The sequence below is a fragment of the Mycolicibacterium brisbanense genome (genome assembly GCF_001570425.1).
Classification (GTDB): Bacteria; Actinomycetota; Actinomycetes; order Mycobacteriales; family Mycobacteriaceae; genus Mycobacterium; species Mycobacterium brisbanense.
This window is the reverse complement of the sequence record NZ_BCSX01000004.1, coordinates 1-57671: the sequence shown is the minus strand read 5'-3', so window position 1 is coordinate 57671 and position 57671 is coordinate 1. Positions and strand designations below refer to the sequence as shown.

Here is a 57671-nt window from a genome sequence, read left to right as displayed (position 1 = left end):
CGGGAGCCGTCACCGTAGAGATCCGCGGCCAGCTCCTGCGCTGACCGGCCCTGCGGACAGGTGGCCAGCACCAGAAGGATCTCGGCGTGCCTGCTGGAGATGCCGCGGCGCCAGCTGCCGAACTGCCCCACCATTTCCAGCGAGGGTTCGCTGTCACTCAGATCGAGGGTGACCCGTGCCGGCGCCGGGGCGGGTTCGGCGTCGTCGGCGACCCGCAGCAGCCAGCCTCCCGGCAGCGACTCCACGTCGCACATACCGAGAGGGGGTATCCACAGGCGTCCGGGCAGGCCGTCCTCGGGCAACAGCACCCGATTGTGCAGGGGCAGGGAATCCACCGCGGCGACCCACCCGTCGGTGTCGACCGCGAGCGCCGGGCTGCGCATCCGGGCCAGGATCGGCGCCGACACCGTGCGCAGCCGGTTGAGCGTGCGCTCGTGCACCTCACGCAGCCGGGACTCGGCCAGCCGGGCGACCAGATCGACCAGCGCCACCGTGGTCGGATGCACGGTGGGAGCCGGCCCGGACACGTCGACGATTCCGATCACCTGACCGGTACGCGGATCGCGGATCGGCGCTCCGGCGCACGTCCACGGGTGGTGGCTGCGCAAGAAGTGCTCGGCCGAGAAGATCTGCACCGCCGAATGCGAGACGAGCGCCGTGCCAATTCCGTTGGTGCCCACGGCATTTTCACTCCAACACGCCCCCTCGATGAAGCCGAGGCGGTCGGCGAGCGCGAGTACCCGGGGTGAGCCCGACCGCCACAGCACGCGGCCGCGGGCGTCGGCGATGACCAGGATGTTGTCGCCCTCCTGGATCACCGATTCGAGACCACGCGTGACATCGTCGAGCACCCCGACCAGCCCCGACGACTGACGCAGCAGCTCCAGCCCGGTCTCGATGCGCGGCGGACTGTGCTCCTCAGGGTTGATTCCCTTGGCCCGCAATCGGTTCCAGGAATCCTCGATGATCGAGCGGGGCCGGGCCGGCGCCCGGTCCCCCGACATCGTCGCGTCGTAGACCGCTGTCAGCAACCGCGCATAGCGACGCGGGTCCTCACCGGGAGCGACCGCGGGCTCGGGTATCGACGATCCGGACATCGCCTGCAATTGTGCTCCCCGTCACATCGAGATGCTACGACCGGCCTACCGATAGACCAGTCCGCCGTCGATGAGGCCCGCCTGTCCGGTCATGTAATCAGCGTCGGGCCCGGCCAGATACGCCACGAAACCGGCCACGTCCTCGGGAGTTTCCGGCCGTCCCAGAGCGATGCCGCCCGCGTACTTCTGGAACGTCTCCCCTTCCGCCGCACCCGTCAGCTCGGCGAATCTCTTGTCGATCTCCACCCACATGTCCGTGCCCACGATGCCCGGGCAGTACGCGTTCACCGTGATCCCCGCCGACGCGTACTCCTTGGCGGCCGCCTGGGTGAGCCCCCGCACCGCGAACTTGGAGGCGCTGTACACGCCGAGCATCGCGAAACCGTCGTGTCCGGCGATGGACGAGGCATTGATGATCTTCCCCGGCCGGCCCAACTCGATGAACTTGGCCGCGGCGGCCTGGATACCCCACAGCACACCGTCGACGTTGATGGACCACACCCGTGCCACATCGGCGGGAGTCACGTCGGCGATCGGGCCCACCAGCGCGATGCCTGCGTTGTTGACCATCACATCGAATCCACCGAGCGCCGTGGCGGCGTGTTCGACAGCCGCGTACACGGCGTCGCGATCACTCACGTCGGCGACGAACGTCGTTGCCTTGCTGCCGATTTCGGTCACCTCGTCGGCCACCGTGGCGATGGCATCCGGTGCCACGTCGACCAACGCGATGTCGGCGCCTTCGCGCGCGAGCCGCAGCGCGATGCCCCGGCCGATGCCGCGTCCGGCTCCGGTGACCAGTGCCACCTTGCCCTGCAATGTCATGCTGATTCTCCACTCGGGTCGACGAGCACCTTCATCTTCTTACCGGCGTGCAAGGCTTCGAACCCCTCATCGATGACGTCGTCGATGGCGATGGGCGTGACCCAGCCCTTGGTGTCGTACACGCCCTGCGCCATGAGATCGATGACCGCCTCGAAGTCGGCCGACGTGTAGCACAGCGAACCCTGGATGCGCGATTCGTTCATCACGAGGTTGAGCAGTGGCGTGGTCAGCGGCTTCTCGTAGATGGCGACGCTGATCGTCGGCTTGCGCGCGCCCACACACGCGGAGGCTGCCGCGATCGCCGGCGCCACACCCGCGGCGTCGAAGGCCGCGTCGGCGCCCCGACCGTCGGTGACCTCTGCGATGAAGGCCGGCACGTCGGTTTCGGTCGGGTCAAGGGTCTTGGCGCCCAGCGCCTCGATGGCGGCCCGCCGGGTCGGCGACGGTTCGGCGACGAACACCGATTCCAGGCCCTTGCCGCGCAGCGCGAACCACAGGCCGATGCCGATCGGACCGGCGCCGAACACCACCGCGGTGTGCAGCGGACCGACCGCTCCGAGGGTGGCCGCGTGATAGGCCACCGACATCGGCTCCACGAGCGCCCCCAGCTCAAGCGACACGTTGTCGGGCAGGCGGTGCAGCATGTTGACGGGGACCACGGTGTACTCGGCCATGCCGCCGTCGGACATCAGGCCGTGGAAGCCGATCTGCTGACAAATGTTGTAGTTCCCCGCCCGGCATGGGCTGCAGTGTCCGCACCGGTAGATGGGCTCGATCGCCACCCGGTCGCCCGGCGCGTAGTCCGTGACACCCGGGCCGATCTCGGTGATGGTCCCGGAGAACTCGTGCCCCATGGTCAGGGGCAGCTGCTGCCCGGTCAGCGGATGCGGCTCGGTCGGCACGAAGATCGGCCCCGCATAGTATTCATGCAGGTCAGTGCCGCAAATGCCGTTGAAGCCGACCTTGATCTTGACGGTCCCTTCGGTCGGTCGGGGCTCTGGCACATCGGCGATCTCGACCTTGTTCGGTCCGTAATACACGGCTGCTTTCATGGTGGACGTTTCTAGGCCAGCAGCCGGGTGCACCGTAAGGGTTGCAAGAGGTTGCGTCCGCTCTGGTGTTCTCTTGCACCCGCAACCGTCGGGCAGGCTGCAACCCCGTGCAACCCTTGTCGCGTTCGTTGACACCGTGTGGGCTGACTCACATGACACAGACCACCGCAGCACCGCTGGCCACACTGTCACCGCAGGAACGGGTTGACGCCTGGCTGGCCGACTTCGAGTCCGCACTGGCCGAGCGAGACATCAACCGCGTCGTCGGGAAGTTCGCCACCGACAGCTTCTGGCGCGACCTGGTCGCGTTCACCTGGAACCTCAAGACAGTCGAGGGTCACGACGGCATCTCCGACATGCTGACCGAGCGCCTGGCAGACACCGATCCCTCCGGGTTCCGAACTGCGGAGCCACCGACCGAGGACCTCGACGGCGAGCACGTCATCACATCGGCGTTCATCGAGTTCGAGACCGCCGTCGGCCGCGGTAAGGGTCATCTGCGACTGCGCGACGACCAAGGCTGGACTCTGCTGACCACCCTGCAGGAGCTCAAGGGCCACGAGGAGCGCAAGGGCGCGACCCGGGTGCTCGGCGCCGTGCACGGGTCGGACCCGGACCGGCGTTCGTGGGCCGAGAAACGCCTCGACGAGGAACTGACTCTGGGCTACAGCGAGCAGCCGTACATCGTGGTGATCGGTGGCGGGCAGGGCGGCATCGCGCTGGGCGCCCGGCTCCGCCAGCTCGGCGTGCCCGCCATTGTCGTCGATCAGCACGAACGCCCCGGCGACCAGTGGCGCAAGCGCTACAAGTCCCTGTGCCTGCACGATCCGGTGTGGTACGACCATCTGCCGTACCTGCCGTTCCCTGCCAACTGGCCGGTGTTCGCGCCGAAGGACAAGATCGGCGACTGGCTCGAGTTCTACACGCGGGTCATGGAGGTGCCGTACTGGAGTTCGACGACGTGCCTCTCGGCCTCCTACGACGACGCCGAGCAGCGCTGGACGGTCGAGGTGAACCGCAACGGCGAACCCGTGACCCTGCGCCCGGTGCACCTGGTGCTGGCGACGGGCATGTCGGGCAAGCCCAGCATCCCGACCCTGCCCGGTCAGGAAATCTTCCGGGGCGACCAGCACCACTCCAGCCACCACCCGGGCCCCGACCAGTACGTCGGCAAGCGCGCCGTGGTGATCGGGTCCAACAATTCCGCGCACGACATCTGCAAGGCGCTCTACGAGAACGACGTGGACGTCACCATGGTGCAACGCAGCTCGACGCACATCGTCAAGTCCGAGTCGCTGATGGATCTGGGTCTCGGCGACCTCTACTCGGAGCGTGCCGTCGCCGCGGGCATGACCACCGAGAAGGCCGACCTGACCTTCGCGTCCCTGCCCTACCGCATCATGGCCGACTTCCAGCGACCGATCTACGACGCAATCCGGCGGCGCGACAAGGACTTCTACGAACGCCTCGAAGCCGCCGGTTTCGAGCTGGACTTCGGTGACGACGACTCGGGGCTCTTCATGAAGTACCTGCGCCGCGGCTCGGGCTACTACATCGACGTGGGCGCGTCGGACCTGATCGCCGACGGCAGCGTCAAGCTGGCCCACGGCCAGGTCGACCGTCTGACCGAGGACTCGGTGATCCTGGCCGACGGCACCGAACTGCCCGCCGACGTCGTCGTCTACGCCACCGGCTTCGGCTCGATGAACGGCTGGGCCGCCGACCTCATCGGCCAGGACGTGGCCGACAAGGTCGGCAAGGTCTGGGGCCTCGGTTCGGACACGACCAAGGATCCCGGGCCGTGGGAGGGCGAACAGCGCAACATGTGGAAGCCCACCCAGCAGGAGAACCTCTGGTTCCACGGCGGCAACCTGCACCAGTCGCGGCACTACTCGCTGTATCTGGCGTTGCAGCTCAAGGCCCGTTACGAAGGGCTGCCGACACCGGTGTACGGACTGCAGGAGGTCCATCACCTCAGCTGAGACCACACGACATGGCGCCCCGAACGTGAATTCCCCACTCCGTTCGGGGCGCCCGCGTGTGGTTGAGTGCCTGGGGTGAGTGAGCTTCTGCACGGGCTGGCGCCCATCGTCGGAAAACGGCCACGCACGCTCATCCTCGGAAACATGCCGAGTGTCATGTCCCTTTCGGCCGGCCAGTACTACGGCAATCCACGCAACGCGTTCTGGCGGATCACCGCCGAGGTGTTCGGATTCGACGCGGCCGCGCCGTATGACGAGCGGGTGCGCGCGCTGGTGCAGCACAGGATCGCGGTGTGGGATGTCCTGCGATCCTGCCGCCGGGTGGGCAGCCTCGATTCCGCCGTGGAACCAGACAGTATGGTGCCCAACGACTTCGGACAGTTCTTCGAAGAGCACCACGAGATCGGGCTGGTGGTGTTCAACGGCGCGGCCGCCGAGGCGAACTACCGCCGCCTGGTCGGCGTGGACACTTCGCCGCCCAGCGTGCGACTGCCGTCCACCAGCCCCGCGCACACCATGGCCTATGCCGACAAGCTGGCCGCATGGCGGGCTGCCCTGAAGTGACGGATTGCCGTCAGTCATCCGCAGGGTGACCGATTACGCTTCAGCTACCGGGGGGCGATAAGGCGCGTTGTCCGCCGCCACCAGCTCCCCCAGGCCTTTCCGAAGGAACCACGATGACGTTTCCGCCCGCAGACCCCTGGCCGTCCGCCCAGAACTGGGGTTCACCGCAGCCGACGCCCGGCCAGCCCTGGGCACCCGGCGGCGGTTACGCGGCTCCGCCACCTCCGCCGGCGCCGCCGCGCCGCAGCCGCTCGCGCCTGATCATCACGGTTCTCGCAGTGGTGTTCGTGGTCGTGATGCTGGTCGTCGCGTTGGTGTTGTGGTTGCTCGGCGGCTCCGACGAGGAGCGGATCGTCAAAGAGTCCGCGCTGGCCGGCGTCCTGCTGACAAAGGACGAGGCGGGAACCGTTCTGGGGACCGGCCCGCTGGAACCCGACGCCGATTACGGCGGAACCGTCGAAAGCACGTGGGACACCAGCGAGCCAGACCCGTGCAACTTTGTTCTTGCCGCCGAGCGCGAGCATGCGGGCAGCGGATCGACAGCAGTGCGCAGGCAGAACCTCAGGACGACAGATGCCGACGCTGACAAGGGTCAGGATTTCAGTCTCACGCAGGCGGTCGTCGCGTTTCCCGATGCCGATGCCGCGAAGCAGTTCGTCGACACCACCAAGGGCAAGTGGCAGCAGTGCGTCGGCAAGACGTTCCAGGTGACCATGACGTCCGACAACCCGCCGACCACCGACAACTGGCGCAACGGCGACGTCTCGGAGAGCGACGGCGTCCTAATGTGGTCGATCACCAAGCTCGGTTCCGACGCAGGCGGCTGGACGTGCCATGACGGACTCTCCGCGCGGGACAATGTCGTGGTCGAGATCGGCCTCTGCGACGACAAATCAGATCCGCAATTCATCGGGCAACTCGTCTCGAAGATCGGCCAGAAGATCGACAAGGTCGCGCAGACCCAGCGGTCATCACACCGTCACTTCCACTGGTTCCACCACACCAGGCGGCACTGAGCCTCGGCCCGGTCAGGCCAATCGGTCGACGATGTCCTTGGCTTCCTTGAGGCCAAGGCCCGTCTCGTCCCGCAGCAGCTTGATGGCTGCGATCTTCTTGCCCTGCAAGGCCAATTGGCGCACCATCGGGCTCGCCATCAGCTCACCGGGCTGACCGGGAGTCGGCATGGGTCGGCCCGCGGCCGCAGCCGCCCGCTCCAGGTACGCGACCCGCCGTTCCAGGTCCTCGATGCGGCGCCGCAGATCGTCGTCGGAGCTTCCGAACAATGCCATCGGGCAAGTGTGGCATGGGATATGGGTGCCGCGAGTTGTCGGTCGCCGGTGGCATAATAGAACATGTGTTCGATTCCCTCGCTGACGCGGACCTGATCGACGGGTTGAGCGATGCGGGGCGCGCGGAGGCCGCGGCCATCGCCCGACGCCTGGCCCTGATCGGGGAATTGGATGCCCGCCGGGAACGCGAACTGGCCGAAACCATCTTCTGGCGCACCGATCCGTTCGAAGAGGTCGCCGCCGAGGTGTCGGCGGCCTTGGCGATCAGCCGGGCTCGCGCCGGCGGGCAGATCCGCGATGCCCGGGTGTTGCGCGACAAACTGCCCCTGGTGGCGGCTGTGTTCGCCGCCGGGGCCATCGATTACCGGGTGGTGCGCACCATCATTACCCGCACCGCCACCGTCGACGCGGGCGTGTTCGCCGAGTTGGATGCCGCGCTGGCCCGCCACGCCCCCAAGTGGATGCGCCTGTCGGACCAGAAACTGCAGGACCGCGTCGATCTGTGGGTGGCCAAATACGACCCCGACGGCGTGCGGGTACCGCCCAGCGTCGAGGAATCCCGCCAGATCACCGTGGAGCCGACCACCCCCGGCGAAGCCGTGGTGTGGGGCACGGTCAGCGCCGCCGACGGCGCCTCCTTCGATCAACGCCTCGACGCGTTGGCGGCCACGGTGTGCGCCAACGACCCCCGCACCCACCAACAACGCCGCTCCGACGCCCTGGGGCCGTTGTCGCGGCTGGAATCACAGTTGCCGTGCCGCTGCGGCACCCCGGACTGCCCCGCCGCGGCCACCCGCGCTGCCGCCGACGCCGCCGTCGTACATGTCCTGGCGGACCAAGCCACCGTCGACGGCACCTCCGACACCCCGGGATACCTGCCCGGCTTCGGGATCCAACCCGCCCAAACCGTACGAGAATTGGCCGCCGCCGGGCGCACCACACCGGTGACGGTGCCCACCGAAACACCCGGGTACCGCCCGTCGGCGGCGTTGCGCGACTTCATCCGGTGGCGTGATCTGACCTGCCGCTGGCCCGGCTGCGAGGCCCCCGCGCTGGCCACCGACATCGATCACACCGTGCCCTACCCGTACGGGGCGACCCACCCGTCGAACCTGAAGCTGTACTGCCGCCACCATCACTTGGTCAAAACGTTCTGCCCCGGCTGGTCTGATCGTCAATTGCCCGATGGCACCGTGCTACTCACCGCCCCCACCGGGCACATCTACCGCACCGAACCCCACGGCGCGGCCCTGTTCCCCGCCCTGGCCCACCCCACCGGGGACATCACCACGGCCACCCCGGCCGAGCCCAGCGCCTATCGGGCATTGATGATGCCCAAACGCACCCACACCCGCGACCACGACCGCCGCGACCGCATCACCGCCGAACGCCGCCACCGCGCCGCCCTCAACACCGAACAACAACGCCAACACCAAGCCTGGCTCGCCACCAACTACCAACCGCCACCCTTCTAAAAGCGCAGGACCCACAGCACGTCAGCCGCCGAACCGGCCGGCGTACTCCCCGGGCGTCCAGCCCAGCATGGCGCGGAAATCGTTGCTGAAATGCGCCTGGTCATACCAGCCGAGCCGGACCGCGAGATCGGCGAAGTCGATTCCGGGCGTGCTCTCGATCTCCAGCGCCGCCTGCTGCAGGCGATAGCGGCACAGCACCCACTTGGCGGGCACGCCGACGTACCGCCGGAACACTCGCTGCGTCGTGCGGGTGCTCCACGGGGCGTGGGCCATCACCTGTTCCACGCGGTGCAGCGTCGTATCTTCGCGCATCCGTGCCAGTAGCGGCGTCAGCGCTCGGTAGGCCGCGTCGGGCTCGCCGGCAAAGGCTCCGACAGCGGCATCCAGCGCAGCGCCCGCGGAGGCCACATCGTCGTCGAGAACTATTGGCGCCCCGAACAATTCGTCGTCCACCGGAACTACTCTGCCCGTCAAGTCAGCGGCGTCCCTGCCGAACCGCGCGGTGAACCCGCCAGGGTGGAATCGGGCGCCCACCACGCCGCCGCGCCCACTGATCGTGGTGCGGAAGACCTGCGGCACCACGCCGTGCACCAGGGTATTGGGCAACGAAACCCCATGGCGGGCATCGTCGTCGCCCCATTCTCGGGTGATATGCATGGCCGGAAATGTGATCACGGTGCTCTCGAACGGTCCCTCGGCACGGCGGTCCCAGCTCACCGACCAGAAATGTTCGACGAACCGCGCGGCATCCGGCGACGGCGCCCAGCGGTGCAGATCGAACACCGAGCCGGTGCCCGCCCGGCCGACAACGCCGCGCACCGGCGCGTTCGGTTCTGGCGCGTTTCTCCAAGCACCCATCGAACCCAGGCTACGAAACTGGACGACATGACTGTGAAACCGATTCCCGACGGGTATACGAGCCTTACCCCGTTCCTGTGCCTGGACGGCGCCGCGGACGCCATCGATTTCTACGTATCGGTGTTCGGCGCCACGCTGGTGAGCAGGATGGACGGACCCGACGGCACCGTCGCGCATGCCGAACTGGACTTCGGCAACGGGCGGCTGCAACTGGGAGACCCGCAGGACGCGTATCAACTCGCCGCGCCCGACAAGAACGGGTACGCCACCGGTTCGATCGCGTTCTACTGCCCCGACGCCGACGCGGTGACCGAACGCGCCGTGGCGGCCGGGGCCATCGTCCGCGAGCCCATCCAGACGTTCGTCACCGGCGACCGATTCGCGTCGATCATCGACCCGTTCGGTCAACGCTGGAGCGTGATGACCCGCGTCGAGGACATCTCACCGGAGGAACAGGAACGCCGTCTCAATGATTGGGCGGCCGCCAACAGCTGAGGCCTGCTACACCCAGTCGGCCACCAGCGTCCGTTTGACCTCGAAGCGCCGCAGCTTGCCTGACGACGTGCGGGGCAGCGCACCGGGTTTGACGAACACGACATCGGCAGGCACCACGCCGCAACCGGAGGCCACCTGCTGGATCACCCGAGTGCGCGCACCCGCCTCGTCGGGGCCGCGGAACTCCGCCGCGATCACCAGGCTGGGACGGATCGAGCCTTCCCCGACCCCGACGGCGACCACGGCTCCCTCCCGCACACCGGGCACCTGGGCCGCGACCTGCTCGACCTCGGCGGGGAACACGTTGCGGCCGGCCACGGTGATGATCTCCTTGGCCCGGCCGCACACCACCAGGCCACCGTCGACGAAGTATCCCAGATCGCCTGTGCGGAACCATTCCTCGGCACCGAGCGGTTCGCCGCCGAGATAACCCGACATCATCGACGTGCCCCGGATGACGACCTCCCCGACCTCGCGATCGGTCACTTCCACCGCGGCGGCTTCGTGGGGCTCGATGCGTACTTCCATGCCGGCGATGGGCCCGCCCAGCACCACGTGCCGACGCGGCGAGGTCCCGGCGTCGGTGCGAAACACGGTCTCGTCCACCAGCATTCCAACTCCTGGGGCGGGAACGGTTACCGCACAGGTGGATTCAGCCAGGCCATACGACGGCGCCAACGCATCGGCAGAGAATCCGAACCGGGCCATCTCGACCGCGAACCGCTCGGTCAGCTCACAGTCGACGGGTTCGCCGCCGTTGAGGGCGAAGCGAAGTGCGGAAAGGTGGATGCCGGTGACCCGGCGGGCGAACTTGCCGATCATGCCGTAGGCCATGTTCGGCGCAGCAGTACAGGTGGCCCGGCTCTCGGTCAGCCAATTCAGCCAGCGGAACGGCGACGACTGGAACGCCGAGGTCGGCGCCTGCCACACCTCGACGCCGGCGACCGCGCCCGACATCAGAAAACTCAGACCCATGTCGTGATAGAGCGGCAGCCACGAGCATCCCACGGTATCCGCGGTGACACCGGTCCGCTCGTTGATGCCGGTCAGGTTGGCCAGCATGGCCGCGGGCGAAATCTGCACGGTACGTGGCAAACCGGTCGAGCCCGCGGTGCCCTGCAGGACAGCGACCGGTGCGAGTGCCTCCGGCGCGACGAAGGATGTGGACCGCCGGGCATGTGACACACCGGCGAGATCGACGAGCTGCGGGGTGTCGGCGACGCCGGTCAAGCGGTCCAGATAGCTGCCCTGGCTCAGGACGCGTTGCACGCCGATGCCGCGGAACCGAGTCAACGTGTTGTGCGCCCACTGGGCGGCTTCGGCGCCGCGAACCGGTCCCGGCAAGATCGACACCGCCGTCCCGGCCAGGATCGAGCCGATGATCGCTGACACCAGCTCCGCGGTGGGTTCACCGACCAACCCGACGCGGGTGACACCGTCGTCGAGCAGCCGCTCGGCCGTGTTCTCGGCGCGAGCGAGAATCTCGGGCCACGGGTAACGCGTCCACTCGCCATCCTCGAGCAGCACCAGATTCGCGGCGCTAGTTCCGAGTCGGACCGTCAAAGTCGCAGCCAAAGGATTCATCGGGCAACCTCCACGCGAGCCACACAGTCATTGCTGAGCCTCCGATGCCGTGCATATTTGACGTCGCCGCAGGCCATATGGTGAAGGTACTCGCTCTTTGCCGAAAAGTGGCCTGCCCGATGGACGGTGAACCAGACGCTTTCGGCTGCCCTTTCGGTCGCGGATAACGTGGCGGTATGTCATGCGTGTTCTGTGCCATCGTCGCCGGTGAGGCCCCGGCCATCCGGATCTACGAAGACGACGACTACCTCGGCATCCTCGACATCCGGCCGTTCACGCGCGGCCACACCCTGGTGATCCCGAAAAAGCACACCGTCGACCTGACCGACACGCCACCGGAGACCCTCGCGGGAATGGCCGTCGTCGGGCAGCGCATCGCCCGGGCTGCGCGTGAATCCGGGCTCCACGCCGACGGCACCAACATCGCCATCAACGACGGCAAAGCGGCCTTCCAGAGCGTGTTCCACATCCACCTGCACGTGGTGCCGCGGCACGACGGCGACAAATTGTCGTTCGCCAAGGGCATGCTGCTGCGCCGGGACCCCGATCGCCAGGGGTCGGCCCGGCTGCTGCGTGCGGCGTTGGCGCAACTCGACGAATCTGCGCAGGATTGAGCCCATGAGCATGCCATGGTGGGAGCGCTACATCGGTCTGCCGATGCTGACGCTGCACGACAAGGTCTACAAGGCCACCGACGGCCGGATCGGGCACCAGATCCCGGGCGGTCCGAAAGCGCTGATCATCCACACCGTCGGCGCCAAAACCGGGCTACCGCGCGCGAATTCGCTGACCTACGCCAAAGACGGCGCCGACTACCTCGTGGTGGCGTCCAAGGGCGGCGACCCGACGGCACCCGGTTGGTACCACAACCTCAAGGCCAACCCGCAGGTCGAGATCAACGTCGGCCCCAAGCGGTTCGGCGTGACGGCCAAGCCGGTGCTGCCCGGTGACCCCGACTACCCGCGGTTGTGGGAGATCGTCAACAACATGCCGGGCAACAAGGACCGCTACAAGGCGTATCAGAAGCGCACGACGCGGCCCATACCCGTCGTCGTGCTGTCGCCTTAGAACAACTCCTTGGCGAGCAGTTCCAGGGTGGTGTCGCGGGCCGTCGCCGTGGCCGGATCGGCGCCCCGACGCGCCGAGGCAACCGGGTTGATCATGACCTCGTCGACGCCGAACTCCTCGGCCAGCGCCCGTACCTGATCGGCTGCCTCGGTCGGCGACCCCACGATCGCGCGGCGCAGGCCCGAGGCCACCACGGCCTGGGCCTGCGGCGTCATCGTCGTCGCCTCGGCATCCTCGACCAGATCCAGCGGGCCCAGCGGCTGTCCCGTGCGCAGCCGCCCCATCATCTGCAACTGGGGCAGCAGCAAAGCCTTTGCCTCATCGGTGGTTTCGGCAACCACTGCATTGACGGTCAAGAACGTCAGCGGTTCGGCCACGAGTTCGCTGGGCTGGAATTCCTCGCGGTAGATCTCGAGAGCCTCCGCGGTGCCCTGACCGGAGAAGTGATGGGCGAACACATACGGCAGCCCCTTGGCAGCAGCCAGGTGCGCGGAGTACATCGAGGACCCCAGCAGCCACATCCGCGGTTGGCTGGCCGCGGCAGGCGTCGCCTTCAGGACGTAGTTCTCGCGCAGCAGGTCCCGCGGCAACGGCACCCGCACCCCTCGGGTCCCCATGAGCGCCATCACGTCGTCGAGGTACTGCGGGAATGCCTCGATGTCGCGATCATCGCGGCCGGCGGCTCCGCGCAGGGCCAGCGACGTCACGGGATCGGAGCCGGGCGCGCGGCCGATGCCGAGGTCGATGCGACCGGGATGCGCGGCCTCAAGGAGCGCGAACTGTTCGGCCACGGCCAGCGGCGCGTGGTTGGGCAGCATCACGCCGCCCGAGCCCACGCGCAGCTGAGACGTGTGGGCCGCCAGATGCGCGATCAGCACCGGCGGGCTGGTGGCCGCCACCGCGGCCATGTTGTGGTGTTCGGCGACCCAGTAGCGCGTGTATCCGAGCCGGTCGGCGGTCTGCGCGAGGTGCGTCGTGGCGGTCAGGGCATCGGCAGTGGTCTGATCGGTGCGCACCGGGACGAGGTCGAGGACAGAAAGCCGCATGACAGCGTCAACGTCACAGCCGGCCGGGTTCGTTCCCGCCAGCAGCCCCGGACGCCATGCGGCGCGCAGTGACGAAGATGTCGTCGAGCATCGCCGCGGTGAGCCTGCCGGTGAAGGTGTTCTGCTGGCTCGGGTGGAAGCAGCCCAGCAGCGTCACCTCGCCGAAGGCGCCGGTCAGCGTGGCGGTGACGCCGTGGCCGAACTTGGGCGCCGGGCGCTGTGACGACCCGATCATGTCCAGCGCCGAACGCCAGGCGAAGCCGCCGAGCGCGACGATCACTCGCACACTGTTCCCGACCAGTCGCCATTCGGCGTCCAGCCAGGGCGCACAGGTGGCGCGCTCGGCCGGGGTCGGGGCGTTGCCGGGTGGGGCGCACCGGACTGCGGCAGCCATCCGGGTGTCGATCAACCGCAGGCCGTCGGCGGCGTCGACGCTGTGCTCCTGGTTGGCCAGCCCCACCCGGTGCAGTGCGGCGAACAGGAAGTCCCCGGACCGGTCGCCGGTGAAGACGCGGCCCGTCCGGTTGGCGCCGTGCGCGGCTGGCGCCAGCCCGACGATCAGGATGCGCGGATGCTCTGCCCCCAGCCCGGTCGCGGGCCGGCCCCAGTACGGCTGATCGGCGAAGGACTTTCGTTTGACCACGGCGACCTCTTCGCGCCAGACCACCAGGCGTGGACAGGCTCGGCACACCGAAACGCGTGCGTCGAGTTCGGCGACGGTGTCGGCGCCGGCGGCCAGTCGCCGCACCCGCGGTGCGGTCTTGGCCACCGGCGTGTCAGGGCCGGCGGGATCGCCGGGCCAGCCCGCGCCGGGCGGCACCGGGGAGTCGAACAGGTCGCCGGTCCGGGGATGAGGCAGTTGAGCCCGCTGCACCCGTCCACTGTGCCCCACGATGTTAGATTCGCCGCGATAGCCATGACCGAGACCAAGCGCGGCCCACTGCTGTTGATCCTGTTCGCCGCCTTGATGGCGGGCGCAGGCAACGGCATCTCGATGGTGGCGTTTCCCTGGCTGGTGTTGCAGCGCAACGGATCTGCGCTGGACGCCGCGATCGTCGCGATGGCCGCGACACTGCCCCTGCTGGCCGCGACGCTGATCGCGGGGGCAGCCGTGGACTACCTCGGCCGCCGCCGCGTGTCGATGCTCTCCGATGTGCTCTCGGGGCTCTCGGTCGCGACGGTGCCGGTGCTGGCGTTGGTGTTCGGCGTGCAGGCGATCAACGTCGTGGTGCTGGCCGTGCTGGCGGCGTTCGGGGCGTTTTTCGACCCGGCCGGCATGACCGCGCGCCAGACCATGCTGCCCGAGGCCGCCGAACAGGCCGGCTGGAGCCTGGACCACGCCAACAGTGTCTACGAGGCCGCGTTCAACCTGGCCTACATCGTCGGCCCCGGCATCGGCGGCCTGCTCATCGCCGCGATCGGCGGCATCAACACCATGTGGGTGACCGCCGCGACATTCGCCTGCTCGCTGGCAGCCATCGCGGTACTGCGGCTGGAGGGCGCGGGCGCACCCGATCGGGAGGCGCTGCCGGACGGAGTGTGGTCCGGCATCGTCGAAGGCCTGCGATTCGTCTGGCACACACCGGTGCTGCGCACCCTGGCGATCATCGACCTGGTCGCCACCGGGTTGTACATGCCGATGGAGAGCGTGCTGTTCCCCAAGTACTTCACCGACCGCAATGAGCCCGCCGAGCTGGGCTGGGTGTTGATGGCCATGAGCATCGGCGGGTTGGTGGGCGCCCTCGGGTACGCCGTGGTGTCGAAATACCTGAGTCGACGCGCCACCATGCTCACCGCCGTGATCACCCTCGGCGTGGCGATGACGGTGGTCGCATTCCTGCCGCCCCTGCCGCTGATCCTGACGATGTGCGCGATCGTGGGCCTGGTCTACGGGCCGATCGCGCCGATCGCCAACTACGTCATGCAGACGCGCGCGCCGGCGCAGCTGCGCGGCCGCGTGGTCGGCGTGATGGGTTCACTGGCCTACGCCGCGGGTCCGTTGGGCCTGGTGGTCGCCGGTCCGATGGCCGATAGAGCGGGACTGCACGCCACGTTCCTGGCGCTGGCTCTGCCGATGCTGCTGCTCGGCGTGGTCGCGATCTTCCTGCCTGCCCTGCGGCAGTTGGATCGCTCGTAGGATCGCCATGTGCTGCCCGAACTGATCTCCGCCCTTCCCGCAGGAGTCGTCGTCACCGACCCGGACATCCTGGCTTCCTACCGGCAGGATCGCGCCGCCGATCCAGAGGCGGGCACTCCCCTGGCCGTGGTGCGACCGACCCGCACCGAGGAGGTCCAGCAGGTGCTGCGGTGGGCCAGCGAGCACAAGGTGGCGGTGGTACCCCGCGGGGCGGGCACCGGCCTGTCGGGCGGGGCGACCGCTCTGGACGGCGGCATCGTCCTGTCGACCGAGAAAATGCGCGAGATCACCGTCGACACGGTCACCCGCACCGCGGTCGTGCAACCGGGCCTGCTCAACGCCGAGGTGAAGAAAGCCGTTGCCGCGCATGGGCTCTGGTATCCGCCTGACCCGTCGTCGTTCGAGATCTGCAGCATCGGCGGCAATGTCGCCACCAACGCGGGCGGGTTGTGCTGCGTCAAGTACGGCGTCACCACCGATTACGTGCTGGGCCTGCAGGTCGTCCTGGCCGACGGCACCGCGGTGCGCCTCGGTGGCCCGCGCTTGAAAGACGTTGCGGGCCTGAGCCTGACGAAGTTGTTCGTCGGCAGCGAGGGCACGCTCGGGGTGGTCACCGAAGTGACGCTGCGCCTGCTGCCGCCGCAGCACTCGCCGTGCACCGTGGTGGCCACATTCGACTCGGTCGAGGCCGCGGCGGCCTCGGTCGTGAAGATCACCGGCAAGATCCGGCCGTCCATGCTGGAGTTCATGGATTCCGCGGCCATCAACGCCGTCGAGGACAAACTGAAGATGGGCCTGGACCGCACCGCGGCGGCCATGATGGTGGCCGCCTCCGACGACCGGGGCGCCGCGGGCGCCGACGACGTCGCGTTCATGGCCGAGGTGTTCACCGAATGCGGTGCCACCGAGGTGTTTTCGACGTCCGATCCCGACGAGGGCGAGGCGTTCGTGGCGGCCCGACGCTTCGCGATCCCGGCCGTGGAAGCCAAGGGCTCACTGCTGTTGGAGGACGTCGGGGTGCCGCTGCCCGCGCTGGCCGAACTGGTCGGCGGCGTCGCGAAGATCGCCGAGCAGCGCGATCTGCTGATCTCGGTGATCGCGCACGCCGGTGACGGCAATACCCATCCGCTGATCGTGTTCGACCCGGCCGACCCTGACATGACGCGGCGCGCCGAGCTGGCGTTCGGCGAGATCATGGACCTGGCAGTCGGTTTGGGTGGCACCATCACCGGCGAACACGGTGTGGGCCGGCTCAAGCGGCCGTGGCTGGCGGGTCAGATCGGCCCCGACGCGATGGCCCTCAACCACCGCATCAAGCAGGCTCTGGACCCGGACAACATCCTCAATCCGGGTGCCGCCATCTAGATCTCAGGCCATCCCGAACGACGTCAGCAGCTGGTTGGTGCGGAATGCGATCAGCGCGGCGAAGATCAGCAACGCACCGATCGAGACTCCGGCCTGGATCGCATTGCGGTGCGCACGCGGGGCGTAGACGAATGCCGCGGCCACCGCGGCGCCGGTGACCAGACCACCGACGTGACCCTGCCAGCTGATGGCACCGGTTCCCAGGGCCGGCCCGGCGAACGTGAACACCAGGTTGATGACGATGACCGCGGCGACCCAGCGCACATCGAGACGGAGCCGCCGGGCCACCACGAAGATCGCGCCGAACAGGCCGAAGATCGCACCCGACGCTCCCGCTGTCGCGGATTGCAGTGGCGACAGCAGATATACGAGCACCGAACCGCCCAAACCGCTCAGCGCGTAGAGCACTCCGAAACGGAGTCGTCCCAGCCATGCTTCCAGTGGCGGCCCGACCACGTAGAGCGCCCACATGTTGAACAACAAGTGCGTCAGGCCGTAGTGCAGGAAGGCCGAGGTGACCAGCCGGTAGTACTGGTCGTGGATCGCCACGCCCGGCGACCACAGGGTCAGTTCGCCCTCAAGGTTCTTCGACGTCATCTGCAGCACGAACATCAGCACGTTGACCGCGATGAGTCCGTAGGTGAGCACAGGAGTGCCGTTGCTCAGCTTCCCGCCGAACTGGGTGCGTGGTGCCCGCACGGATTTGGCGCCCTCGTTGACGCATTCCACGCATTGATGACCGACGGCCGCCGAGCGCATGCACTCCGGGCAGATGTAGCGCTGGCAACGCGTGCACCGCACGTAGGTCTGGCGGTCGGGATGCCGGTAACACGTCGGCGTCGCGGCAGGTGACTGCGGCGTGTTGGGAATGCTCACGGCGCCGAGCCTAGTCGGCGGCGGCAAACGTCGAGCCATCCGCACTGCCCGGCCAGGGGCACTGAGAAATCTCACTCGGGGTACGGTGGCCGGGAATTCGTCACCGACCTAGCAGTCACAATCGACTAGCAGCGAAACCGGCCGCCTCGTCGACCATCCCGGTCTGGACGTAGGCAGTGTGCGCGCCCCAGTCCTGGCCGTCCGAGCAGATCAAATCGTTGGGCACGCAGACGTCGATGGTCTTACCGGTATACGCGGGGCCGATGGTGGGCAGCGGGCCATGCATGAGCGTGGCCGCGTAGGCGCTCCTTAGGTTGCCGAACAGCACCACTGCGGCAACGTGATCGGCGATCTGTGGGGGCATCCCCGTGGTGGCCAAGCTGATGACGCCTGCCCCTTGCGAGTAGCCGCCCAGCACAATCCGGGTTTTGGGGCAGGTCGCGGCGATGGATTGAATATGACCGCTCGCATCGGTGGATCCGTTGGGCATCCCGGTGTCGAAATCCCAGGTGGCTGGGTAGTCGACGGCATAGGCCTCGACTGAGCGTGCGCCCACTTGCGAGGCGAGCGAATCGACGAAGGCCTGCCCTACTTCGCCGAGCCCCGGTTGTGTTGTGCCACGGGCGAATACCACCTCGATATCTGGGCATGCGGCCGCGGAGGCGGGTGGCGCGGGAATGACGACCGCCGGCAGTGCGCACGCCGCCGCGACCACTGCCATGCAGATGTAGCTCCTCAACAGGCCCCCATTCGCCAGTACGTCGCCGAGCGCGATTGGCCACTCGAGTCGTTTATGGCTACAGTGTATCCACAGGCGATTCGAGGCGATCCTATGGACACGGTAGAGAGATCAGCAGCACGGTGGCACCGATGCGGCGAGTCACGTTTCCCCGCCCGTTGACGAGAAGGGCAAAGCATGATGTCCACACAACCCGCACCGGACCCCGCGCGAGACCGCGCTGGGGACTCCGGGCCTAGACCGGTCAAGATCTCCGCTGCAGCGGCCCGCGTAGCCGCCACCGCCCCACCGGGCCGAATCCCCGTGCCGATCAACCGACTTACGGCACCTCTCATCCGAGCAGTAAGCCATTGGCGCTCTCGCCACCAGATACGAACTGCGCTCGCGAACTTCGAAGGTGACATCGTCAAGGACAGTGTCGCCGGAGTGCGAGTCACCCGCATCACACCCCACACCACCGCAACGGCCGAATTCAGCGGCGCACCCGCGAAAGAGCCTGGCAAGCCCTTCATCGTCTACGTCCATGGAGGCGCATTCCCCGTCGGCGGTCCGGTCGACCCCATCGTGCTCGCCCTGGCCGCCGGCACTGGGCTCCCCGCCGTATCCGTGCAATACGACCTCATCCCGGAGCAGCGTTATCCCGTCGCCCTAGACCAAGTGACAGCAGTGTGGCGTGCGCTCACCTCGAGGTGGTCAGGATCCGCCGTGCTCGTGGCGCAATCCGCCGGGGGGAACCTTGCCCTGGCGCTTCTGAGCAGGATCGTGTCCGGTCTTCCCGGCGACGCTGGCCTCGTACACCCGGCCGGTGTCGTCCTCTTCTCGCCTTGGTCCGACTTGATGCCACCGGGTTCAAGGGAGTCCAGCCGCATGGTCAACGAGGGCCTCGACGCGCTCATTCGTTGGAATGGAATGCTTGATCGAGCGGCCTCGCTCTATGCCGGCGCCGAGTCGACATCCACGCCGGCGGTTTCCCCCATCAACGGTCGCTTCCAGGGGCTCCGCGCGCCCGTCCTGCTCACGCCCGCCTCCCTGGACCTGTTCGCGCCCGATTGCGAGCGCCTGGCCGAGGTTCTTCGCCGCGACGGGGTGACGGTCACGCTGGACTCCACCCCCGGGCTGTGGCACGTCTACCAAACCGAGCCCGAATTGCCCGAAACCGCGGCGTCACTCGACCTCGCCACGAGGTTCATCACCGATGCGCTTGGGCGACCTCAGCAACGCTGAGCGACGTCAGCAACGCTGCGCGGCCAGCCGCCCCGACGCCCCACGTCACCGGTGAGTTCGCGGCTTGACAGTCCGACGTGAGCGCCTACGCGATCATGACCGCTTCGATGGCGCTGATGCCACGATGTGCGGCGTCATGGATTGGGCAGCGGCGCCTGTTGTTTCGGCGATGTTGTGGATGGCGATGTGGCCGATGTAGCCGTCCGGCCGGATCAGCAACAACGTGTCTCGGGACAACCCGTAGATCTCGGCGAATTGTCCGGTGGGGTCGGTGTCGACGATGACGCGGTTGAGTCGCGCACCGGCGGCTGGCCAGTCGAGTCTCGCCAACGCGTCGGCGGCATGCGCGCCGTATGCAATGGCGGTGAAGTGAGGTCCGCGGTAGGCGTCGAACAGCCGCACGCCGTTGCCGTCCGCGTCGACGACATCAGCATTTGGCGCACGATCGCCGACGCGCAGCGTCTCGGTGCGGTCGGCGACCAGCGGCGCCAGTGGCCCGCCGTGATAAGACAGGCCGAGTTGCTTCTCGTCCTTGCCGCGCCGAATGCTGGAGGGGTCGAACTTGCCGATGCCTTCGTATTTCTTGGTGGATAGCCCGAGCACACCGGCTGCGACGGGCCGGCGCTCCTGTTCATAGGTGTCGAGGAGCCGATCGTCTGCTCCTGCAAGGACTTGACCGAGTTTCCAGCCCAGGTTGTAGGCGTCGCCGATCCCGGTGTTGAGGCCCTGGGCGCCGGCGGGGGTGTGAACGTGGGCGGCGTCACCGGCCAGCAGTACACGGCCGCGGCGGTAGTTCTGAGCCAGCCGAATGTTGGGTCGAAACACCGACTGCCACTGGATGTCTCGCAGCACGAGGCGCTTGTTGTGGGTATGGGCTTGGATGCGCGCGTTGATCTTGGGCAGGTCTTCCGGCGGTTGTTCGTTCGGTGAAAGTCGGATCATCCACTGGAATGTGTCGCTATGCGGCAGCGGGCAAGCGCCCACGAAGCGTCCTTTGAGTCCGGGCCACACGTGCCAGTACTTGCGAGACAGTCCACCAGAGACGGCTGCGTCGACGATGAGGATGCGATCGGCCTCGTCGGTGGAGCCGCTGAACTCGACGCCGAGGACCTTGCGGACCCGGCTGGCGCCGCCGTCGGCGCCGACAAGGTATCGCGCGGAGATGTCCTCGGCACCATCGGTGGTCGTGACGCGTGCGGTGACATGTGTGCCGTGGTCGGTGAAATCCAGCAGCTCAGTGCTGAAATCGACGCGTCCCCCGAGGGATTCGAACTGAGCATGCAGCGCGCGGTCGGTACGGTGCTGCGGGATGAGCCAGGTGTCGGGGTATGGGACATCGGGACCACGCTTTCCCTTGGCCATCATCGTGAAAGGGATGGTGATCGGGCCGAGATGGATTCCCATCGGTGGGTAGAGGGCACCTTGGTCGAGGATGTCGGGCAACGCGCCCAGATCGTCGAGAACCTCGAGGGTGCGGGGCTGGATGCCTTTGGCGCGGGAACCGTCGAAGGCATGTGGCGCCTTGTCCACGAGACGTACCGCCACACCGCGGCGTAAGAGGTCGATCGCAAGCGCGGTACCGGCGGGCCCCGCGCCGACGATCAAGACGTCTGTGATGATGCTTGGTGTTGTCATTGGTCAAGCCGATCTGTGGAAGGTGTCGTAGAAAGTCGCGAGTTGGTCGGCGACAACACGAGGACGTTCAAACGGAGCCATGTGGCCGCAGTCATCGATGACGTGGCATTGGCTGGGCTGAAGCAGTTCACGGACCCGACCCAGGCTGCCGATCGGGGTGACGTGATCGTCGCGGCCCCAGATCAGGTGCGTGGGCAGGCGAAGCGTGCCGGTGTGCCGGTAGAGTTCGGCGCGATCGAACAGCGGAAAGTGTTGCAGCGTCTCGAAAAATGCGTAGATCGAACCTTCGTATCGTGAGGCCTCACCGATCATCTCCGCCAGTGCGGCGGCATGGTCGGCGTCTGCCACATTGTGTCCCAGATGCCGTTCGAGGATGCGCCGCCCAAACCGCTTGGCGATCACGCCGGCCGCGATGTCGTTGCCCAGCAACAGTTTCGGCGCAACGGGTTGACGGCTCAGCCCGGCAGGGCCCACCAGCGCCAGAGTGGCCGCGCTGCCGACGTGTTGACCTACATACGCCATGGCGATCAGCGCACCCATCGACGTCCCCACCACGTGGTAGGAGGCGGGTAGGTCGAGGTGCTCGACGAGCTCGCGGAGTTGACGGACGAACAGCGTCTCGTCATAGCGGGCGATGACACGGTCGGAGTAGCCGCGCCCGTAGCCGCTGTAGGCCAGTGTGCGCAGTCCGCGGGCATGTAACTCCGCAGCCAATGCGTCCCAGTAGAACAACGGAATGGCCAGCCCGCCGGCCAGCACGACGACATCGCCGCCGTCAGGCCCAGCCAACTCGTAATGCGTTACACCATCGCTCAATTCAATGTAACTACCGCGAAGACGACCCCGCGTGGCGGCGTCCAGTCGGCGGTCTTCTCCGGCTGCGACGAAGTACTTCATCGGGCGTTCCTTGCCGGGCGGGAGTGTAGAAACTCGGTGATCGCGTCGGCCACCCAAGCCGGGTCCTCCTCGGGCAGCAGATGTCCGCCGTCGGGATGGACCTTCTCGGCACTTCCGACGATGTCGCGGGCGAAGTGTTGGCCATCCATGTCGGCACTGCGCAGCACCAGCGTAGGCACGTCGATATGGGGAATCTCACCGCTGCGGTCGGGCTGGTCGGTGGTCAGAAAATCCACGAACGCCGACCGGTTGCCGGCCCGGTTCCACAACCGGTGCGCGCGATCCACCATCGCGGCGTCGACAATGTCCGAGTTCGGCCCGACGGCCTGGCGCAGGCTGCGCTCGACAGCGCGCCGGGGCATGAACCACCGCAGCAGTCGCCCGACTACCGGGTTGCGCGCCAATGCCATTGCGGCGGGCGGTTCCTTGTCCGGATAGCCCGTCGCGTTGATCAATACCAAACCGGTCAGCTGCAGGTGCTCGGGATGGTCGAGGGCAAGATTCCAGGCAATGTTGCCGCCCAACGAATTCCCCACCAAGGCGCATCGCTCGACGCCGATGACGTCCAAGAACCTGGCGAGCGTCGCCGCGTAGGTGACGACGCGGTAGTCGCGATCGGGGCGCGGCCCCGTTACGCCGAAACCAGGTAGGTCCAAGCGAATCACGTCGAAGGACACCCATAGTCGTTGGGCGACGGCCTCCACCCCGTACAGCGAGGACGCGCTGCCGTGCAGGAGCACCACCGTCGGACCCTCCCCCGACCGTCGGTAATGGATCCGCATCCCGTCGACTGCGGCGAAGCGCGAGTCCGGGTGAACATCGATATCGCGAACAGACATAATGGATACAGTGTCGCCATAATTATGTTGGGTGTCAAGGGTCAGTGATACTGAGTCGGTGACCCCGACTTCGAAAGCGGCGCAGCAGTCGACCCCACGGTCGCGAGGACGCCCTGCCGTCCCAGTGGAGCGCATCGTCGCCGCAGCCACCGCGATGGTCGACGAGGACGGCGCCGAGGCGTTGTCCATGCGGGCACTGGCCCAGCGCCTGGATTCGGGCACTGCCACCCTCTACCGGCATTTCAAGTCGCGTGCGCAACTGACCGCCCATGTCATCGACGCCGTGCTCGGTGCGGCCGATATCGATGTGGCCGCGGTACGCGAAATGCCGTGGCAGCAGTCCGTGGAAACGGTCGCACGCACGATGTTCGAAGTCTTCCGTTCGCACCCGCACGTTCCGCGGTTGCTAGCCGGGCGAATCCCGATGGGACCCAATGCAATGCGGCAGCGCGAAGTGATGCTGGCGGTGTTGCTGGATGCAGGGTTCGGTTCTGAGCTGGCCGCACAGGCCTACGCGACAGTGGCGCGTTACGTCCTTGGATTCGCCATCCAACTCGGCGAGCACGCGACCGACGACGACGCCGAGCTCCCCGAAACCTGGCGCGCCCAGGATCCACAGTCCTATCCCGCCACCGTCGCCGTGGCCGACCACCTGCCGGTCGGCCTGGACCGCGAGTTCAGCCTCGGGTTGGATTTGATCCTCAACGGCCTGACACAGCTGCTCGACGACGCATGACGGACCGATAGCCGTCCCGACTCCGACATGGCGACGGCGGTCGGCCGAAGCGGTGGCTGACATCGACGCGCGAGAACGAAATGCTCCATGAGGGCAACCTGGCCACCGCGCCATGGTTGATGTCCCGACATTTAATGGATACGATGTATCCACAAATAAATGCGTCGAGCCGGATTCGCCTGCGGCACCGAATCACCGCCATGAACGCCCGCGCCCTCAAACCGACTGCCGCACAAGAACCGGAGTGTCATGCATACCGCATTCATCGTTGCGTCCATCGTGTTGGCGCTGGAGATGGCCGCGAGCGGAGTACCAAAGGTTCTACAAATTGGCGCCGTTCGCACCAGTGCCGAGCATCTTGGCGTGAGTGTTGCCCTGGATCGGATGATAGGAATCTCCCAGATCGCCGCCGCCGTGGGCCTCTTGCTCGGAATCGCTTTCCCAACGCTATCGGTCGTGACCGGTGTTGCAGTGTGCCTCCAAATGTGCGGCGCTGTCGGCTACCACATCAAGGCACAAGACAAGATCGTGGCAATGCTCCCGGCCGTCGCGACCGCCGCGGTCGCCGTCGTCATAGTGTTGGCGGCCGTACCCGCGATCCGGTAAATCCCCTAACAATTGAGACTTCATGGTGAAGTTCCAGCGCCTGGGGCATGGAGGCACGTTCACCGGAAACCCTTGGTCGGCCACGAACAGTCGAATGCCGACAACAACACCAAAGTTGCCGGGATCGAACAGCTATTGACACAGACTCACAGTCTGTCGTAGGAATGAGACATGACAGCTTCTCTGTCTCAACGGTCTGAGTCCCCGGTGCGCTTCGAACTCGCCAATGCCGACACCTGGGCGAGCCCATGGGCGATGTATGCCGCACTGCGCGAACACGATCCAGTCCACCACGTGGTGCCCGTCGATCGTCCCGATCAGGACTACTACGTGCTGTCCCGGCACGCCGACATCTGGGCGGCCGCACGCGATCACGAGACCTTCTCGTCGGCCCAGGGCCTGACCGTCACCTATGGCGACATGGAGATGATCGGGCTGGCCGCGAACCCGCCGTTCGTCATGCAGGACCCGCCCGTGCACACCGAGTTCCGCAAGCTGGTCTCCCGCGGCTTCACCCCGCGCCAGGTCGAGGCCGTCGAACCAAAGGTGCGGGAGTTCGTCGTATCCCGGTTGGACCGACTGCGCGCCAACGGCGGCGGCGACATCGTCACCGATTTGTTCAAACCGCTGCCGTCGATGGTCGTCGCGCATTACCTCGGTGTGCCCGAAGCCGACCGGGCTCGATTCGACGGCTGGACCGAAGCGATCGTCGCCGCCAACACATCACCCGACGGGATCGCAGGCGCGCTGGGCAGCGCCACCGATGCCGTCACGGCGATGGCCGGTTACTTCGCCGAGCTGATCGAACGCCGCCGAGCCGAGCCGGCCGACGACACCATCTCGCATCTGGTGGCGGCGGGGGTGGGCGCTGACGGGGACATCTCGGGAGTGCTGTCGATCCTGGCGTTCACCTTCACCATGGTCACCGGCGGTAACGACACGACCACCGGAATGCTCGGTGGCGCAGTGCAATTGCTGCAGCAGCGGCCCGATCAGCGGCGGCTGTTGGTAGAAGATCCGACGCTGATTCCCGAGGCGGTCGACGAGTTCCTGCGGCTGACGTCGCCGGTGCAGGGCCTGGCCCGCACCACGACCCGCGACGTCACCATCGGTGACACCACCATTCCCGCGGGCCGCAGGACCCTGCTGCTGTACGGGTCGGGCAACCGCGACGAGCGCGAATTCGGGCCTGACGCAGCCGAACTCGACGTCCGTCGCAACCCCCGTAATATCCTGACGTTCAGCCACGGCGCACATTTCTGCCTGGGGGCGGCCGCCGCCCGGATGCAATCGCGGGTGGCATTGACCGAATTGCTGTCGCGCTGCCCGGATTTCGAGGTAGACCTTGACGCCGTGGTGTGGGCAGGAGGCAGCTATGTGCGGCGCCCTCTGTCGGTGCCGTTCCGGGCCGGCGCGTGATGGCCGGCGACTGGCTGGCCGCGCGCCGCTCCGAGGTGGCGGCCGACCGGATCCTCGACGCCGCCGACGAGCTGTTCACGCAGCAGGACGCCGCGACCGTGGGGATGCACGAAATCGCCACGGCCGCAGGCTGTTCCCGCGCGACGCTGTACCGCTATTTCGAGAACCGCGAGGCGCTGTACACGGCGTACGTGCACCGGGAGGCGCGTCGGCTCTACGAAGAACTGACCCGACAGGTCGCCGGGGTGAGCGACCCGACGCAACGGCTGATCGAAGGCGTCGTGACCGGGCTGCGGGCTGTGCGCGACAGTCCGGCGTTGTCATCGTGGTTCGCCACGGCCTCGCCGCCCATCGGCGGTGAGATGGCCGAGCACTCCGAGGTGATCCGGGCTCTGGTCGAGGCGTTCGTGCGGTCGCTGGGCAGTGGTGGCGAGGGGATCGAGCGTCGCGCCCGCTGGCTGGTCCGCGTCATGGTGTCACTACTGGTCTTCCCCGGCCTCGACGAAGCCGACGAGCGGGCCATGCTGGCGGAATTCGTGGCACCCCTGGTGGTGCCGGCGCACCAACCGGCGGACTGAATCAGGCCGCCCAGTACGCCTGCGCCTTGATGTTCCTGCGCGGGATGCGGTACTGCTCGCGGAACACCCGGGCCACCTCGCGCGTCGTGCGGTTGTTGCACGCCACCCAGCCGAAGTGATCGGCCGCGTCGAACGCACACGAGCTGACGGCCTGCAGCAGGCCGTCGCCGTCGCGGTCCACCCATGTGACGTCGGCCGCTCCGGTGATCGGCAGCTCCGGATCGTCATCGTGGCCGGCTTCGAGAAACACTCGGGCAGGGGCGTCGCCGATCGCGTCGAGCAGGGAGTTGATGGCAGGCAGCGACGCGGCGTCACCGACGATGACGTAGCCGGCCGGCTGCGGTTCCGGGAGGGCGAAGTTGCTGCCCAGCACCGTCACCTCGAGGATGTCGCCAGGGCCCGCTCCTGCGGCCCATCGGGTCGCCACCCCGTCGTGCATCGCGAAGTCGATGTCGACGGTGCCCGCCTCGGGGTCCGGGTTGACCAGCGTGTAGCCGCGCTGATGCGCCTTGCCGCCGTCGGGAAACCACCCGCGGACCCACATTGTGGGGTGCAGTCGCTGCTCGGCGAGCAGCCGCTCGGCGGTGAAATGCAACCGCAGGTAGTTCGACGTCAACTCGGTACGGCCGACGACCTTCAGCTCGTAGTCGCCACCGCGGCACAGCCGCACCAGTGCGCCTTCCAGTCCGCGCGATGCCTGCTTACCGGTTGAATCCATAAGGTAAGCATAACCTAATTTCTGACGCGGGTGAATCGGTGCAAGAGCCAGGCCGCCGGGACGGTGAACACCATCGTGGCGACGAACAGGTTGATCATCGATCCCGTGTACACCGGATGCTCCAGCACCTCGACCATGACCAGTTCCATGATGATCAGATGGATCAGGAAGATCTCGTAGGAGATCTCCCCGAGAAACACCATCGGCCGGCTGGCCAGGAGCCGCACGTACCAGCCCCGGTCCCCCAACGCCGGCGGAGCCACCATGAGCGCCGCGATCACCGCGTAGAACACGGTCTTGGCCAGCGCCTCACCCAGCCCGGCCGGCGATGTCGTCGGCGCCCCGCCGAGCGGCGTCGACACGATGAAGTAACTGACCGCCGCCACCGGCAGGCACGCCATGGCGTAAGCGCGGACCTTCAGCTGCATCAACACCGTCAGCACCATGCCCGCGACGAACCACGCCAGGTACGTCGGCAGCCACAACCGCGCGCCATCGGGCAGCCCCGTCGTGCGGTGCACGATGGTCAGCCAGACCGGCGACACCGCGGCCAGCACCACCAGACCGGCCAGCAGCAGGCCCGGCCGCCACCGGCGCCGGCACAGCACCACCAGCAGCAGGTAGGCCAGCAGCGGCAGCACCACATAGAACGCGGCCTCGACGGCGAGGCTCCACATCTGCGTCAAGCCCTGATGCAGGAACGCGAACAAGTAGTTGTCGGTGTAGATCTGGGTCAGCGTGAGGTTGCGGAACAATCCGTACCAGGTGTGCCCGGGATTCGGCCCGGCCGTGCGGAAGTGGTAGAGCACGTAGGCGATGAGCACCGTGACCACGTACGCGGGCATGATGCGTCGCACCCGATGCCAGGCGTAGCGACGCACGGACGGCCACTCACCGTCGGTTGCGGCCGCTTTCACCCACGGCCGGAACAGCAGAAACCCACTCAGCACGAAGAAGATCGGCACCCCGATCTCGGCCCGCGAGTACACCAGGCCCAGGTAGCCCTGCCCATACTTGCCCGTGGTGTACGCCGCGTGGGTGAGCACCACCAGCGTCGCGGCGACGGCCCGGATACCGGTCAGCGAGGCCACGCGGTCGGTGGTGGAAACGGATTCCAGCCCACCCTGGTCGGGTAGCCCTTTGACGCCCTTGGACAGCGTCACTTGGCCTTCCGGTGGGGTTTGGATGCACCGCCTTGGTGGTCGCGGTCCCGGCGCTGGGGACGGTCCGGCTGAAGATCGATCAGCACGCCTTGAATACGGGTGTTCTCAAGGGCTTTGAACACACTGCGGGGCAGCTTCGCGGGCAGTTCGACGAGCGAATGATCGACCCGGATCGAGATGTGGCCGAAGTCGCTGCGGTGCAGCCCACCCTCGTTCGCGATGGCGCCGACAATGGCCCCGGGCGCGACCTTGTGCCGCTTGCCCACCGCGATGCGGTAGGTCGCCAGGTCGCTGCGGGTCTCATGCCGTTTGCGTGGCGGCCCGTCGTCACGCGCCGGCCGCTCGGCACGCTCCCGGCGTTTTTCCGGTGGCGGCTCGACCATCAGGAACGCCTCGCCGTCGCGCGATTGCAGCGCCAGCGCCGCGGCGATGTCGGCCAGCGGCACGTCGTTGTCGCGCTCGTAGTCCTCGATCAGCCGGCGGAACAGCTCGATCCCGGGCGCACTGAGTGCGTCGGTGATGGAATCGCGGAACTTCGCGACCCGCTGCGCGTTGACGTCGTCGACGCTGGGCAGCTCGGATTCGACCAGTTTGGACCGGGTGTGCTTCTCGATCGACTTGAGCAGATGGCGTTCGCGCGGCGTCACGAACAGCAGCGCCGCGCCCGAACGCCCGGCCCGCCCGGTGCGGCCGATCCGGTGCACATAGGACTCGACGTCGTGCGGGATGTCGTAGTTGACGACGTGGCTGATGCGCTCCACGTCCAGCCCGCGGGCGGCGACGTCCGTCGCGATCAGGATGTCGAGCTTGCCGTCCTTGAGCGCCGCGATGGTGCGTTCCCGCTGAGCCTGCGCGATGTCGCCGTTGATGGCGGCCGCCGAGAAACCACGCGCCTTGAGCCGCTCGGCGACCTCCTCGGTGGCCTGCTTGGTGCGGACGAACACGATCATCGCGTCGAACGGTTCGACCTCGAGCACGCGGGTGAGCGCATCGAGCTTGCGCGGGCCTGCCACCTGGATGAAGCGCTGCGAGATGTTCTCGGCCGTGGCGGTTTTCGCCTTGACCGTGACCTCGACCGGATCATGCAGGTACTTGCTGGTGATCTTGCGGATGGCCGGGGGCATGGTCGCCGAGAACAACGCGACCTGCTTGTACTCGGGGGTGTCGGCGAGGATGCGTTCGACATCCTCGGCGAAGCCCATCTGCAGCATCTCGTCGGCCTCGTCGAGCACGAGGTAGTCGAGGCGGGACAGGTCCAGCCGGCCCTTCTCCAGGTGATCGATCACCCGGCCTGGCGTGCCCACCACCACCTGCGCGCCGCGCTTGAGCCCGGCGAGCTGCGGCCCGTAGGACGAGCCGCCGTAAATCGCGAGCACATTGATCTCGGGCAGATGCGCGCCGTAACGGCCGAACGCCTCGGCCACCTGCAGGGCGAGTTCGCGCGTCGGCGCCAGCACCAGGGCCTGGGTGGCCCTGCTCGACGTGTCGATCTTGGACAGGATCGGGATGGCGAAGGCAGCGGTCTTGCCCGTGCCCGTCTGCGCCAGGCCGACGACGTCGGAGCCGGCCAGCATCGGTGGAATAGTGGCGGCCTGGATCGCCGAGGGCGACTCGTAGCCGACGTCGGTGACGGCCTGCAGCACCGAGGGGTGAATCTGCAGGTCGGCAAACGTCGGCTCGGCGTCTCCGGTGTCCGAATCTGTCGAGGTCATCGGGACAGAGTCTAGTGCTAGTTGGCGGACAAGCCGCCGCGCCTGCCCGATCCGCCGCAACGATCAGGGTAGGTTGCCCAACTGTGAAAGAGATCTTGATGATCTCGGCGGCTGTGCTCGTGGTGGCGGGATGCGGCTCGGGGGATTCCACCGTCTCCAAAACGCCGGAGCCGACGGCCAATCCGGCCCCGACGACCACGTCGGCGGCGACGGCAGCGGCACCGCCGAAGCCGACGACCGCGGAGCCGGATCCGTGTGCGGTCAATCTCGCCGCGCCCGAGATCGCCCGTGCAGTCTCCGAGCTCCCCCGCGATCCGCGCAGCAATCAGGCCTGGAGCCCGGAGCCGCTGGCAGGCAATTACAACGAGTGCGCGCAGTTGTCGGCCATCATCGTGCGGGCCAACACCAACGCCCCGAACCCGAACACCCGCGCCGTGCTCTTCCACCTCGGCAAGTTCATCCCGACCGGGGTGCCCGACACCTACGGGTTCAACGGCATCGACAAGACCACCAGCACCGGCGACACCGTCGCGCTGCAGTACTCCGGCGGCTTCCACGGCCTGGCCAGCGTCGTGAAGTTTCGGTGGAACGGCAACGGTGTCGAGCTGATGGGCAATACCTGAGGGCGGGCATTCTTCGCGAAACAGCCGTGGTGGTCGCTAAATCCACACCTGCGCAGCCATGGCTTCATTTTGGCGGGGCTTGTCGGACCACTCGACCACGATCCCGCTATGGGGACGATATTCGTAGGCAGTGAAGCGGTAGCGCGTGGCGAACTGACGAGGGGCCGCCTGCGGGCGGCATATCGGTCGATATTTCCCGACATTTACCAACCGCGTATCGCCGATCCATCGCTTTATGCCAGTACGGTCGGCGCCTGGTTGTGGTCGGGGCAGCGGGCCGTGATCACCGGTCGGGCTGCGGCGGCGCTACACGGCGCCGAGTATGTCGACGAGGACTCTCCCGTCGAACTCATCTGGCGCAACAACCGACCGCCGCACGGCATCGTGACGCACAACGACCGATTGGCCGACGACGAGGTGGCCGCGATCAACGGGGTGGCAGTCACCACCATCGCGCGAACAGCACTGGACCTCGGCCGGTATCTACCACGGGGCGCCGCGGTGGCCCATCTCGACGCGCTGGCACGAGCGACCGGTGTGGCTTCTGAACACGTGCAGCCACTCATCGAGCGCTATCGGGGTGCGCGGGGAGTACGCCGGGCGCGCGAAGCGCTCGACCTGATGGACGCCGGTGCCCAATCTCCAAAGGAAACCTGGCTCCGGCTGCTGGTGATCGACGCCGGATATCCGCGGCCACGGACCCAGATCCCTGTGCTCGAACCCGATGGGTTCCCGTTTGCCTACCTCGACATGGGCTGGGAGGACATGATGATCGGGCTCGAATACGACGGGGAGCAGCATCAGGCCGATCGGAGCCGGTATGTGTGGGACGCGAAGCGCATACGGAAAGTACGTCGCCAGGGTTGGCTGCACATCCGGGTGATCAAGGAGGACCGTCCCCGCGACATCCTCGATCGGGTGCGCGAAGCATGGAATCGACGCGAGCGTGAAGCCATGGTCGCAAAGATGGCGGCGTAACAACCCTCAACACTGTTTCGCGGACCGCCGCTGTCGGGCCACTCACCTACAGTGACAACGTGTTCGTCACCGAGGACCGCGTGGTCATCTACAGCGCCTCGGACCTCGCGGCCGCGGCCCGCTGCGAGTACGCGTTGCTGCGCTCGTTCGACGCCCGCCTCGGCTGGGGCCCCGCGCCGACCGGTGACGACGAATTGCTTGCTCGCACCGCCCAACTCGGCGATGAGCACGAGCAGCGTCACCTCGACGAGCTGCGCGCCGACACCTCGGTGACGGTCATCGGCCGGCCCGCCTACACCGTCGCGGGGCTCACCGCCGCGACCGAACAGACGCTGGACGCCGTGCGCAACCGCGCCCCGGTGATCTATCAGGCCGCCATGTTCGACGGCCGGTTCGCGGGGTTCGCCGACTTCCTGATGTTCGACGGCGAGCGCTACCGGCTGCGCGACACCAAACTGGCCCGCTCGGTCAAGGTCGAGGCGCTGCTGCAGCTCGCGGCGTACAACCAGGCGCTGACCGCCGCGGGTGTGCCGGTGTCCGATGAGGTCGAGCTGGTGTTGGGTGACGGCGCCGTGGCCTCCTACCCGGTCGACGAGCTGCTCGGCGTCTACCGGCCGCGCCGCGAGGCCCTGCAGCGGCTGCTCGACGAGCACCTCGCGGCCGGCAAGCCCGTCAGCTGGGCCGACGACGTGCGGGCGTGCTTCCGCTGCCCGGAGTGCGCCGAGCAGGTCAGCGCACACGACGATCTGCTGGTGGTCGCAGGCATGAGGGTGACCCAGCGGGCGCGGCTGATCGACGCGGGGGTCACCACGGTCGCCGAACTGGCCCGCCACGAGGGCCCCGTGCCCGATCTGCACCCCCGCATCCTGGCCAACCTGACCGCGCAGGCACGGTTGCAACGTGCCGACCGGGTCGATGGCAGACCACCGTTCGAAGTGGTCGACGCCGCGCCGCTGATGCAATTGCCCGACCCGGACAAGGGCGATCTGTTCTTCGACTTCGAGGGCGACCCGCTGTGGACCGACGACGGCAAACAGTGGGGTCTTGAGTACATGTTCGGCGTGCTCGGCACCAAGGCCGAGGACTTTCACCCCCTGTGGGCGCACGACCGTGCCGAGGAACGCCAAGCCCTGCGCGACTTCCTCAAGTTGGTGCGGCAACGGCGCAAGCGCTATCCGAACATGCACATCTACCACTACGCGGCCTACGAGAAGACGGCGCTGCTGCGGTTGGCCGGGCGCTACGGTGAGGGCGAGGACGCCGTCGACGAACTGCTGCGCAACGGCATCCTCGTTGACCTGTACCCGTTGGTACGCAAGAGCATTCGCATAGGCACCAAGAACTACAGCCTCAAATCACTTGAGCCGCTGTACATGGGGGCGCAGCTGCGCAGCGGCGACGTCACCACTGCCACCGACTCCATCACCCAGTACGCGAAATATTGCGCGCTGCGCACCGAGGGCCGCCACGACGACGCAGCCGTCGTCCTCAAGGAGATCGAGGACTACAACCGGTACGACTGCACGTCCACCCGCAAGCTGCGGGACTGGCTCATCAACCGGGCCATCGAGTCGAGCGTGCCACCGCTGGGTGCCCAACCCGTGGCCGATGGAGGGCCGACCGAACCGGAAGACCAACTGGCCCGCACCCTGCGCCGCTTCGTCGGCGACGCCGAACGAAAACCCGAACAGCAGGCCGTGGCGATGATCTCGGCCGCCCGCGGCTACCACCGCCGCGAGGACAAGCCCTACTGGTGGGGACATTTCGACCGGCTGAACCACCCGGTCGACGAATGGGCAGACAGCACAGGGGTTTTCGTAGCCGAGGAGGCGACCGTCGTCACGGACTGGCACACCCCGCCACGGGCCCGCAAACCGCAGCGACAGGTATTGCTACGCGGCATGCTGGCCAACGGCGAGCTGAGCCGCGAGATGTATGCCCTCTACGATCCCCCCGCCCCCGACGGTCTCACCGATGATCCGCAGCGCCGGGCGTTCGGATCGGTACAGGTACTCGAGTGCGACGACGCCGCAGCCCCAACCGAAGTCGTGATCACCGAGCGGGAACCCAAGGGCGGCACGGTGTTCGATCAAACCCCGTTCGCGCTGACGCCGGGGCCGCCGATCCGCACCACGGCCCTGCGAGAATCGATCGAAGCCACCGCGGCCCAGATCGCCGCGAGCCTGCCGCGATTGCCTGCCACCGGTGTCATCGACGTGCTGTTGCGTCGGCCGCCGCGCACCCGCAGCGGCACCGCCCTGCCCCACGATGACCGACCGGTCGAGGAGCAGATCACCGCCGCGCTGCTGGGTCTGGACTCGTCCTACCTGGCCGTGCACGGCCCACCCGGAACCGGCAAGACCTATACCGCCGCGGCGGTGATCGCGAAGCTGGCCAATCTCCACCATTGGCGCATCGGCGTGGTGGCGCAGGCGCATGCGGTGGTGGAGAATCTGTTTCGCGATATCGTCAAGGCCGGTGTCGACCCCGCCCGGGTCGCCAAGAAGGGCCGCAGCGACAATCCCTGCTGGACCGAGCTCGACGAGAAGGACTATCCGGCGTTCATCTCCGAACACGAGGGTTGCGTGATCGGCGGTACGGCATGGGATTTCGCCAATGCGACGCGGGTGCCGCCGGGCAGCCTCGATCTTCTGGTCGTCGAAGAAGCCGGGCAGTACAGCTTGGCCAACACCATCGCCGTGGCGCCTGCTGCGGCCAATCTGCTACTGCTGGGTGATCCACAGCAGCTGCCTCAGGTCAGCGCGGGCACTCACCCCGAACCGGTGGACACCTCGGCGCTGGGCTGGCTGGTGGGCGAGCACCACACGTTGCCCGCGGAGCTCGGCTACTTCCTGGACCGCTCCTACCGCATGCACCCCGCGGTGTGTGCGGCGGTGTCGCGCTTGTCCTATGACGGCCGGCTGCATTCGGTGGACGCGGTCACCGCGGCCCGCAGACTCGACGGCTACGAGCCCGGGGTGCGACTGCTGACGCTCGAGCACGACGGCAACGCCACCGACAGTCCCGAGGAAGCCGACGCCATCGTGGCGGAAATCTCGCGGCTGCTCGGGACGACATGGACCGACGAGAGCGGCAGCGGCCCGCTGACCCAGGAGCAGGTGCTGGTCGTGACGCCGTACAACGCGCAGGTGGTGATGGTGCGCCAACGGCTCGACGCCGCCGGATTGACCGAAGTTCGGGCCGGCACGGTCGACAAGTTTCAAGGCCAGCAGGCACCCGTGGTCTTCATCTCCATGGTGGCGTCGTCGATCGACGATGTACCCCGCGGAATCTCGTTCCTGCTCAACCGGAATCGCCTCAACGTGGCGGTGAGCCGGGCCAAATACACCGCCGTGATCGTGCGTTCGGCGGCGCTCACCGATTATCTGCCCGCCACTCCGGCAGGCGTCGTCGAATTGGGTGCATTTCTCGGGCTCGGTACTCTCAGAACAAAAGAGTTCACCGAGCCGAAGGAATCTGCGTGGGCAAGATAGTGACAATCGAGTACGTCGACGACCTCGACGGGGTGGAAATCGACGCAGACGTCGTTGACACCGTTGAGTTTTCATATCGCGGGCAGGACTACTCGCTCGTCTTGACCACCAAGAACGGCGCCCAGTTCGACAAGGACATGGCTCGCTACATCACCGCGGCCAAGAAAGCGCAGACCCGCGACGCCAGGGCCGCCCGCAAGAAGGCCCGGCCGGAACCGCGACAGTCGGCCAAGCCCAAGGCAGCCCCGCAGCGCAAGGCCGCGTCACGTAAAGCCGCCGCCGCCGCGCCGTCGGGACCCGAGCATGTGCGGGCAGTGCGCGAGTGGGCCGTGGCCAACGGCCATAACGTCTCCCGGCGCGGCCGCATCCCGGCGTCCATCATGGATGCCTACAACGCCGCGCACTGACGTCGCGCTAATCCCCCGGCCGCGAATGCCTGCCGTACGACGGGTTGTCGTCGGGGTCCCCGCCGTAGTGATTGCCGTTGACTCGGCGGTGTTCCCCGCTCGGCGGCTCCAAGGGCCGGAAATGCTGCCCGGCATCAACGTGAAACCCGTTGTGCGCATGGCCGATCAGCTCGTCTGACGAATTCTCGGGCATGTCGGCCATGAGCCGGTTCAGAATTGCCTGCCACGGGTCCTCGTCCTCTTCCGCGGCAGTGGCCGCGGGCGGTGCGGGGGTGCTCAGCGGCTCGGTGACGGGATCGGGTGCGGGCGCAGGCTCGTACTCGGGCTCGGGCTCGTACTCGTGTTCGTCGTCCCACTCCACGGTGTACTCGATGTACTCGTCGTCGTCGGGATAGTCGGGCAGGTACTGGTTGACCGGGCCCACCACGCGCAGCACCTCGGTCGGTTCGTCGTCGTCATCGACGTCATCGACCTCGTCGGCGTAGCTGTCTTCGACGACATCCGGACGGTCACCCGAGCCACGCAGGAACAACGCCGCGACCACACCGAAGAGCGCGACGAATGCGGGCAGCAGCATCGACTGGGCCATGGCCGTGGCGAACGGCTCGTGCAGGAACCCGGGCAGCACCGTCACGGCAGTCTCGGCGCGGGCCTGCACCACCGCGGGGCCCGGCATCTGCCTGCCGATCTCCCACGTCATGAAGGCCGCGATGCCGGCACTGCCCAGCACCGAGCCGACCTGCCGGGTGGCGTTGTACACACCCGACCCGGCGCCGGCGAGGCTCGGCGACAGATTGCGGGTCGCGGTCGCGGCCAGCGGCGACCAGATGAATGCCATACCGACGCCCATCAGCACCTGCGGCAGCACCAGCCGCCAGATCGGCGTGACCGGGGTCATCTCGATCGACAACCAGGTCAGGCCGACGGCCATGGCGGCGAAGCCGAAACCGACCACCGGCCGCGGATGCGAGCGGTCCACGATGCGGCCCACCAACGGTGCCAGCAAACCGCTGGCGATCGCGGTCGGCGCGACCAGCAGTGCCGACCGGGTCGGCGACAGGCCGCACACCGACTGCGAGTAGAACATCAGCGGCAGGATCATCGCCGTCACGGCGAAGCCGATGGTGGCCACACCGATATTGGCCAGGCTGAAATCGCGGTCGGCAAAGATGCGCAGGGGTATCAGCGGTTCGGCGGAGTTGACCGACTGCCAGTAGACGAAGCCGACCATCACCCCGACCCCGGCCGCCAGCGCGCCCCACACCCACGGCGCCCAGTGGTGCGCATGTCCTTCCTGCAGCGCGAACACGATGAGAAACATGCCGACCGCGGACAACGTCACACCGAGCAGGTCGAACTCGTGCGGCGCGGTCGGCAGCACGGGCACCAGCCAGAGGGCAAGAACGAAGCCGATGATGCCGATCGGCACGTTGACGAAGAAGATCCACTGCCAGCCGAGACCACCGACCAGGACGCCGCCGGCGAGCGGGCCGACGAGCGTGGCCACCCCCGCGGTGGCGCCCCACACACTCATGGCGACGCCCCGCCGCTCGGGCGGGAAGATGCGGGTGATGGTCGAGAGGGTCTGCGGCGTCAACAAGGCCGCACCGATCCCCTGGACGACGCGCGCGGCGATCAGTATCTCGATGCTGCCCGCGAGCCCACAGGCGAGCGACGCCACGGTGAACAGCGCCAGCCCGGCCAGGTAGAGGTTCTTCGGTCCGTACACATCGCCGAGCCGGCCCGACACCAGCAACGGCACGGCATAGGCCAGCAGGTACGCGCTGGTCACCCAGATCACGCCGTCGTAGTCGGCGCCCAACCGCTGCATGATGGTCGGATTGGCGACGGCCACGATGGTGGCGTCGAGCAGGATCATGAAGAAGCCGACCATCATCGCCCACAACGCGTTCCACGGGTTGTGGCTGGCAGTGCGGCCCGCGAACCGGGCGTTCAAGGTCTCGAACATGTGATCAGTGAGGGGACGGCAACGAACTGGCCCCCGCCGACGCTACGGACCCACCCCCCTCCCGACAAGTCGGCGTGCCGGTGGAGACCCGTCAGGCAGGTTCGGCGACGGCTGCGGGAACGATGTCGCCCACAGTCTCTTCACCGCGTCGCAAGCCGACGGCCAGCAACGCGGACAGCGCGATCACCACACCGAGCGTCATCACCACCGACAACGCCAGCGCCCCGTTGCCCAATGCGCCGACCAGCGGCGCGATCGCCGCACCGAGCCCGAACTGGGCGGCACCGAGCAGCGCGGCGGCGGTCCCTGCCGCATCGGGATGACGTGACAGCGCGATCGCAGGGGCGTTCGGGATCACCAGACCCATGGCCGCCAGGATGGCGAGCACCGGTGCGATGAATCCGGCCAGCCCGCCGACCTGGGCGAGCGTGAGCCCGATGAACAACAACCCGGCGACCGAAGCCGCCGCCAGCGCCGCCACGGTGATCGCCTGCGGGGTGAAGCGCCGCAGCAGCACCACGTTGAACTGCGTCGACCCGATCAGCGCGACCGCACCCGCAGCGAACACCAGCGCGAACGCTTGCTGGTCAAGCCCGAAGCGGCCCTGCAGCACGAACGGCGCCGCCGAGATGTAGGCGAACAAACCGGACATGCCGAGGGCGGCGACCAGCACCAGGATGACGAAGCGCGTATCGCGCAGCAGCTCGGCATAGGTGGCGAGAATGCTGCCGACGTGCAACGGGCGCCGATGCGACACCGGCAGCGTTTCCGGCAGCGCGAACACGGCCATCAGCAACAGCGCACCGGCCAGCAGCACCAGCGCGACGAACACCCAGTGCCACGAACCCTTCAGCAGCACGGCCGCGCCCAGTGACGGCGCGAGCACCGGCGCCACGCCCAGCACCAGCATCAGCCGGGACATCACCGTGGCAGCGGCCGAACCCGCGAACAGGTCACCGACGACCGCGACAGCCACCACCGCGGCAGCGGCCGCGCCCATGCCCTGCAGGCCGCGCGCGACGCCGAGAGTTGCGATGTTCGGGGCGAAGACACAGAGCAGCGACGCCAGCATGTGCAGCACGATGCCGCCCATCAGCGGCCGCCGCCGGCCCAGTGAATCCGACAGCGGACCCACGATGAGCTGGCCCAATCCCAGGCCTGCGAGCGTTCCGGTGAGCGTGAGCTGAGCGATCGACGACGACACCGAGAGCTCGTCTGCGATCTTCGGCAGCGCGGGCAGATACATGTCGATGGTCAGTGGGCCGAGGGCGATCAGGGCGCCCAACACCAGAATCATGCGGGTGCGGCTCACGCCGGGATTCTGGCTGGCTGTCGTCTCGTCCACGTGGGGCGATGATGCCATGGAAATGGTTAGCCACGCATCGCAGTTTTTTATTCCGTGACAGGTGTCACGGACGGAAACCCTGCACCCGTCGCCGCACGTTCCCCAAGGGTTAGCCTGGACATTCAGCCGATGTTTGTCGGTCCGCACGTGGGGAGGCCCCGAAGTGAGCGCTCGGTCCACCAAGAAACAGTTGCCGGCAGTCCGCGATGGAGCCGACGAGGATCCCAGCGCTGCGGCGAAGGTGCTGTCGGCGATCCTGGAGCGCAGCGCCCGCGTGCAGGCGCCCGCGGTCAAGGCCTACGTCGACCGGCTGCGCAATCAGCGGCCCAACGCCACCCCCGCCGAGATCATCACCCGGCTGGAAAAGCACTACCTCGCCGCCGTGATGGCCAGCGGCGCAGCGGTCGGCTCGGCCGCGGCGTTCCCCGGTATCGGCACCCTTACGGCGCTGTCCGCGGTGGCCGGTGAGACCGTGGTGTTCCTGGAGGCGACGTCGGTGTTCGTGCTCGCCGTCGCCGAGGTCCACGGCATCCCCGCCGACCACAAAGAGCGCCGACGTGCCCTGGTGCTCGCGGTGCTCGTCGGCGAGGACAGCAAGCACGCGATCGCCGACCTTCTTGGCTCCGGGCGGACCAGCGGGGCCTGGCTGTCCGACGGTGCAGCAACGCTGCCATTACCCGCGGTGTCCCAGCTCAATTCGCGACTGGTGCGGTTCTTCGTCAAGAAGTACACCCTCAAGCGCGGCGCCATGGCGCTGGGCAAGATGCTGCCGGTCGGCATCGGCGCCGTCGTCGGTGGCGTGGGCAACCGGCTCATGGGTAAGAAGATCATCGGCAACGCACAGAAGGCGTTCGGGCCACCCCCGCCGAGGTGGCCCGCAACCCTGCATGTGCTGCCGTCCGCACAGTCCTGAGGGCCCGCGACAACACGTCCTGCCCAGATGGGCGGTGCCTGGTCGCCGTCGGCTCGGAGGCGCTAGCCTTTAGACGGCGGTCACGCAGGTCACCGCAGACACAACGAAAAGACGAGCGGCGAGCCCCCTTGCCACGGCTTGCCGAGACCAAGAATCGAGGCGAGCAGCTGCCGTGACCAGTTCACCTTCACCATTCGGGCAGAACGAGTGGTTGGTCGAGGAGATGTATCGCAAGTTCCGCGAGGATCCATCGTCGGTGGATCCGAGTTGGCACGAGTTCCTCGTCGACTACTCCCCCGAACCAGCGACCGACGCTACGGCCGCCAACGGCCAGTCGGCGACGCCCGCCGCGCCCGCCACCCCGGCTGCTCCCCCGGCCCCGGCCGCCCCGGCGGCTCCCGCCCCGGCTACTCCAGCGGCGCCGGCCGCCGCTGCCGCCCCGGCGGCTCCCGCACCCAAGCCGGCAAAGTCGGTGACGGTGGCCGAGGGTGATGAGTCGCAGGTGTTGCGCGGTGCTGCGGCTGCTGTGGTGAAGAACATGAACACCTCGCTGGAGGTACCCACCGCGACCAGCGTGCGGGCCATCCCGGCGAAGTTGATGATCGACAACCGCGTCGTGATCAACAACCATCTCAAACGCACCCGCGGCGGCAAGATCAGCTTCACCCACCTGCTCGGCTACGCGATCGTGCAGGCGGTCAAGAAGTTCCCGAACATGAACCGGCACTTCGCCGAGATCGACGGCAAACCGAATGCGGTCACGCCGGCGCACACCAACCTCGGCCTGGCCATCGACCTGCCCGGCAAGGACGGCAACCGCCAACTGGTCGTCGCCGCCATCAAGAAGTGCGAAACCATGGCCTTCGGCCAGTTCATCGCCGCCTACGAAGACATCGTCCGGCGCGCCCGCGACGGCAAACTCACCGCAGAGGACTTCTCCGGCGTCACCATCTCGCTGACCAACCCCGGCACCATCGGCACCGTGCACTCCGTGCCCCGCCTGATGGCCGGGCAGGGCGCCATCATCGGCGCAGGCGCCATGGAGTACCCGGCCGAGTTCCAGGGTGCGAGCGAAGAACGCATCAACGAGGTCGGCATCGGCAAGCTGATCACCCTGACCTCGACCTACGACCACCGCATCATCCAGGGTGCGGAATCCGGCGACTTCCTGCGCACCATCCACCAGTTGCTGCTCGACGACGAGTTCTTCGACGAGATCTTCCGCGAACTGGGCATCCCGTACGAGCCCGTGCGGTGGCGCACCGACAACCCCGACTCGATCGCCGACAAGAACGCGCGCGTCATCGAACTGATCGCGGCCTACCGCAACCGCGGGCATCTGATGGCCGACATCGATCCGCTGCGGCTGGACAAGACCCGCTTCCGCTCCCATCCCGACCTGGACGTCAACACTCACGGCCTGACCCTGTGGGATCTGGACCGGGCGTTCAAGGTCGACGGGTTCGCCGGCAAGCAATACATGAAACTGCGCGACATCCTCGGCCTGCTGCGCGATGCCTACTGCCGCCATGTCGGCGTGGAATACACCCACATCCTCGAACCCGAACAGCAGAAGTGGCTGCAGGAGCGTATCGAGGTCAAGCACGCCAAGCCCACGGTCGCCGAGCAGAAGTACATCCTGTCCAAGCTCAACGCCGCCGAAGCGTTCGAGACCTTCCTGCAAACCAAATACGTTGGGCAGAAACGTTTCTCACTGGAAGGCGCGGAAACCGTCATCCCGATGATGGACGCCGCGATCGACCAGGCCGCCGAACACGGCCTCGATGAGGTCATCATCGGCATGCCGCACCGCGGCAGGCTCAACGTGCTGGCCAACATCGTCGGCAAGCCCTACAGCCAGATCTTCACCGAGTTCGAGGGCAACCTCAATCCGTCGCAAGCCCACGGCTCCGGCGATGTGAAGTACCACCTCGGGGCCTCGGGGAATTACATCCAGATGTTCGGCGACAACGACATTCAGGTGTCGCTGACTGCCAACCCGAGCCACCTGGAGGCCGTCGACCCGGTGCTGGAGGGCCTGGTGCGGGCCAAGCAGGACCTGCTCGACAACGGCGCCGACGCCGAAGGGTCCCAAACCTTCCCGGTGGTGCCGCTGATGCTGCACGGCGACGCGGCGTTCGCCGGGCAGGGCGTGGTCGCCGAAACCCTCAATCTGGCGTTGCTCAAGGGGTATCGCACGGGCGGCACCATCCACATCGTGGTCAACAACCAGATCGGGTTCACCACCGCGCCAACGGATTCGCGGTCCAGCGAGTACTGCACCGACGTCGCGAAGATGATCGGCGCGCCGATCTTCCACGTCAACGGCGACGACCCCGAAGCCTGCGCCTGGGTGGCGCGGCTGGCCATCGACTTCCGCCAGGCGTTCAAGAAAGACGTCGTCATCGACATGCTGTGCTACCGCCGCCGCGGTCACAACGAAGGCGACGACCCGTCGATGACCCAGCCCTACATGTACGACGTCATCGACACCAAGCGTGGTTCTCGCAAGGCCTACACCGAATCCCTCATCGGCCGCGGCGACATCTCGATGAAGGAAGCCGAAGACGCCCTGCGCGACTACCAGGGTCAGCTGGAGCGGGTGTTCAACGAGGTCCGCGAACTGGAGAAGCACGCCGCCGAACCGAGCGAATCGGTGGAAGCCGATCAGCAGATCCCGCAACGGCTCGCGACCGCGGTCGACAAATCGTTGCTGGCCCGGATCGGCGACGCGCACCTGGCCCTGCCCGAGGGGTTCACCGTGCACCCGCGCGTCAAGCCGGTGCTGGAGAAGCGTCGGGAGATGGCCTACGAAGGCAAGATCGACTGGGCCTTCGCCGAACTGCTCGCCCTGGGTTCCCTGGTCTCCGAAGGCAAACTGGTCCGGTTGAGCGGCCAGGACACCCAGCGTGGCACGTTCACCCAGCGCCACGCCGTCATCGTCGACCGTAAGACCGGCGAGGAGTTCACCCCGCTGCAACTGCTGGCCACCAACACCGACGGCACCCCCACCGGCGGCCGGTTCCTGGTGTACAACTCGGCGCTGTCCGAATACGCCGCCGTCGGTTTCGAATACGGCTACTCGGTGGGCAACCCCGACGCCATGGTGCTCTGGGAAGCCCAGTTCGGTGACTTCGTCAACGGTGCGCAATCCATCATCGACGAATTCATCTCCTCCGGTGAGGCCAAATGGGGCCAGCTGTCCAACGTCGTGTTGCTGCTGCCGCACGGACACGAAGGCCAAGGCCCCGACCACACCTCCGGGCGTATCGAACGGTTCCTGCAGCTGTGGGCCGAAGGGTCGATGACCATCGCGGTGCCGTCCACGCCGGCCAACTACTTCCATCTGCTGCGTCGCCACGGCCTTGACGGGATCCAACGCCCGTTGATCGTGTTCACACCCAAATCGATGCTGCGCAACAAGGCCGCGGTCTCCGACATCCGCGACTTCACCGAACAGAAATTCCGCTCGGTGCTCGAAGAGCCCACCTACACCGACGGTGACGGTGATCGCAGTAAGGTCACCCGAATCCTGTTGTGCAGCGGCAAGATCTACTACGACCTGGCCGCCCGCAAGGTCAAGGACAAGCGCGACGACGTGGCCCTCGTGCGGCTCGAACAACTCGCGCCGCTGCCCAAGCGCCGGCTGGCCCAAACCCTGGACCTCTACCCGAACGCCACCGACAAGTACTGGGTCCAAGAAGAACCCGCCAACCAGGGCGCCTGGCCCTCAGTCGGGCTCACCCTGCCCGAAGTGCTCCCCGAGTACTTCAACCCCATCAAACGCATCTCCCGGCGCGCGATGTCCGCACCATCGTCCGGATCGTCGAAGGTGCACGCCGTGGAGCAGCAGGAGATCATCGACCTCGCGTTCGGGTAGCCGGTAGCTGGCGCGGGTTCGAATCACCGCGCACGCAACACTGGGCAGCGCGGCCCGGGGCGATTAGTCAACAAGGGTGACCTTCACGACGACCGCCCCGGCCGCGCAGCCCGCCGCGTCGCCTGCCGACCCGAGGATCGTGCGGACTGCGCTGCTGGCCAGCCTGCTCGGAACGACCATCGAGTGGTACGACTTCTTCCTCTACGCCACTGCCGCGAGCCTGGTGTTCAACCATGCGTTCTTTCCCGACCAGAGCTCCTTCGTCGGGACCATGCTGGCGTTCGCGACATTCGCGGTCGGCTTCGTGGTGCGCCCGATCGGCGGCTTCGTGTTCGGGCACATCGGCGACCGGATCGGCCGCAAGCGCACGCTCGCGCTGACCATGTTGTTGATGGGCGGCGCCACCGCATTGATGGGTGTGCTGCCGACGGCAGCGCAGATCGGGGTGCTGGCACCGGCGCTGCTGCTGGCGCTGCGCGTCGTGCAGGGTTTCGCCCTCGGCGGCGAGTGGGCCGGCGCGGTGCTGCTGGCCGTCGAACACAGTCCGCGCAACCGTCGCGGGCTGTTCGGCAGCATTCCCCAGATCGGGCTGGCGCTGGGCCTGGCACTGGGTACCGGCGTGTTCGTGGTGCTGCAGCTGGCCCTGTCGCCGGAGGCTTTCCTGGCCTACGGGTGGCGCATCGCCTTTCTGATCAGCATTGCGCTGGTGATCTTCGGCGTGGTGGTGCGATTCCGCGTGGCGGAGACGCCGGCCTTCGAGAGGATCCGTGCCGAGGACGACCGCTCGGCGGTCCCCGTACGGGAGATCTTCCGGCCGCCGACGCTGCGGTCGACGATCCTCGGCCTGCTGTCGCGGTGGGGCGAGGGCGCCGCGTTCAACACCTGGGGTGTGTTCACCATCGCGTACGCCACCACCACGCTGCACCTGGGCAAGGTGCCGGTGCTGATCGTGGTCACCATCTCGGCGTTGGTGATGGCGGCGTTGTTACCGGTGTCGGGTCATCTGGCCGACCGGTTCGGTGCCCGCACGATGTACGCCACCGGGATCGCCGCCTACGGTCTCGTGGTGTTCCCGGCGTTCGCACTGTTCGGCACTCGCAGCATCCTGGCCTACTCGGCGGCAATGCTGTTGGCGTTCGGCGTGATTCACGCGTGGTTCTACGGCGCCCAGGGCACGCTGTACGCATCTCTGTTCCCGACGCGCACCCGCTACACCGGGTTGTCGACGGTGTATCAGCTCTCCGGGGTGTACGCGTCGGGTCTGACGCCGCTGATCCTGACAGCGCTCATCGCCGCGGGCGGGGGTAAGCCCTGGTACGCCTGCGGGTATCTGGTCGCCACCGCCGCGGTCAGCGTCGTCGCGACGCTGTTGCTGCGGCCGCGGTACTAACGCGTGAGCACCACCGGGCCCGCGTCGGTGATCGCGATGGTGTTCTCGGTGTGCGCGGTGCGCGATCCGTCGGCCGAGCGGATGGTCCACCCGTCGCGGTCGTAGACGATGCGGTTGGTGGTGCGGGCGAGCCACGGCTCCAGCGCGAGTGTCATACCTGCCCGTAGCCGCATGCCGCGCCCGGGCTTGCCGTTGTTCGGCACGTGCGGATCTTCGTGCATGGTCCTGCCGAGGCCGTGGCCGCCGAATTGGAGATTGACGGAGTAGCCGTAGGCCGCGACGACGGCGCCGATGGCCGCGGAGATGTCGCCGAGCCGCCCGCCGGGCCGTGCCGCCGCTGTGCCCGCCGCGAGCGCCTCCTCGGTCGCGCGGATCAACCGCACGTCCTCATCGGCAGGTGTGCCGACGATCACCGTGCGTGCCGCGTCGGCGACCCAGCCGTCGATGGAGACCGCGAAGTCCATGCTCAACACGTCGCCGTCGCGCAGCGCGTAGTTGAAGGGAAGTCCGTGCAGCACAGCGTCATTCACCGACAGGCAGATCACGTTGCGGAAGGGCCCCGACCCGAACGACGGGTCGTAATCCCAGTAGCAGGACTGCGCGCCGCGACGCTTGACCATGTCGCGGGCGTGATGTTCCAGGTCGAGCAGGTTCACGCCGACCTCCGCCAGCCCGCCGAGTTCGGTGAGCACCTGGGCCACGAAGCGGCCGGTGGTCCGCATCTTCTCAATCTCGTCGTCGGTCTTGAGTTCGATCACGTCATCACTCCTTGCGCGGTATTTAAATACCAAGACTAGCGGTATACAAATACCGGCGCTACCGTGGTGGCGTGGTCCGTACGCCGCTGAGTCCCGAGCAAGTCGCCGCAGGCCGCCGCCTCGGCGCGGCATTGCGCGCCGCCAGGGGCGCCCGCACTCTCGAAGACGTCGCGCGCGGCGCAGGCATCTCCCCCGAAACGCTGCGCAAGATCGAAACCGGTCGCTTGCCCTCCCCCGCATTCGGCACCATCGTCGGACTCAGCGATGTCCTCGATCTGCCGCTGCAGGCCCTCGCCGAAGTGTGGCGGCCCGTGACCGCTGCCGCGTCGTAGTTGTTTGCTCGTCACATATCAGTGAATTTCCGATCAGGTTCGGGATAACGTCCGACCGCGGCGGTTGGCCATTTCGATCCGCCGGAAATGCCGCGCAGGCGATGCGGCTCGGCTTGTGGATGCGGCGATCCGGTGGTACGAACTCCCTACTGGCCACCGTGACACACCGCTCCAGATCGTAAATCGCTGTGAATCATGGCCATTCCGTAGCACCAGGAGACGACGACCCGGGGGATCACCGTGCCGACACGGCTGTGAATGCGAACGCCTAGACAAGGCTGGACTCATTTCCTATCTGGCGATTGCCAATGTCTTGTGACGCGGTTGCGAGACGGCACGGCCAGACACCTCGAGCAATGGAGCGGTTTGCGTGAAAAGCTTTGCCGGAAAGGTCGCTGTCGTCACTGGCGCCGGCTCAGGAATCGGACAGGCACTGGCCGTCGAATTGGCCCGTGCGGGCGCCAGACTCGCCATCAGCGACGTCGACATCGACGGTCTGGCCGACACCGAGAGACGGCTCAAAGCAATCGGCGCACCCGTCAAGGCCGACCACCTCGACGTCACCGAACGTGAGGCGTTCCTGGCCTATGCCGACGAGGTCAAGGATCACTTCGGCGCGGTGAACCAGATCTACAACAATGCGGGCATCGGATACGCCGGCGATGTCCAGGTCGCCCGGTTCAAGGACATCGAACGGGTCATGGACGTCAACTTCTGGGGCGTCGTCAACGGCACCAAGGCCTTCCTGCCCCACCTGATCGCCTCGGGCGACGGCCACATCATCAACGTGTCGAGCGTCTTCGGGTTGTTCTCGCTGCCCGGGCAGGCCGCCTACAACTCGGCCAAGTTCGCCGTACGCGGGTTCACCGAGGCCCTGCGCCAGGAGATGATGCTGGCCGAGCATCCCGTCAAGGTCACCGCCGTGCACCCCGGCGGTATCAAGACTGCCATCGCGCGCAACGCCATCATGGCCGACGGTATCGACGCCGACGAGGTGGCCGACAACTTCGACAAGCAATTCGCCAGGACAACCCCACAGCGCGCGGCGCAGGTCATCCTCGACGGCGTGCACAAGGACAAGGCCCGCGTATTGGTAGGCCCCGACGCGAAATTCCTCGACCTCGTCGTGCGAGTCACCGGATCGGGCTATCAGCGCATGTTCACGACTTTCCTGAAGCTGACCGCGAGAAAGCCGGCCGAATTACGCGGAACCGCGGGTACCGGCTAATCTCGACACCAGTCAAACGACACAAGGGAGTGCGCATGGAAGGCTTTGCCGGAAAGGTCGCCGTGGTGACCGGTGCGGGGTCGGGTATCGGACAGGCACTGGCCATCGAACTCGGGCGCTCGGGAGCCAAGGTCGCCATCAGCGACGTCGACACCGAAGGACTCGCCGTCACCGAGGAGCGGCTCAAGGCCATCGGCGCGCCGGTCAAGGCCGACCGGCTCGATGTCACCGAGCGCGAGGCCTTCGAGCTGTACGCGAACGCGGTCGTCGAGCACTTTGGCAAGGTCAACCAGATTTACAACAACGCGGGCATCGCCTTCACCGGCGACATCGAGGTCAGCAGCTACAAAGACATCGAGCGCGTGATGGACGTCGACTTCTGGGGCGTCGTCAACGGCACCAAGGCGTTCCTGCCGCACCTGATCGCCTCCGGTGACGGACACGTGATCAACGTCTCCAGCCTCTTCGGGCTGTTCGCGGTGCCCGGCCAGGCCGCATACAACTCGGCGAAGTTCGCCGTGCGCGGGTTCACCGAGGCCCTCCGGCAGGAGATGGCGCTGGCCAAGCGCCCGGTCAAGGTCACCGCCGTGCACCCGGGCGGCATCAAGACCGCCATCGCCCGCAACGCGACCGCAGCCGAGGGTCTCGACCCGCAGGAACTGGCCAAGGTGTTCGACAAGAAGCTGGCCAACACCACGCCGCAGCGGGCCGCCAAGATCATCCTGGAGGCCGTGCGCAAGGACAAGGCCCGGGTACTCGTCGGCCCGGACGCCAAGCTGCTCGACATCGTCGTGCGCATCACGGGCTCGGGCTACCAGCGGTTGTTCTCCACCGCCATGAGCCGCATCCTGCCCTACTGATCGGCTAGTGGCCGAGCGGGTTGGCCTGCAGGAAGGCGTCGGCGACCGCGCGCGGGTCGGCGCCTTCGGCCACCTGCCGAAGCATGTCCGCCAGTGATCCGGTGTCCAGCACGCCCGCAATTTCGTTGACCGCCAGGATCTGGCGTTCGTTCAGCACGTTGCGCCGGTAGAGCGGCACCACGTTCTCCGCGCGGATCATCGCGGTGCGGTCGGCGAGCACCACCACCTGCGCCGGGTTGGCCGGGTCGGCGGTGGTGGTCCACGCCGCGTTGATCTTCCCCGCCTCAAGAGCCGCGAAAAGACTTGCGCGATCGGCGAATTCGACGGGTTTCGGCAGGCGGCAGGTACCTATCAGGGCAGGGACGGCTGCGCCTTTGAGCGCCCCGGGCATCACCTTGGCGCAGTTGCGGCGCAGCGCGGACAGGTCTTTCCCACCCCATGCGGACGCGGTCCGTTCCGTCACCGCGACGGCGGGCTTGTCCTGGGCCGACATGGTGTAGTCCCCGGCGGCGACGCCCTCGGGCAACGCCGAGAGCAGGTCGCGATAGACCTGCTCATCGGAGTGCGCCGCTGCGCCCGGCGCGAACGTCTCCAGCAGCTGTCCGGTGAACCCGGGCAACACGGTCACCGAACCGGAGTCCAGTGCGCCCAGCGCCTCCTTGGTCGGGGTGACCTCGGCGGGGGTGCCGTAATAGCGCAGCGCGGCCGCGTACAACTGGCCGATCAGCGCGTATTCCGGTGTCATGCCCGCCGCGACGGCCATCGGGGCAGGTGGCGGATGGGAGCTGCAGCCGGCCATCAGCAGGACGACCGCCAGCGCCAGTACCAGTCGACGACGCACGGGCAGGGTCAGTCTCCCGATGCGGCCGCCACTGCCGCGGCCACCGCGGGACCGACCCGGGGATCGAGCGCACTCGGCACGATGTGATCGGCAGCCAGATCGTCCCCGACCACCGAGTGGATGGCCTCGGCGGCGGCCACCTTCATCTTCTCGGTGATCCGGCGCGCACCGGCGTCGAGCGCACCACGGAACACTCCCGGGAACGCCAGCACGTTGTTGATCTGGTTGGGGAAATCGCTACGGCCCGTCGCGACGATCGCGGCGTGCTTGCGCGCCGCATCGGGATGGATCTCCGGATCCGGGTTGGACAGGGCGAACACGATGCCGCCCGGGGCCATCGTGGCGATGAGCTCCTCGGGCACGATGCCTGCCGACACTCCGAGGAACATGTCGGCGCCGTCGAGCGCCTCGGCGATGCCGCCGGTGAGGCCGCGCGGGTTGGTACGCCCCGCCAGCTCGGCCTTGAAGGAGTTCATGCCTTCGCGGTCGGCGTGAACGATGCCCTGCGAATCCAGCACGGTGATGTCGGCGATGCCCTTGGCGAGCAGCATGTTGGTGCACGCCACCCCGGCCGCACCGGCGCCCGAGACGACGACCCGCAAGTTGTGCATGTCGCGCTCGAGCACCTTGGCGGCGCCCAGCAGCGCGGCCAGCACCACGATGGCGGTGCCGTGCTGGTCATCGTGCATGACCGGGCAGTCGAGCGCCTCGATGACGCGGCGCTCGACCTCGAAACACCTGGGTGCCGAGATGTCCTCCAGGTTGACCGCGCCGAACGTCGGGCGCAGCCGGATCAGGGTCTCGACGATCTCGTCGGGATCCTTCGTGTCCAGCACGATGGGAATGGAATTCAGCCCGCCGAAGGACTTGAAGAGCGCGCTCTTGCCCTCCATCACCGGCAGCGACGCCGCGGGGCCGATGTCGCCGAGGCCCAGCACCGCGGTGCCGTCGCTGACGACGGCGACCAGACGGTTGGCCCACGTGTACTTGGCGGCCAGCGTGTGATCGGTAGCGATGGCCCGGCTGACCTGGGCGACGCCAGGGGTGTAGGCGATCGACAAGGCCCGCTGCGTGTCCAGCGGCGAATTGAGCTCGACGGAGAGCTTGCCGCCTTCGTGAGCAGTAAAGATCTCGGAATCTTCGACGACAACCTGGGGTGTGTGCGCCGTCGCGGAGTCCTCACGCGATGAAGCGACAGTACTTTCCGACACGGCGCCAGGGTACTTCACAGACCAATCTCACAGGGTCGAGTTCCCCTCTCGTGAGCTCTCGGTAACAGGTTGGGCGCGTACGATGCAACAGGCCCGATCGGGTGCCGGTCACAGCTGATGGGAGGCCCAGCGAATGCCCTCGTTCCGCGCGCTACCGCCGTCGCTGCTCCGCCCGGCCGCGCGGGTCAAACCGCCGGTCACCGACGCCAAATCCATCCACGTTCCCGTCGCGCGGGCCATGGTCGACTGCGGTGTGTACTGCGAGGGCGAGAGGTTGCCCGGCAAGTACACCCACGCGGCCGCGCAGGCCAAGGTGCGCGAGCTGGAGAGTGTCGGGAAGAAGGCGTTCGCGTGGGTCGGCCTGCACGAGCCCGACGAGCACCAGATGCAGTCCGTCGCAGACGTTTTCGGGTTGCACGAGCTCGCGGTCGAGGACGCGGTGCACGCCCATCAGCGCCCCAAGCTGGAGCGCTACGACAAGACGCTGTTCCTGGTGATCAAGACCGTCAACTACGTCGAGCACGCCTCGGTGGCCAACGCCCGCGAAATCGTCGAGACCGGCGAGATCATGATCTTCGTCGGACCGGATTTCGTGGTGACCGTCCGGCACGGGGAACACGGTGGGCTGGCCAGCGTGCGCAAACGTCTCGACGCCTCGCCTGCCATCCTGACGCTGGGGCCGTTCGCCGTCATGCACGCCATCGCCGACCACGTGGTGGACCATTACCTGCACGTCACCGACCTGATGGAAACCGACATCGACGTCATGGAGGAGAACGTCTTCTCCCCCGACACCCCGACCAACATCGAGTGCATCTACCTGCTCAAGCGGGAGGTCGTCGAACTGCGCCGCGCCGTCGGGCCGCTGACGCTGGCCCTGCAGCGGCTGCTCACCGACCACAATGACGTCATCTCCGTGGAAGTGCGCCGCTACATGCGCGACGTCAACGACCACACCATCCAGGCGTCGGAACGGATCTCCAGCTACGACGAAATGCTCAGCTCGCTGGTGCAGGCCGCCCTCGGCAAGGTCGCGATGCAGCAGAACGTCGACATGCGCAAGATCTCGGCATGGGTTGCCATCGCGGCGGTACCGACTGCGCTGGCAGGCATCTACGGCATGAACTTCGACAATATGCCCGAATTACATTGGGTCTGGGGCTATCCCGCGGTTCTCACCCTGATGCTCACGGTGTGCCTGGTGTTGCACCGCACCTTCCGGAAGAACGACTGGCTCTGACCTTCAGGTGGGGTTGGCGGCCCTGCGGGCGGGATTCAGCACGTCCACCCCGTCGGTCTGCCACGCCTCACGCATCGCGTCGGCACCTTTGAGCCGCACCCATGCCGCCTCTGTCGCGGTGATCGGGGTCGCGGCAAGAACATTCACCGCAGCCAGCGGATCCGGCAACGCGATCTCACCGATATCGCTCGGAGACAACAGGAAAGCGGTGAACGGCGCACCGGCGAACAACGGTGTCTCCAGGTCGATCAGGGCATCAGCCTCAAGCACCAGGCCCTCGACCGCAGGCGCCGCGGCGAGGATCGCCAGTGACCGGGCCAGCCCGGTCGGCGTCGGCCCGCGCAGCGATACCGTCACCTCGGCCCGCGGGCCGTGGATCGGGTCGGCCACGAATTCCGTGGGGTCGAACATCGGGTGGCGCGAACAGCCCAGCGTCACATAGTGGTACACGGTCTCGTCGGCCGGGTCGGGGCCGAAGCGCAGCACCTCGATGCGCTCGGTGCCCAGGAATGTGACGCTCGCACTGACCGGTTCGGCGGTGATACCCGCGGCTGCGAAGTGTTCATCGAGGCCGGTCCGCACGGCCGCCAGGACGTCGGTCACTCGGCTTTGGGCTCGGACGGCGCCGCGGCATTCTCCTCGGCGTCGTCGGCAGGTTCTGCTGATTCGTCGGGATCGGTCTCAGATGCCTCGGGCTCAGATGCCTCGGGTTCAGGCTCGGGCTCGGGCGCCGCCTCGGGCGTCTCGGGTTCCGGTGTCTCCTCTGGTTCGATCGCCCGGGTCAGGTTCAGGCCCGAGTCGGCATCGAAGATCACCAGTTTCGACGTGTCGAACGCCAGCTCGATCTGCTGACCCGCCGTCGCTCGGGATTCCGCGGAAACCCTTGCGACGAACTCGTTTTCGCCTGCTCCAGAATCGGCGACCAGCTCGGCCAACTGCGCCGCGCGGGCACTGCCGCCGTCGATGGTGAAGTGGATGTACTTTTCCGAACCCAGCGACTCGACGATGTCGGCGCGCACGGCGAAGCTCAGTGCCCGGATCCTGGCGTACCCGTCAAGCAGCGACGCATCCTCCAGATGCTCGGGCCGGATCCCGACAATGATGTTGTCCGGCTTGGGCGCTCGGGCCAGCAACTCGTGCACGTCCGGGCTCAGCGTCACATCGCCGAACGGCAACCGCACCCCGACATCGGTGAACGTCGCCGGGAAGAAGTTCATCGCAGGCGATCCGATGAAGCCTGCCACGAACAGGTTGACCGGGTTCTTGTACAGCTCGTCGGGGGTACCGATCTGCTGCACCACACCGGCCAGCATCACGACCACCCGGTCCCCCAGCGTCATCGCCTCGGTCTGATCGTGAGTGACGTACACCGTCGTGGTGCCCAGCCTGCTCTGCAACCGCGAGATCTCCGCACGCATCTGCACCCGCAGTTTGGCATCCAGGTTGGAGAGCGGCTCGTCCATCAGGAAAGCCTTGGGGCTGCGGACAATTGCCCGCCCCATCGCCACCCGCTGACGCTGCCCGCCGGACAGCTGGGCCGGTTTGCGGTCCAGCAGTTCGGTGAGGTCGAGGATCTTGGCGGTCTCCTCGACCTTCGCCGCGATCTCGTCCTTCTTCATCTTGGCCAGCGTGAGCGGGAAGGCGATGTTCTGCCGCACCGTCATATGCGGGTACAGCGCGTAGGACTGGAACACCATCGCGATGTCGCGGTCCTTGGGTGCCTTCTCGTTGACCCGTTCCCCGCCGATGCTCAGCTCGCCCGACGTGATGTCCTCGAGCCCGGCGATCATGTTCAGCGTGGTGGATTTTCCGCACCCGGACGGCCCGACCAAGATGATGAATTCGCCGTCGGCGATGGTCATGGACAGTTCTTTGACGGCTTCCCGGACACTGCCTGCGCCGTCGGGGTAACTCTTGGTCACCCGGTCCAACACAATCTCGGCCATCCAACTACCCCTTTACCGCACCGGAGGTCAGCCCAGCGACGATGCGCCGCTGGAAAATCAGAACGAAGACAATGATCGGGATGGTGATGACCATGGCGCCCGCCGCGATGGAACCCGTCGGCTCCTCGAATTGCGAACTGCCGGTGAAGTTCGCGATGGCCACCGGCGCCGTGATGGCACGTTGGGTCGCGGTCAGCGACAGGGCCAGCAGCAGGTCGTTCCACGCGAAGATGAACACCAGAATGGCCGCGGTGACGATGCCCGGCGCCGCCAGCGGGGCGATGACTTTGCGGAATGCCTGCGACGGCGTGGCACCGTCCATCTTCGCGGCCTTCTCCAGATCCCATGGGATCTCCCGGAAGAACGCCGAGAGCGTGTAGATCGCCAGCGGCAGCGCGAAGGTGATGTAGGGGATGATCAGGCCCGGCCAGGTGTCGAACAGGCCGAGCCGGCGCTCGATGTTGAAAAGCGGTGTCACCAGCGAGATCTGCGGAAACATGGCGATCAGCAGAGCGACGCCGACCAGCAATCGCTTACCCGGGAACGCCAGCCGGGCCACGGCGTAGGCCGCCATGGCACCCACCACCACCGCGATCACCGTGGTGATCAAGCCGATGCCGATCGAGTTGACCAGCGCCGAGCTGAAGATGTCGCCGGTGAAGATGCCCTTGTAGTTGGCGAAGGTGATCTGCGTCGGAATCAGCTTGCCGTCCTTGACCGTTGACGTCGGCTTCAACGACAGCGACAGGATCCACAACACCGGGAACAACGCGTAGAGGATCACCAGGGCGTCGACCACCACCCATCCCGTCGCGCGGCGCGCACCGACCCGTTCAGCCATATCAGCGGCCCTCCGCGTCCGACCCCGGCGCCGACGCCCCGAAGATCTTGATGTAGATGAACGCGATGATCGCGACCGAGGCGAAGATCAACACGCTGATGGCCGAACCCAATCCGAGGTTGAAGGCCTTGAACAGGTTGTCGTATCCCAGGATCGACACCGACCCGGTGTTGTTGGCCCCACCGGTCAGCACATAGATGTTGTCGAAGATCCGGAACGCGTCGAGAGTGCGGAACAGCAACGCAACCAGGATGGCCGGTTTCATCAGCGGCAGAATCACTTTGACCAACCGCTGCCATGCCCCCGCGCCGTCGACCTGGGCGGCGTTGAGCAGTTCCTGCGGCACCAGGGCCAGCCCGGCCAACAGCAACAGTGCCATGAACGGCGTGGTCTTCCAGACCTCGGCCAGCACCACGATGGCCAGCGACGGCAGCTGTTCGGTCAACGGCGCGCTGCCGTCGGGCAGCAGGTTCGCCAGATACCCGGTGCCGGGAGTCCATGCGTAGTACCAGCTGTACGACGCCGCGACGGTGACGATGCCGTACGGGATCAGCACGGCGGTCCGCACCACGCCCTTGCCGAAGATGGTGCGGTGCATGACCAACGCCAAGGCCATGCCGAGCACGAACTCGATGGCCACCGACACGACCGTGATCCCCAGCGTCACGGCGAACGCCGTCCACCAATACCGGTCGGTGAGAATCGTGACGTAGTTGTCCACGCCGACGAATGCGGTGTCGCCCGGCGCCGCCAGGTTGTAGCGCTGCAGGCTCAGCCATACCGCGTATCCGATGGGATATGCCGTGACCGCCAGCATGAGGATCACGGCCGGAGCGATGAGCGCATAGGCCAAGCGGCGCTGCGACCGGCGGTCGTCGGTCCGGGTTGTCGGCGCGGTTGCGGTTGACGGGGTCACGGGATCAGCCCCTTGCCGTCGATGGCCTTCTGCACCTGCGTGGTCAACACGTCGGCCGTGCGCTCGGGGTCGATCGCGGTCACCGGGGCCAACGTGGCCGAGATGCGGGTGGACACCGCCTGGTAGACCGGGGTCGCCGGACGCACGGCGGCATCGCTGAGCTGCTCGCGGATGACGGCGTACTGCGGGTACTTCGCCTGGAAGGCGGGGTCGTCGTAGAGGGATTCGCGCACCGCGGGCAGCCCGCCCTCCACCGAGGTGTAGCGCTGGTTGTCGATGTTGCGCAGGCAGCGAATGGCTTCGAAAGCCTCGGCCTTGTGCTGACTGGTGGACGCGACAGCCAGGTTGAGACCACCGATGGTCACCTTGGCCGGTTCGCCGGCCCGGACCCCCGGGTAGTTGGCGAAGCCGAAGACCTTTTTGCTGGCGTCGTAGGCAGCCTCGAACTGTTCGTCGCTGGGTGAGAAGGTGCCGACGTCGTTGATGGCATCGGTCAGGTCGGGACGCTCGTTGAGCGGCAGGAACTTCACCCCACCCTTGACGGCGTTCTCCAACAGAGACGGCAGCACGAACGGCCAGTTCACCTCGAGGGCGGCCTTGCCCTGTTCGAGCGCCAGCCGCGCGGTGCCCTCGTCGGTCTGGGTCACCGACGGATCCGCACCCGGCGCGGTCGCGACCGCCTTCATGATCTGCAACGCCTTCACGGTCGCCGCACGATGCTCGGGCGTGTCGGTGAGGGTGACGGTCTTGCCGTCGTCGGAGAGCACCTGCCCACCCGCACTCGCGAGCAGCGTGTTGAACCACACCACCAGGCCCTCGTACTGCTTTGCCTGCACCGCAATCCAGCTCGGCTTACCGGCCGCGTGCAGGCGCGTCGCCTCGGCCACCATGCCGTCCCAGGTTCGGGGCGGTTCGTCCATCAAATCGGCTCGGTACCACAACAATTGGGTGTTGGTGGTGATGGGTGCGGCGTACAGCTTGCCCTGCCAGCGCGCGGTCTGCAGCGGGCCGGCCAAGGTGTTCTCGGTGGCGTCGGACTCAGCGAGCCCGGCCGGGTCGTCGGACAGCGGTAGCGCCCAACCGGCTTCGGCGAATTCCGCCGTCCACACCACGTCGAGCGCCATCACGTCGAGCGACTTGTCGTTGCCCGTCAGGCGTCGGGCCAGCTGCAGCCGTTGGTCGTCAGCGCCTTTCGGCAGGCTGACCTGTTTGATGGTGAACCGGCCACCGAGCTCGGAGTTGCAGCGTTTGGCCACGGCGGTGAACGTGGCCATCTCGTTTGCCGGGGTGTAGTAGTTGATGACGAGGCCGCTGGCGGGAGCTCCACAGGCGGAGACGGTCGTGACCGCCGTCAACGCGGCCACTGCCGCAGCACACAGCCGCCGAGCGCGCACCGCTGGGCCTCCCGTCACTCCATGTCGCCGCCGCTGCGACTTCGGGCGGGAACCGCCCGCGCGCAAACCGTAGAGCCAAATACGCATGATGTGCAACACTTTCGGCACACGCGCATCACAATCGTGACCTGCAAACTTTGCCACACCGCACATCAGCGGCGGCGCGACGGGCTCAGATCGTCAAGCGCGCCAGCAGATCCCGGCCCTGTTCGGCACTCTGCGGATCGCACAGCACGTCATAGCGGCCGGCGACCAGCTGCATGGTCGAACTGAAATCTCTTGTGCCGCGAGCCATCGCGTACGGGATCGCCGAGGTGATCAGGCCGAAGAACACGCCGGCGATCAGACCCGTCAGCAGGGCACTCCACGGGTTGGGGCTGAAGAAGCCCAGGATCAGGCCGATGAACAGACCCAGCCAGGCGCCCGAAAGCACGCCGCCGCCGAGCACCTTGGGCCAGCTCAACCGGCCCGTCACCCGCTCGACCTGCATCAGGTCGACACCGACCAGCGTCACCTGCTGAACCGGGAATTGTTGGTCGGACAGATAGTCCACCGCACGCTGCGCCTCGGCGTAGGTCGGGTAGGAGCCGATCGGCCACCCTTTGGGCGGTGTGGGCAACGCGCCGCGCAGCGGCGCGCCTGGTGTCGCACCGGCTGCCTGCCCGGGCTGGAATGGGCTGGTCATCGATCTTCACTCTCCTGTCGTGCAGCGACCGATCGGCCTGCTGCTCTTGTTACAGCAACGTCCCCCACCCGCAAAAGGTGCCTGCGATGAGGTGACCTCTACCTTCCACGCCGTGCGCTAGGTTGATCAGCATGACAAACCCGGACGGCCACGCAGGCGAAACACCTGCATCCGAGCCCAGTGCCGTGCCGTCAGAACCATCGTCGAGCGGCTATGAAGCACCTTCGATCGAGCAATCCAAGGATCGGCCGCCTGCCGCAGAAGCGCAACCGTCTTATGGCGCGCCACCCTCGATCGAGGCCAGGCCCGATGCCGGGTACCCGGCCGGCCCGACGTACCCGTCGCCGCCCACCCCGCCGTCGCCCCCTGCGGTCGACTACCCCATGAACTATCCGCCGTACCCGCCGCAGCCCGCGGCATACCCGCCGCCTCCCCCGCCCC

Annotated in this window: 52 protein-coding genes and 1 pseudogene (1 of these 53 running past the window's edge); 26 read left to right on the top strand and 27 right to left on the bottom strand. The window is 67.1% G+C overall.

What is annotated here, in order from left to right; all coding sequences use genetic code 11:
• The 3 genes in view from RMCB_RS01550 to RMCB_RS01540 are tightly spaced (at most 45 nt apart) and all read right to left on the bottom strand, a layout consistent with a single transcriptional unit that may run on beyond the window.
• Nucleotides 1-1097: the 5' portion of a GAF domain-containing protein gene (locus RMCB_RS01550; RefSeq protein WP_062827353.1), read on the bottom strand. It extends 181 nt beyond the left edge of the window; 1097 of the gene's 1278 nt are visible here — the first part of the coding sequence; it begins with the start codon at nucleotides 1095-1097; the stop codon falls past the left edge of the window.
• Nucleotides 1098-1142: 45 nt separating this feature from the next.
• The gene (locus RMCB_RS01545; protein ID WP_062827352.1) at nucleotides 1143-1922 is read right to left on the bottom strand and encodes an acetoin reductase; all 780 of its coding nucleotides are present in this window, start codon (nucleotides 1920-1922) and stop codon (nucleotides 1143-1145) included.
• Entirely contained in the window at nucleotides 1919-2974 is a 1056-nt protein-coding gene (locus RMCB_RS01540) for a 2,3-butanediol dehydrogenase (RefSeq protein ID WP_062827351.1), read from the bottom strand. Before RMCB_RS01540 ends, RMCB_RS01545 begins: the two co-directional genes overlap by 4 nt.
• A gap of 152 nt (nucleotides 2975-3126) precedes the next feature.
• Here RMCB_RS01540 and RMCB_RS01535 point away from each other — a divergent pair, with 152 nt between their 5' ends.
• The 3 genes from RMCB_RS01535 (at nucleotide 3127) to RMCB_RS01525 (ending at nucleotide 6536) form a co-directional block, all read left to right on the top strand.
• Nucleotides 3127-4956 carry a flavin-containing monooxygenase gene (locus RMCB_RS01535; protein ID WP_062827350.1) on the top strand — a complete coding sequence of 610 codons (1830 nt, stop codon included), beginning with the start codon at nucleotides 3127-3129 and terminating at the stop codon, nucleotides 4954-4956.
• A 75-nt stretch (nucleotides 4957-5031) separates the two neighbouring features.
• A complete protein-coding gene (locus tag RMCB_RS01530) occupies nucleotides 5032-5520 on the top strand; it encodes a DNA-deoxyinosine glycosylase (RefSeq protein WP_062827349.1) in 489 nt (162 codons plus the stop codon).
• A 113-nt stretch (nucleotides 5521-5633) separates the two neighbouring features.
• Nucleotides 5634-6536, top strand: coding sequence for a sensor domain-containing protein (locus RMCB_RS01525; protein ID WP_062827348.1), 903 nt, complete (start codon nucleotides 5634-5636; stop codon nucleotides 6534-6536).
• 12 nt (nucleotides 6537-6548) lie between these two features.
• Here the strand turns inward: RMCB_RS01525 and RMCB_RS01520 are convergent, their stop codons facing one another.
• On the bottom strand, nucleotides 6549-6809 hold the full coding sequence (locus RMCB_RS01520; RefSeq protein WP_062827347.1) for a ribosomal protein L7/L12: 261 nt from the start codon (nucleotides 6807-6809) through the stop codon (nucleotides 6549-6551).
• 65 nt (nucleotides 6810-6874) lie between these two features.
• Here RMCB_RS01520 and RMCB_RS01515 point away from each other — a divergent pair, with 65 nt between their 5' ends.
• Nucleotides 6875-8284, top strand: a complete 1410-nt coding sequence (locus RMCB_RS01515) for an HNH endonuclease signature motif containing protein (protein ID WP_062827346.1) — start codon at nucleotides 6875-6877, stop codon at nucleotides 8282-8284.
• 21 nt (nucleotides 8285-8305) lie between these two features.
• On the opposite strand, the gene RMCB_RS01510 is transcribed toward RMCB_RS01515, so the two are convergent.
• Complete coding sequence (locus RMCB_RS01510) at nucleotides 8306-9142, bottom strand: AraC family transcriptional regulator (protein WP_062827345.1); 837 nt, start codon at nucleotides 9140-9142, stop codon at nucleotides 8306-8308.
• Between the two features lie 27 nt (nucleotides 9143-9169).
• On the opposite strand from RMCB_RS01510, the gene RMCB_RS01505 reads away from it, so the two are divergent.
• On the top strand, nucleotides 9170-9637 hold the full coding sequence (locus RMCB_RS01505) for a VOC family protein (protein WP_029366650.1): 468 nt from the start codon (nucleotides 9170-9172) through the stop codon (nucleotides 9635-9637).
• A gap of 6 nt (nucleotides 9638-9643) precedes the next feature.
• Here RMCB_RS01505 and mbtM read toward each other — a convergent pair whose 3' ends face one another.
• The gene (mbtM, locus tag RMCB_RS01500; protein WP_062827344.1) at nucleotides 9644-11221 is read right to left on the bottom strand and encodes a long-chain-fatty acid--ACP ligase MbtM; all 1578 of its coding nucleotides are present in this window, start codon (nucleotides 11219-11221) and stop codon (nucleotides 9644-9646) included.
• Between the two features lie 176 nt (nucleotides 11222-11397).
• On the opposite strand from mbtM, the gene RMCB_RS01495 reads away from it, so the two are divergent.
• On the top strand, nucleotides 11398-11835 hold the full coding sequence (locus RMCB_RS01495; RefSeq protein WP_062827343.1) for an HIT family protein: 438 nt from the start codon (nucleotides 11398-11400) through the stop codon (nucleotides 11833-11835).
• A 10-nt stretch (nucleotides 11836-11845) separates the two neighbouring features.
• On the top strand, nucleotides 11846-12289 hold the full coding sequence (locus RMCB_RS01490; protein ID WP_062827413.1) for a nitroreductase family deazaflavin-dependent oxidoreductase: 444 nt from the start codon (nucleotides 11846-11848) through the stop codon (nucleotides 12287-12289).
• On the opposite strand, the gene RMCB_RS01485 is transcribed toward RMCB_RS01490, so the two are convergent.
• Together RMCB_RS01485 and RMCB_RS01480 are read right to left on the bottom strand one after the other, a co-directional pair.
• Nucleotides 12286-13335, bottom strand: a complete 1050-nt coding sequence (locus RMCB_RS01485) for an LLM class flavin-dependent oxidoreductase (protein ID WP_062827342.1) — start codon at nucleotides 13333-13335, stop codon at nucleotides 12286-12288. The genes RMCB_RS01490 and RMCB_RS01485 overlap by 4 nt on opposite strands.
• Before the next feature lie 13 nt (nucleotides 13336-13348).
• A complete protein-coding gene (locus RMCB_RS01480) occupies nucleotides 13349-14209 on the bottom strand; it encodes a uracil-DNA glycosylase (protein ID WP_062827341.1) in 861 nt (286 codons plus the stop codon).
• A 42-nt stretch (nucleotides 14210-14251) separates the two neighbouring features.
• On the opposite strand from RMCB_RS01480, the gene RMCB_RS01475 reads away from it, so the two are divergent.
• Nucleotides 14252-15472 carry a multidrug efflux MFS transporter Tap gene (locus RMCB_RS01475; RefSeq protein WP_062827340.1) on the top strand — a complete coding sequence of 407 codons (1221 nt, stop codon included), beginning with the start codon at nucleotides 14252-14254 and terminating at the stop codon, nucleotides 15470-15472.
• Between the two features lie 9 nt (nucleotides 15473-15481).
• Nucleotides 15482-16837, top strand: a complete 1356-nt coding sequence (locus RMCB_RS01470; RefSeq protein WP_062827339.1) for an FAD-binding oxidoreductase — start codon at nucleotides 15482-15484, stop codon at nucleotides 16835-16837.
• A 3-nt stretch (nucleotides 16838-16840) separates the two neighbouring features.
• Here the strand turns inward: RMCB_RS01470 and RMCB_RS01465 are convergent, their stop codons facing one another.
• Both RMCB_RS01465 and RMCB_RS01460 read right to left on the bottom strand, forming a co-directional pair.
• Nucleotides 16841-17713: a rhomboid family intramembrane serine protease gene (locus RMCB_RS01465; protein ID WP_062827338.1), complete on the bottom strand. Its 873-nt coding sequence runs from the start codon at nucleotides 17711-17713 to the stop codon at nucleotides 16841-16843.
• Between the two features lie 115 nt (nucleotides 17714-17828).
• Entirely contained in the window at nucleotides 17829-18434 is a 606-nt protein-coding gene (locus RMCB_RS01460; protein WP_062827337.1) for a cutinase family protein, read from the bottom strand.
• 321 nt (nucleotides 18435-18755) lie between these two features.
• Between RMCB_RS01460 and RMCB_RS01455 the strand changes: the two genes are divergently transcribed.
• Nucleotides 18756-19676: an alpha/beta hydrolase fold domain-containing protein gene (locus RMCB_RS01455; RefSeq protein WP_165606240.1), complete on the top strand. Its 921-nt coding sequence runs from the start codon at nucleotides 18756-18758 to the stop codon at nucleotides 19674-19676.
• 93 nt (nucleotides 19677-19769) lie between these two features.
• Here the strand turns inward: RMCB_RS01455 and RMCB_RS01450 are convergent, their stop codons facing one another.
• From RMCB_RS01450 to RMCB_RS01440, 3 genes are read right to left on the bottom strand one after another with little or no spacing between them, the layout of a single operon-like run.
• Nucleotides 19770-21311 carry an FAD-dependent monooxygenase gene (locus tag RMCB_RS01450; protein ID WP_062827335.1) on the bottom strand — a complete coding sequence of 514 codons (1542 nt, stop codon included), beginning with the start codon at nucleotides 21309-21311 and terminating at the stop codon, nucleotides 19770-19772.
• A 3-nt stretch (nucleotides 21312-21314) separates the two neighbouring features.
• Nucleotides 21315-22208 carry an alpha/beta fold hydrolase gene (locus RMCB_RS01445; RefSeq protein ID WP_062827334.1) on the bottom strand — a complete coding sequence of 298 codons (894 nt, stop codon included), beginning with the start codon at nucleotides 22206-22208 and terminating at the stop codon, nucleotides 21315-21317.
• On the bottom strand, nucleotides 22205-23047 hold the full coding sequence (locus tag RMCB_RS01440; protein WP_062827333.1) for an alpha/beta fold hydrolase: 843 nt from the start codon (nucleotides 23045-23047) through the stop codon (nucleotides 22205-22207). Before RMCB_RS01440 ends, RMCB_RS01445 begins: the two co-directional genes overlap by 4 nt.
• A 124-nt stretch (nucleotides 23048-23171) precedes the next feature.
• Here RMCB_RS01440 and RMCB_RS01435 point away from each other — a divergent pair, with 124 nt between their 5' ends.
• The 4 genes from RMCB_RS01435 to RMCB_RS01420 all read left to right on the top strand — a co-directional run bounded on the left by RMCB_RS01435 (nucleotide 23172) and on the right by RMCB_RS01420 (nucleotide 26386).
• Nucleotides 23172-23783 carry a TetR/AcrR family transcriptional regulator gene (locus RMCB_RS01435; RefSeq protein ID WP_201028212.1) on the top strand — a complete coding sequence of 204 codons (612 nt, stop codon included), beginning with the start codon at nucleotides 23172-23174 and terminating at the stop codon, nucleotides 23781-23783.
• Nucleotides 23784-24032: 249 nt separating this feature from the next.
• Complete coding sequence (locus tag RMCB_RS01430) at nucleotides 24033-24389, top strand: DoxX family protein (protein ID WP_062827331.1); 357 nt, start codon at nucleotides 24033-24035, stop codon at nucleotides 24387-24389.
• A 171-nt stretch (nucleotides 24390-24560) separates the two neighbouring features.
• Nucleotides 24561-25808, top strand: a complete 1248-nt coding sequence (locus RMCB_RS01425) for a cytochrome P450 (protein ID WP_062827330.1) — start codon at nucleotides 24561-24563, stop codon at nucleotides 25806-25808.
• Nucleotides 25808-26386, top strand: coding sequence for a TetR/AcrR family transcriptional regulator (locus RMCB_RS01420; protein ID WP_062827329.1), 579 nt, complete (start codon nucleotides 25808-25810; stop codon nucleotides 26384-26386). Before RMCB_RS01425 ends, RMCB_RS01420 begins: the two co-directional genes overlap by 1 nt.
• A gap of 1 nt (nucleotide 26387) precedes the next feature.
• Here the strand turns inward: RMCB_RS01420 and RMCB_RS01415 are convergent, their stop codons facing one another.
• Genes RMCB_RS01415 through RMCB_RS01405 form a run of 3 tightly spaced genes read right to left on the bottom strand, consistent with a single transcriptional unit; the run spans nucleotide 26388 to nucleotide 29979 of the window.
• Nucleotides 26388-27104 (bottom strand): siderophore-interacting protein, encoded by a 717-nt coding sequence (locus RMCB_RS01415; RefSeq protein WP_062827328.1) that lies wholly within the window; start codon nucleotides 27102-27104, stop codon nucleotides 26388-26390.
• A 14-nt stretch (nucleotides 27105-27118) separates the two neighbouring features.
• A complete protein-coding gene (locus RMCB_RS01410; protein ID WP_062827327.1) occupies nucleotides 27119-28267 on the bottom strand; it encodes an acyltransferase family protein in 1149 nt (382 codons plus the stop codon).
• A complete protein-coding gene (locus RMCB_RS01405) occupies nucleotides 28264-29979 on the bottom strand; it encodes a DEAD/DEAH box helicase (RefSeq protein WP_029366631.1) in 1716 nt (571 codons plus the stop codon). The genes RMCB_RS01410 and RMCB_RS01405 overlap by 4 nt, the downstream gene beginning before the upstream one ends.
• A gap of 98 nt (nucleotides 29980-30077) precedes the next feature.
• On the opposite strand from RMCB_RS01405, the gene RMCB_RS01400 reads away from it, so the two are divergent.
• The 4 genes from RMCB_RS01400 to RMCB_RS01385 all read left to right on the top strand — a co-directional run bounded on the left by RMCB_RS01400 (nucleotide 30078) and on the right by RMCB_RS01385 (nucleotide 35481).
• Complete coding sequence (locus RMCB_RS01400) at nucleotides 30078-30602, top strand: LppP/LprE family lipoprotein (RefSeq protein ID WP_276064597.1); 525 nt, start codon at nucleotides 30078-30080, stop codon at nucleotides 30600-30602.
• A 108-nt stretch (nucleotides 30603-30710) separates the two neighbouring features.
• On the top strand, nucleotides 30711-31580 hold the full coding sequence (locus RMCB_RS01395; protein WP_062827326.1) for a type IV toxin-antitoxin system AbiEi family antitoxin: 870 nt from the start codon (nucleotides 30711-30713) through the stop codon (nucleotides 31578-31580).
• 59 nt (nucleotides 31581-31639) lie between these two features.
• The gene (locus tag RMCB_RS01390) at nucleotides 31640-35074 is read left to right on the top strand and encodes a TM0106 family RecB-like putative nuclease (protein WP_062827325.1); all 3435 of its coding nucleotides are present in this window, start codon (nucleotides 31640-31642) and stop codon (nucleotides 35072-35074) included.
• A complete protein-coding gene (locus RMCB_RS01385) occupies nucleotides 35062-35481 on the top strand; it encodes a histone-like nucleoid-structuring protein Lsr2 (RefSeq protein ID WP_029366626.1) in 420 nt (139 codons plus the stop codon). Before RMCB_RS01390 ends, RMCB_RS01385 begins: the two co-directional genes overlap by 13 nt.
• A gap of 7 nt (nucleotides 35482-35488) precedes the next feature.
• On the opposite strand, the gene RMCB_RS01380 is transcribed toward RMCB_RS01385, so the two are convergent.
• Nucleotides 35489-37450 (bottom strand): MFS transporter, encoded by a 1962-nt coding sequence (locus tag RMCB_RS01380; protein ID WP_062827324.1) that lies wholly within the window; start codon nucleotides 37448-37450, stop codon nucleotides 35489-35491.
• Between the two features lie 91 nt (nucleotides 37451-37541).
• A complete protein-coding gene (locus RMCB_RS01375; protein ID WP_062827323.1) occupies nucleotides 37542-38813 on the bottom strand; it encodes a multidrug effflux MFS transporter in 1272 nt (423 codons plus the stop codon).
• A 145-nt stretch (nucleotides 38814-38958) separates the two neighbouring features.
• On the opposite strand from RMCB_RS01375, the gene RMCB_RS01370 reads away from it, so the two are divergent.
• The 3 genes from RMCB_RS01370 to RMCB_RS01360 all read left to right on the top strand — a co-directional run bounded on the left by RMCB_RS01370 (nucleotide 38959) and on the right by RMCB_RS01360 (nucleotide 44978).
• On the top strand, nucleotides 38959-39708 hold the full coding sequence (locus RMCB_RS01370; RefSeq protein ID WP_029366622.1) for a hypothetical protein: 750 nt from the start codon (nucleotides 38959-38961) through the stop codon (nucleotides 39706-39708).
• Between the two features lie 172 nt (nucleotides 39709-39880).
• Nucleotides 39881-43588 carry a multifunctional oxoglutarate decarboxylase/oxoglutarate dehydrogenase thiamine pyrophosphate-binding subunit/dihydrolipoyllysine-residue succinyltransferase subunit gene (locus tag RMCB_RS01365; RefSeq protein ID WP_062827322.1) on the top strand — a complete coding sequence of 1236 codons (3708 nt, stop codon included), beginning with the start codon at nucleotides 39881-39883 and terminating at the stop codon, nucleotides 43586-43588.
• 136 nt (nucleotides 43589-43724) lie between these two features.
• Nucleotides 43725-44978 (top strand): MFS transporter, encoded by a 1254-nt coding sequence (locus RMCB_RS01360; RefSeq protein ID WP_109784137.1) that lies wholly within the window; start codon nucleotides 43725-43727, stop codon nucleotides 44976-44978.
• On the opposite strand, the gene map is transcribed toward RMCB_RS01360, so the two are convergent.
• Nucleotides 44975-45736 carry a type I methionyl aminopeptidase gene (gene map / locus RMCB_RS01355; protein ID WP_029366618.1) on the bottom strand — a complete coding sequence of 254 codons (762 nt, stop codon included), beginning with the start codon at nucleotides 45734-45736 and terminating at the stop codon, nucleotides 44975-44977. The two genes, RMCB_RS01360 and map, sit on opposite strands and share 4 nt — an antisense overlap.
• Before the next feature lie 71 nt (nucleotides 45737-45807).
• Between map and RMCB_RS01350 the strand changes: the two genes are divergently transcribed.
• From RMCB_RS01350 to RMCB_RS01340, 3 genes are all read left to right on the top strand, one after another.
• Entirely contained in the window at nucleotides 45808-46068 is a 261-nt protein-coding gene (locus RMCB_RS01350; protein ID WP_029366617.1) for a helix-turn-helix domain-containing protein, read from the top strand.
• 370 nt (nucleotides 46069-46438) lie between these two features.
• A complete protein-coding gene (locus RMCB_RS01345) occupies nucleotides 46439-47296 on the top strand; it encodes an SDR family NAD(P)-dependent oxidoreductase (protein ID WP_062827320.1) in 858 nt (285 codons plus the stop codon).
• A gap of 35 nt (nucleotides 47297-47331) precedes the next feature.
• Nucleotides 47332-48156, top strand: coding sequence for an SDR family NAD(P)-dependent oxidoreductase (locus RMCB_RS01340; RefSeq protein WP_062827319.1), 825 nt, complete (start codon nucleotides 47332-47334; stop codon nucleotides 48154-48156).
• Nucleotides 48157-48160: 4 nt separating this feature from the next.
• Here RMCB_RS01340 and RMCB_RS01335 read toward each other — a convergent pair whose 3' ends face one another.
• Both RMCB_RS01335 and RMCB_RS01330 read right to left on the bottom strand, forming a co-directional pair.
• The gene (locus RMCB_RS01335) at nucleotides 48161-49003 is read right to left on the bottom strand and encodes a glycine betaine ABC transporter substrate-binding protein (RefSeq protein WP_407662096.1); all 843 of its coding nucleotides are present in this window, start codon (nucleotides 49001-49003) and stop codon (nucleotides 48161-48163) included.
• Nucleotides 49004-49005: 2 nt separating this feature from the next.
• Complete coding sequence (locus tag RMCB_RS01330; protein ID WP_062827318.1) at nucleotides 49006-50208, bottom strand: NAD(P)-dependent malic enzyme; 1203 nt, start codon at nucleotides 50206-50208, stop codon at nucleotides 49006-49008.
• Between the two features lie 133 nt (nucleotides 50209-50341).
• On the opposite strand from RMCB_RS01330, the gene corA reads away from it, so the two are divergent.
• Nucleotides 50342-51448 carry a magnesium/cobalt transporter CorA gene (corA, locus tag RMCB_RS01325; RefSeq protein ID WP_029366610.1) on the top strand — a complete coding sequence of 369 codons (1107 nt, stop codon included), beginning with the start codon at nucleotides 50342-50344 and terminating at the stop codon, nucleotides 51446-51448.
• A gap of 3 nt (nucleotides 51449-51451) precedes the next feature.
• On the opposite strand, the gene RMCB_RS01320 is transcribed toward corA, so the two are convergent.
• The 6 genes from RMCB_RS01320 to RMCB_RS01295 all read right to left on the bottom strand — a co-directional run bounded on the left by RMCB_RS01320 (nucleotide 51452) and on the right by RMCB_RS01295 (nucleotide 57230).
• Nucleotides 51452-52051: a suppressor of fused domain protein gene (locus RMCB_RS01320; RefSeq protein ID WP_062827317.1), complete on the bottom strand. Its 600-nt coding sequence runs from the start codon at nucleotides 52049-52051 to the stop codon at nucleotides 51452-51454.
• Complete coding sequence (locus RMCB_RS01315) at nucleotides 52048-53394, bottom strand: ABC transporter ATP-binding protein (RefSeq protein WP_062827316.1); 1347 nt, start codon at nucleotides 53392-53394, stop codon at nucleotides 52048-52050. Before RMCB_RS01315 ends, RMCB_RS01320 begins: the two co-directional genes overlap by 4 nt.
• A 4-nt stretch (nucleotides 53395-53398) precedes the next feature.
• Nucleotides 53399-54235, bottom strand: a complete 837-nt coding sequence (locus RMCB_RS01310; protein ID WP_062827315.1) for a carbohydrate ABC transporter permease — start codon at nucleotides 54233-54235, stop codon at nucleotides 53399-53401.
• A 1-nt stretch (nucleotide 54236) separates the two neighbouring features.
• Complete coding sequence (locus RMCB_RS01305; protein WP_062827314.1) at nucleotides 54237-55151, bottom strand: carbohydrate ABC transporter permease; 915 nt, start codon at nucleotides 55149-55151, stop codon at nucleotides 54237-54239.
• Nucleotides 55148-56545 (bottom strand): ABC transporter substrate-binding protein, encoded by a 1398-nt coding sequence (locus RMCB_RS01300; RefSeq protein ID WP_029366604.1) that lies wholly within the window; start codon nucleotides 56543-56545, stop codon nucleotides 55148-55150. The genes RMCB_RS01305 and RMCB_RS01300 overlap by 4 nt, the downstream gene beginning before the upstream one ends.
• Nucleotides 56546-56717: 172 nt before the next feature.
• Entirely contained in the window at nucleotides 56718-57230 is a 513-nt protein-coding gene (locus RMCB_RS01295; protein WP_029366602.1) for a YflT domain-containing protein, read from the bottom strand.
• 131 nt (nucleotides 57231-57361) lie between these two features.
• Between RMCB_RS01295 and RMCB_RS36790 the strand changes: the two are divergent.
• Nucleotides 57362-57671: pseudogene (locus tag RMCB_RS36790) on the top strand (DUF4190 domain-containing protein); the annotation flags it as partial.

Bases quoted from the DNA above. Each gene is read 5' to 3' on its own strand.
- RMCB_RS01545 (WP_062827352.1), bottom strand. From the start codon at position 1,922: ATGACATTGCAGGGCAAGGTGGCACTGGTCACCGGAGCCGGACGCGGC.
- RMCB_RS01540 (WP_062827351.1), bottom strand. From the start codon at position 2,974: ATGAAAGCAGCCGTGTATTACGGACCGAACAAGGTCGAGATCGCCGAT.
- RMCB_RS01535 (WP_062827350.1), top strand. From the start codon at position 3,127: ATGACACAGACCACCGCAGCACCGCTGGCCACACTGTCACCGCAGGAA.
- RMCB_RS01525 (WP_062827348.1), top strand. From the start codon at position 5,634: ATGACGTTTCCGCCCGCAGACCCCTGGCCGTCCGCCCAGAACTGGGGT.
- RMCB_RS01520 (WP_062827347.1), bottom strand. From the start codon at position 6,809: ATGGCATTGTTCGGAAGCTCCGACGACGATCTGCGGCGCCGCATCGAG.
- RMCB_RS01510 (WP_062827345.1), bottom strand. From the start codon at position 9,142: ATGGGTGCTTGGAGAAACGCGCCAGAACCGAACGCGCCGGTGCGCGGC.
- RMCB_RS01505 (WP_029366650.1), top strand. From the start codon at position 9,170: ATGACTGTGAAACCGATTCCCGACGGGTATACGAGCCTTACCCCGTTC.
- mbtM (WP_062827344.1), bottom strand. From the start codon at position 11,221: ATGAATCCTTTGGCTGCGACTTTGACGGTCCGACTCGGAACTAGCGCC.
- RMCB_RS01495 (WP_062827343.1), top strand. From the start codon at position 11,398: ATGTCATGCGTGTTCTGTGCCATCGTCGCCGGTGAGGCCCCGGCCATC.
- RMCB_RS01490 (WP_062827413.1), top strand. From the start codon at position 11,846: ATGCCATGGTGGGAGCGCTACATCGGTCTGCCGATGCTGACGCTGCAC.
- RMCB_RS01485 (WP_062827342.1), bottom strand. From the start codon at position 13,335: ATGCGGCTTTCTGTCCTCGACCTCGTCCCGGTGCGCACCGATCAGACC.
- RMCB_RS01475 (WP_062827340.1), top strand. From the start codon at position 14,252: ATGACCGAGACCAAGCGCGGCCCACTGCTGTTGATCCTGTTCGCCGCC.
- RMCB_RS01460 (WP_062827337.1), bottom strand. From the start codon at position 18,434: ATGGCAGTGGTCGCGGCGGCGTGCGCACTGCCGGCGGTCGTCATTCCC.
- RMCB_RS01450 (WP_062827335.1), bottom strand. From the start codon at position 21,311: ATGACAACACCAAGCATCATCACAGACGTCTTGATCGTCGGCGCGGGG.
- RMCB_RS01445 (WP_062827334.1), bottom strand. From the start codon at position 22,208: ATGAAGTACTTCGTCGCAGCCGGAGAAGACCGCCGACTGGACGCCGCC.
- RMCB_RS01440 (WP_062827333.1), bottom strand. From the start codon at position 23,047: ATGTCTGTTCGCGATATCGATGTTCACCCGGACTCGCGCTTCGCCGCA.
- RMCB_RS01430 (WP_062827331.1), top strand. From the start codon at position 24,033: ATGCATACCGCATTCATCGTTGCGTCCATCGTGTTGGCGCTGGAGATG.
- RMCB_RS01425 (WP_062827330.1), top strand. From the start codon at position 24,561: ATGACAGCTTCTCTGTCTCAACGGTCTGAGTCCCCGGTGCGCTTCGAA.
- RMCB_RS01420 (WP_062827329.1), top strand. From the start codon at position 25,808: ATGGCCGGCGACTGGCTGGCCGCGCGCCGCTCCGAGGTGGCGGCCGAC.
- RMCB_RS01415 (WP_062827328.1), bottom strand. From the start codon at position 27,104: ATGGATTCAACCGGTAAGCAGGCATCGCGCGGACTGGAAGGCGCACTG.
- RMCB_RS01405 (WP_029366631.1), bottom strand. From the start codon at position 29,979: ATGACCTCGACAGATTCGGACACCGGAGACGCCGAGCCGACGTTTGCC.
- RMCB_RS01400 (WP_276064597.1), top strand. From the start codon at position 30,078: ATGATCTCGGCGGCTGTGCTCGTGGTGGCGGGATGCGGCTCGGGGGAT.
- RMCB_RS01395 (WP_062827326.1), top strand. From the start codon at position 30,711: ATGGGGACGATATTCGTAGGCAGTGAAGCGGTAGCGCGTGGCGAACTG.
- RMCB_RS01380 (WP_062827324.1), bottom strand. From the start codon at position 37,450: ATGTTCGAGACCTTGAACGCCCGGTTCGCGGGCCGCACTGCCAGCCAC.
- RMCB_RS01375 (WP_062827323.1), bottom strand. From the start codon at position 38,813: ATGGCATCATCGCCCCACGTGGACGAGACGACAGCCAGCCAGAATCCC.
- RMCB_RS01340 (WP_062827319.1), top strand. From the start codon at position 47,332: ATGGAAGGCTTTGCCGGAAAGGTCGCCGTGGTGACCGGTGCGGGGTCG.
- corA (WP_029366610.1), top strand. From the start codon at position 50,342: ATGCCCTCGTTCCGCGCGCTACCGCCGTCGCTGCTCCGCCCGGCCGCG.
- RMCB_RS01315 (WP_062827316.1), bottom strand. From the start codon at position 53,394: ATGGCCGAGATTGTGTTGGACCGGGTGACCAAGAGTTACCCCGACGGC.
- RMCB_RS01310 (WP_062827315.1), bottom strand. From the start codon at position 54,235: ATGGCTGAACGGGTCGGTGCGCGCCGCGCGACGGGATGGGTGGTGGTC.
- RMCB_RS01295 (WP_029366602.1), bottom strand. From the start codon at position 57,230: ATGACCAGCCCATTCCAGCCCGGGCAGGCAGCCGGTGCGACACCAGGC.